This is a genomic window from Microbacterium sp. NRRL B-14842, from assembly GCF_050470785.1.
In genome coordinates this window covers 2362003-2417636 of record NZ_JBFLUM010000001.1, presented here as the reverse complement: position 1 = coordinate 2417636, position 55634 = coordinate 2362003, and the positions used below count along the sequence as shown (strand labels likewise).

General features: G+C 70.7%; 59 protein-coding genes (2 of these 59 only partly in view). 39 read left to right on the top strand and 20 right to left on the bottom strand.

Features of this window, described 5'->3' with window-relative positions; all coding sequences use genetic code 11:
• Positions 1-785, top strand: the 3' portion of a protein-coding gene (gene proC / locus AB1285_RS11900; protein WP_370428346.1) for a pyrroline-5-carboxylate reductase. It extends 55 nt beyond the left edge of the window; the window shows 785 of its 840 coding nt (coding positions 56-840); its start codon lies beyond the left edge, outside the window; it ends in the stop codon at positions 783-785.
• A gap of 209 nt (positions 786-994) precedes the next feature.
• Here proC and AB1285_RS11895 read toward each other — a convergent pair whose 3' ends face one another.
• Genes AB1285_RS11895 through AB1285_RS11880 form a run of 4 tightly spaced genes read right to left on the bottom strand, consistent with a single transcriptional unit; the run spans position 995 to position 5497 of the window.
• Positions 995-2521, bottom strand: a complete 1527-nt coding sequence (locus tag AB1285_RS11895) for a hypothetical protein (RefSeq protein ID WP_370428345.1) — start codon at positions 2519-2521, stop codon at positions 995-997.
• A 47-nt stretch (positions 2522-2568) separates the two neighbouring features.
• Complete coding sequence (locus AB1285_RS11890; protein WP_280567205.1) at positions 2569-3345, bottom strand: ABC transporter ATP-binding protein; 777 nt, start codon at positions 3343-3345, stop codon at positions 2569-2571.
• Positions 3346-3402: 57 nt separating this feature from the next.
• Positions 3403-4074 carry a potassium channel family protein gene (locus tag AB1285_RS11885; RefSeq protein WP_025104470.1) on the bottom strand — a complete coding sequence of 224 codons (672 nt, stop codon included), beginning with the start codon at positions 4072-4074 and terminating at the stop codon, positions 3403-3405.
• Positions 4067-5497 carry a TrkH family potassium uptake protein gene (locus AB1285_RS11880; protein WP_187663312.1) on the bottom strand — a complete coding sequence of 477 codons (1431 nt, stop codon included), beginning with the start codon at positions 5495-5497 and terminating at the stop codon, positions 4067-4069. The genes AB1285_RS11885 and AB1285_RS11880 overlap by 8 nt, the downstream gene beginning before the upstream one ends.
• A 104-nt stretch (positions 5498-5601) precedes the next feature.
• Here AB1285_RS11880 and AB1285_RS11875 point away from each other — a divergent pair, with 104 nt between their 5' ends.
• The 10 genes from AB1285_RS11875 (at position 5602) to AB1285_RS11830 (ending at position 11183) form a co-directional block, all read left to right on the top strand.
• Positions 5602-6018: an ArsR/SmtB family transcription factor gene (locus AB1285_RS11875; RefSeq protein WP_187663313.1), complete on the top strand. Its 417-nt coding sequence runs from the start codon at positions 5602-5604 to the stop codon at positions 6016-6018.
• Positions 6019-6262: 244 nt separating this feature from the next.
• Entirely contained in the window at positions 6263-7189 is a 927-nt protein-coding gene (locus AB1285_RS11870; protein ID WP_370428344.1) for a cyclase family protein, read from the top strand.
• A 75-nt stretch (positions 7190-7264) separates the two neighbouring features.
• On the top strand, positions 7265-7456 hold the full coding sequence (locus AB1285_RS11865) for a helix-turn-helix domain-containing protein (protein ID WP_025104463.1): 192 nt from the start codon (positions 7265-7267) through the stop codon (positions 7454-7456).
• Positions 7457-7570: 114 nt separating this feature from the next.
• On the top strand, positions 7571-7669 hold the full coding sequence (locus AB1285_RS11860) for a 30S ribosomal protein bS22 (RefSeq protein ID WP_003792170.1): 99 nt from the start codon (positions 7571-7573) through the stop codon (positions 7667-7669).
• Between the two features lie 79 nt (positions 7670-7748).
• Complete coding sequence (locus AB1285_RS11855; protein WP_187663315.1) at positions 7749-8051, top strand: rhodanese-like domain-containing protein; 303 nt, start codon at positions 7749-7751, stop codon at positions 8049-8051.
• Positions 8048-8344 (top strand): glutaredoxin family protein, encoded by a 297-nt coding sequence (locus AB1285_RS11850; protein ID WP_025104461.1) that lies wholly within the window; start codon positions 8048-8050, stop codon positions 8342-8344. Before AB1285_RS11855 ends, AB1285_RS11850 begins: the two co-directional genes overlap by 4 nt.
• The gene (locus tag AB1285_RS11845; protein ID WP_366237438.1) at positions 8341-8643 is read left to right on the top strand and encodes a Dabb family protein; all 303 of its coding nucleotides are present in this window, start codon (positions 8341-8343) and stop codon (positions 8641-8643) included. Before AB1285_RS11850 ends, AB1285_RS11845 begins: the two co-directional genes overlap by 4 nt.
• A gap of 143 nt (positions 8644-8786) precedes the next feature.
• The gene (locus AB1285_RS11840; RefSeq protein ID WP_187663317.1) at positions 8787-9599 is read left to right on the top strand and encodes a basic amino acid ABC transporter substrate-binding protein; all 813 of its coding nucleotides are present in this window, start codon (positions 8787-8789) and stop codon (positions 9597-9599) included.
• A 34-nt stretch (positions 9600-9633) separates the two neighbouring features.
• A complete protein-coding gene (locus tag AB1285_RS11835; RefSeq protein WP_187663318.1) occupies positions 9634-10431 on the top strand; it encodes an amino acid ABC transporter permease in 798 nt (265 codons plus the stop codon).
• Positions 10428-11183 (top strand): amino acid ABC transporter ATP-binding protein, encoded by a 756-nt coding sequence (locus AB1285_RS11830; RefSeq protein WP_187663319.1) that lies wholly within the window; start codon positions 10428-10430, stop codon positions 11181-11183. The genes AB1285_RS11835 and AB1285_RS11830 overlap by 4 nt, the downstream gene beginning before the upstream one ends.
• Positions 11184-11284: 101 nt before the next feature.
• Here AB1285_RS11830 and AB1285_RS11825 read toward each other — a convergent pair whose 3' ends face one another.
• From AB1285_RS11825 to AB1285_RS11805, 5 genes are all read right to left on the bottom strand, one after another.
• Positions 11285-12376: an ABC transporter ATP-binding protein gene (locus tag AB1285_RS11825; RefSeq protein WP_370428343.1), complete on the bottom strand. Its 1092-nt coding sequence runs from the start codon at positions 12374-12376 to the stop codon at positions 11285-11287.
• Positions 12373-13164, bottom strand: coding sequence for an ABC transporter permease (locus tag AB1285_RS11820; protein ID WP_259952941.1), 792 nt, complete (start codon positions 13162-13164; stop codon positions 12373-12375). Before AB1285_RS11820 ends, AB1285_RS11825 begins: the two co-directional genes overlap by 4 nt.
• Complete coding sequence (locus AB1285_RS11815) at positions 13161-14099, bottom strand: ABC transporter permease (protein WP_370428342.1); 939 nt, start codon at positions 14097-14099, stop codon at positions 13161-13163. The genes AB1285_RS11820 and AB1285_RS11815 overlap by 4 nt, the downstream gene beginning before the upstream one ends.
• Positions 14096-15235 (bottom strand): ABC transporter substrate-binding protein, encoded by a 1140-nt coding sequence (locus AB1285_RS11810; RefSeq protein WP_370428341.1) that lies wholly within the window; start codon positions 15233-15235, stop codon positions 14096-14098. The genes AB1285_RS11815 and AB1285_RS11810 overlap by 4 nt, the downstream gene beginning before the upstream one ends.
• A 135-nt stretch (positions 15236-15370) precedes the next feature.
• The gene (locus AB1285_RS11805) at positions 15371-15886 is read right to left on the bottom strand and encodes a GNAT family N-acetyltransferase (protein ID WP_187663324.1); all 516 of its coding nucleotides are present in this window, start codon (positions 15884-15886) and stop codon (positions 15371-15373) included.
• A 107-nt stretch (positions 15887-15993) separates the two neighbouring features.
• Here AB1285_RS11805 and AB1285_RS11800 point away from each other — a divergent pair, with 107 nt between their 5' ends.
• Positions 15994-16767, top strand: a complete 774-nt coding sequence (locus AB1285_RS11800; protein ID WP_187664096.1) for a sulfite exporter TauE/SafE family protein — start codon at positions 15994-15996, stop codon at positions 16765-16767.
• Between the two features lie 107 nt (positions 16768-16874).
• Here the strand turns inward: AB1285_RS11800 and aspS are convergent, their stop codons facing one another.
• Entirely contained in the window at positions 16875-18653 is a 1779-nt protein-coding gene (gene aspS, locus AB1285_RS11795) for an aspartate--tRNA ligase (protein WP_187663325.1), read from the bottom strand.
• 131 nt (positions 18654-18784) lie between these two features.
• On the opposite strand from aspS, the gene AB1285_RS11790 reads away from it, so the two are divergent.
• Both AB1285_RS11790 and AB1285_RS11785 read left to right on the top strand, forming a co-directional pair.
• The gene (locus AB1285_RS11790; protein WP_187663326.1) at positions 18785-19174 is read left to right on the top strand and encodes a DUF5684 domain-containing protein; all 390 of its coding nucleotides are present in this window, start codon (positions 18785-18787) and stop codon (positions 19172-19174) included.
• 1 nt (position 19175) lies between these two features.
• Positions 19176-19817 (top strand): histidine phosphatase family protein, encoded by a 642-nt coding sequence (locus AB1285_RS11785; RefSeq protein WP_366236319.1) that lies wholly within the window; start codon positions 19176-19178, stop codon positions 19815-19817.
• A 67-nt stretch (positions 19818-19884) separates the two neighbouring features.
• Here the strand turns inward: AB1285_RS11785 and AB1285_RS11780 are convergent, their stop codons facing one another.
• Positions 19885-20778, bottom strand: coding sequence for an NAD(P)/FAD-dependent oxidoreductase (locus AB1285_RS11780; RefSeq protein ID WP_280567161.1), 894 nt, complete (start codon positions 20776-20778; stop codon positions 19885-19887).
• A gap of 55 nt (positions 20779-20833) precedes the next feature.
• Here AB1285_RS11780 and AB1285_RS11775 point away from each other — a divergent pair, with 55 nt between their 5' ends.
• The 5 genes from AB1285_RS11775 to ccsB are packed head-to-tail and all read left to right on the top strand — an operon-like array spanning position 20834 to position 25513.
• Complete coding sequence (locus AB1285_RS11775) at positions 20834-21238, top strand: MerR family transcriptional regulator (RefSeq protein WP_370428340.1); 405 nt, start codon at positions 20834-20836, stop codon at positions 21236-21238.
• Between the two features lie 55 nt (positions 21239-21293).
• Positions 21294-21944: a TlpA family protein disulfide reductase gene (locus AB1285_RS11770; protein WP_187663330.1), complete on the top strand. Its 651-nt coding sequence runs from the start codon at positions 21294-21296 to the stop codon at positions 21942-21944.
• Positions 21945-21960: 16 nt separating this feature from the next.
• On the top strand, positions 21961-22725 hold the full coding sequence (locus AB1285_RS11765) for a cytochrome c biogenesis CcdA family protein (protein WP_370428339.1): 765 nt from the start codon (positions 21961-21963) through the stop codon (positions 22723-22725).
• 16 nt (positions 22726-22741) lie between these two features.
• Complete coding sequence (resB, locus tag AB1285_RS11760) at positions 22742-24523, top strand: cytochrome c biogenesis protein ResB (RefSeq protein WP_370428338.1); 1782 nt, start codon at positions 22742-22744, stop codon at positions 24521-24523.
• Positions 24524-24532: 9 nt separating this feature from the next.
• The gene (gene ccsB / locus AB1285_RS11755) at positions 24533-25513 is read left to right on the top strand and encodes a c-type cytochrome biogenesis protein CcsB (RefSeq protein ID WP_025104442.1); all 981 of its coding nucleotides are present in this window, start codon (positions 24533-24535) and stop codon (positions 25511-25513) included.
• Between the two features lie 106 nt (positions 25514-25619).
• On the opposite strand, the gene AB1285_RS11750 is transcribed toward ccsB, so the two are convergent.
• From AB1285_RS11750 to AB1285_RS11740, 3 genes are all read right to left on the bottom strand, one after another.
• A complete protein-coding gene (locus AB1285_RS11750) occupies positions 25620-26210 on the bottom strand; it encodes a 2'-5' RNA ligase family protein (RefSeq protein ID WP_370428337.1) in 591 nt (196 codons plus the stop codon).
• A gap of 125 nt (positions 26211-26335) precedes the next feature.
• The gene (locus AB1285_RS11745; RefSeq protein ID WP_370428336.1) at positions 26336-28303 is read right to left on the bottom strand and encodes a YhgE/Pip domain-containing protein; all 1968 of its coding nucleotides are present in this window, start codon (positions 28301-28303) and stop codon (positions 26336-26338) included.
• Complete coding sequence (locus AB1285_RS11740; protein WP_370428335.1) at positions 28300-31083, bottom strand: efflux RND transporter permease subunit; 2784 nt, start codon at positions 31081-31083, stop codon at positions 28300-28302. The genes AB1285_RS11745 and AB1285_RS11740 overlap by 4 nt, the downstream gene beginning before the upstream one ends.
• 129 nt (positions 31084-31212) lie before the next feature.
• Between AB1285_RS11740 and AB1285_RS11735 the strand changes: the two genes are divergently transcribed.
• Positions 31213-31839 carry a TetR/AcrR family transcriptional regulator gene (locus AB1285_RS11735; RefSeq protein ID WP_259952956.1) on the top strand — a complete coding sequence of 209 codons (627 nt, stop codon included), beginning with the start codon at positions 31213-31215 and terminating at the stop codon, positions 31837-31839.
• On the opposite strand, the gene AB1285_RS11730 is transcribed toward AB1285_RS11735, so the two are convergent.
• Positions 31836-32822: an o-succinylbenzoate synthase gene (locus AB1285_RS11730; protein ID WP_370428334.1), complete on the bottom strand. Its 987-nt coding sequence runs from the start codon at positions 32820-32822 to the stop codon at positions 31836-31838. The two genes, AB1285_RS11735 and AB1285_RS11730, sit on opposite strands and share 4 nt — an antisense overlap.
• An 89-nt stretch (positions 32823-32911) precedes the next feature.
• Between AB1285_RS11730 and AB1285_RS11725 the strand changes: the two genes are divergently transcribed.
• From AB1285_RS11725 to AB1285_RS11675, 11 genes are all read left to right on the top strand, one after another.
• Positions 32912-33244 (top strand): PadR family transcriptional regulator, encoded by a 333-nt coding sequence (locus tag AB1285_RS11725; protein ID WP_187663339.1) that lies wholly within the window; start codon positions 32912-32914, stop codon positions 33242-33244.
• 1 nt (position 33245) lies between these two features.
• A complete protein-coding gene (locus AB1285_RS11720; protein WP_370428333.1) occupies positions 33246-34205 on the top strand; it encodes a permease prefix domain 1-containing protein in 960 nt (319 codons plus the stop codon).
• A gap of 5 nt (positions 34206-34210) precedes the next feature.
• Positions 34211-35131, top strand: a complete 921-nt coding sequence (locus tag AB1285_RS11715; RefSeq protein WP_247641951.1) for a 1,4-dihydroxy-2-naphthoyl-CoA synthase — start codon at positions 34211-34213, stop codon at positions 35129-35131.
• A gap of 25 nt (positions 35132-35156) precedes the next feature.
• Entirely contained in the window at positions 35157-36308 is a 1152-nt protein-coding gene (locus AB1285_RS11710) for an AMP-binding protein (RefSeq protein ID WP_187663342.1), read from the top strand.
• Positions 36309-36413: 105 nt separating this feature from the next.
• On the top strand, positions 36414-37205 hold the full coding sequence (locus tag AB1285_RS11705; protein ID WP_187663343.1) for a class I SAM-dependent methyltransferase: 792 nt from the start codon (positions 36414-36416) through the stop codon (positions 37203-37205).
• A gap of 54 nt (positions 37206-37259) precedes the next feature.
• Positions 37260-38441, top strand: coding sequence for a sensor histidine kinase (locus tag AB1285_RS11700; RefSeq protein WP_370428332.1), 1182 nt, complete (start codon positions 37260-37262; stop codon positions 38439-38441).
• On the top strand, positions 38438-39073 hold the full coding sequence (locus AB1285_RS11695; protein WP_060922342.1) for a response regulator: 636 nt from the start codon (positions 38438-38440) through the stop codon (positions 39071-39073). The genes AB1285_RS11700 and AB1285_RS11695 overlap by 4 nt, the downstream gene beginning before the upstream one ends.
• Before the next feature lie 167 nt (positions 39074-39240).
• Positions 39241-40002, top strand: coding sequence for an ABC transporter ATP-binding protein (locus AB1285_RS11690; RefSeq protein ID WP_136051761.1), 762 nt, complete (start codon positions 39241-39243; stop codon positions 40000-40002).
• Entirely contained in the window at positions 39999-41459 is a 1461-nt protein-coding gene (locus tag AB1285_RS11685) for an ABC transporter permease (RefSeq protein ID WP_259952970.1), read from the top strand. The genes AB1285_RS11690 and AB1285_RS11685 overlap by 4 nt, the downstream gene beginning before the upstream one ends.
• Before the next feature lie 18 nt (positions 41460-41477).
• Positions 41478-42140 (top strand): 2-phosphosulfolactate phosphatase, encoded by a 663-nt coding sequence (locus tag AB1285_RS11680; protein ID WP_370428331.1) that lies wholly within the window; start codon positions 41478-41480, stop codon positions 42138-42140.
• 26 nt (positions 42141-42166) lie between these two features.
• Positions 42167-42682 (top strand): DUF3054 domain-containing protein, encoded by a 516-nt coding sequence (locus AB1285_RS11675; protein WP_366236332.1) that lies wholly within the window; start codon positions 42167-42169, stop codon positions 42680-42682.
• A 31-nt stretch (positions 42683-42713) separates the two neighbouring features.
• Here AB1285_RS11675 and AB1285_RS11670 read toward each other — a convergent pair whose 3' ends face one another.
• The 4 genes from AB1285_RS11670 to AB1285_RS11655 form a co-directional block, all read right to left on the bottom strand.
• Positions 42714-43202: a SprT-like domain-containing protein gene (locus tag AB1285_RS11670; RefSeq protein ID WP_187663348.1), complete on the bottom strand. Its 489-nt coding sequence runs from the start codon at positions 43200-43202 to the stop codon at positions 42714-42716.
• A gap of 44 nt (positions 43203-43246) precedes the next feature.
• Positions 43247-43774 carry a hypothetical protein gene (locus tag AB1285_RS11665; protein WP_187663349.1) on the bottom strand — a complete coding sequence of 176 codons (528 nt, stop codon included), beginning with the start codon at positions 43772-43774 and terminating at the stop codon, positions 43247-43249.
• 81 nt (positions 43775-43855) lie between these two features.
• On the bottom strand, positions 43856-44716 hold the full coding sequence (locus AB1285_RS11660; RefSeq protein ID WP_370428330.1) for a spermidine synthase: 861 nt from the start codon (positions 44714-44716) through the stop codon (positions 43856-43858).
• Between the two features lie 31 nt (positions 44717-44747).
• Positions 44748-46013: an LCP family protein gene (locus tag AB1285_RS11655; RefSeq protein ID WP_187663351.1), complete on the bottom strand. Its 1266-nt coding sequence runs from the start codon at positions 46011-46013 to the stop codon at positions 44748-44750.
• 147 nt (positions 46014-46160) lie between these two features.
• Here AB1285_RS11655 and AB1285_RS11650 point away from each other — a divergent pair, with 147 nt between their 5' ends.
• From AB1285_RS11650 to AB1285_RS11630, 5 genes are read left to right on the top strand one after another with little or no spacing between them, the layout of a single operon-like run.
• Positions 46161-47450 carry a sugar ABC transporter substrate-binding protein gene (locus AB1285_RS11650; protein ID WP_259952977.1) on the top strand — a complete coding sequence of 430 codons (1290 nt, stop codon included), beginning with the start codon at positions 46161-46163 and terminating at the stop codon, positions 47448-47450.
• Between the two features lie 15 nt (positions 47451-47465).
• Positions 47466-48440: a carbohydrate ABC transporter permease gene (locus AB1285_RS11645; protein ID WP_370428329.1), complete on the top strand. Its 975-nt coding sequence runs from the start codon at positions 47466-47468 to the stop codon at positions 48438-48440.
• Positions 48437-49270, top strand: a complete 834-nt coding sequence (locus tag AB1285_RS11640) for a carbohydrate ABC transporter permease (RefSeq protein ID WP_187663354.1) — start codon at positions 48437-48439, stop codon at positions 49268-49270. Before AB1285_RS11645 ends, AB1285_RS11640 begins: the two co-directional genes overlap by 4 nt.
• Positions 49267-50775 (top strand): glycoside hydrolase family 3 protein, encoded by a 1509-nt coding sequence (locus AB1285_RS11635; RefSeq protein WP_259952979.1) that lies wholly within the window; start codon positions 49267-49269, stop codon positions 50773-50775. The genes AB1285_RS11640 and AB1285_RS11635 overlap by 4 nt, the downstream gene beginning before the upstream one ends.
• Before the next feature lie 14 nt (positions 50776-50789).
• Positions 50790-51665: a MurR/RpiR family transcriptional regulator gene (locus AB1285_RS11630; protein ID WP_259952981.1), complete on the top strand. Its 876-nt coding sequence runs from the start codon at positions 50790-50792 to the stop codon at positions 51663-51665.
• Between the two features lie 10 nt (positions 51666-51675).
• Here the strand turns inward: AB1285_RS11630 and AB1285_RS11625 are convergent, their stop codons facing one another.
• Positions 51676-52596: a sugar kinase gene (locus AB1285_RS11625; protein WP_187663357.1), complete on the bottom strand. Its 921-nt coding sequence runs from the start codon at positions 52594-52596 to the stop codon at positions 51676-51678.
• Positions 52597-52763: 167 nt separating this feature from the next.
• Between AB1285_RS11625 and AB1285_RS11620 the strand changes: the two genes are divergently transcribed.
• The 3 genes from AB1285_RS11620 to AB1285_RS11610 all read left to right on the top strand — a co-directional run.
• Positions 52764-54437, top strand: coding sequence for an ABC transporter substrate-binding protein (locus AB1285_RS11620; protein WP_187663358.1), 1674 nt, complete (start codon positions 52764-52766; stop codon positions 54435-54437).
• Positions 54438-54519: 82 nt separating this feature from the next.
• The gene (locus AB1285_RS11615) at positions 54520-55524 is read left to right on the top strand and encodes an ABC transporter permease (RefSeq protein ID WP_060922593.1); all 1005 of its coding nucleotides are present in this window, start codon (positions 54520-54522) and stop codon (positions 55522-55524) included.
• 34 nt (positions 55525-55558) lie between these two features.
• Positions 55559-55634, top strand: the 5' portion of a protein-coding gene (locus AB1285_RS11610; RefSeq protein ID WP_259952983.1) for an ABC transporter permease. The gene runs 890 nt beyond the window's last position; the window shows 76 of its 966 coding nt (coding positions 1-76); it begins with the start codon at positions 55559-55561; the stop codon falls past the right edge of the window.

Below are 55634 nucleotides of genomic sequence, written 5' to 3'. Positions count from 1 at the left end.
CGATCCTCCGCGGCGTGCTCGCCTCGGGCGTCCCCGTGCAGGGAGGGATCACGGCCACGAACCGCACGCCGGAGAAGGCGGCGGCGTTCGCGGGTCTCGACGGCGTCACGAGCATCGCGCTGTCCGAGCGGCCGGAGGGGAACGCCGAGGCCGTGGCCGGCGCACGGGTGGTCCTGGTCGGGGTGAAGCCGGCGATGGTCCCCGACCTCCTCCGCGAGATCGCTCCGCACCTGGCCGCGGAGACCGTCGTGGTGAGCCTCGCCGCGGGTGTCACGCTGCAGACCTTCGCGGATGTCCTCGGCCCGGAGGCCCGCGTCATCCGCTCCATGCCGAACACCCCGTCGACGATCCGCAAGGGGGTCACCGGGCTCGCGGCCGGCGCCGCGGCGACACCCGACGACCTCGCGCTCGTGCGTCGTCTGTTCGAGACGGTGGGCGCGGTGGTGGAGGTCCCCGAGTCGCAGATCGATGCGCTCTCGACGATCTCCGGCTCCGGTCCCGCGTACGTCTTCCTCCTCATCGAACAGTTCACCGAGGCTGCGCGGGGGATGGGCTTCTCCGACGCCGACGCCCGTCTGCTGGCCGAGCAGACCTTCATCGGCGCGACCGCGCTGCTGGATTCGACGGGGGAGGACCCCGCCGAGCTGCGCCGCCGGGTGACGAGCCCGAAGGGGACGACGGAGCGCGCGGTCGCCGTGCTCCAGGACGCGCACCTGTCCGACACCTTCGCCGCCGCTGCTGCCGCCGCCCTCGCTCGCGCGAAGGAGCTCGCCGCCGGCGCCTGATCCCGCCTGCCTGTTCTCGCGCGCTTCCACCCCGCGAAGGCAGGCTTTCACGCGAGTTCAGGCAGCCAGCACTCCTGGAGCCTGAACCCGCGCGAGCGCCTGTTGTGGCGAGGGCGGCGGGGGAGCAGGCGACCACGCGAGTTCAGGCAGCCAGCACTCCTGGAGCCTGAACCCGCGCGAGTGCCTGTTGCGGGCGAGGTGTCGTGCGGCTAGGCGTCGCTGGCGACCTCGGTGAGCACCTCGGGCCAGCGCCGTTGCAGGACGTGACCGCCGAGCACCGTGCCGCCCCAGAGGGCCGCGCCCCCGAGGACGACGGCGGCCGCGAGGCTCGCCCAGCCCAGGGGCGGGATCCAGATCGACGCGATCGCGAAGCCGAGGGCGGGGCCGCCGAGCAGCAGCGTGATCGGGGACATGATGAGCATCGCGAGGAAGGACTGCGCGCCGCCGGAGGAGCCGCGTCCGAACGGGTTGGCCTCGGGTGCCGGAGCACGTCCCGGCAGGAACGCCCCCACCCAGGACCCCGCTCCCGCCGACACCGCCATGAGCCCGAGAGCGGCGCCCAGGCTGCCCGGAAGCAGATCCGCACGCCCGGCCAGCAGGCAGCTCGCGACGCAGAGGAGGACCGTGATCGGCACCGCGATCAGCGCGAATCCGAGCAGCCGTCCGGCGCGGTCGGCCGTGCCGCTCACGCCCGTGAGGATGTGCAGCGCGACGGCATCGTTGTCGTAGGCGATCGCCATCTGCACGATGCTGCCGGCCAACAGGGCGTTGATCGCCGGAATGAGGGTGATCGCGGGCGCGAAGCCGGCACTGTCCTGCTGCAGTCCGTTCATGAGCGCGAGTCCGAGGAAGATCGCCGGGAGCAGCAGGAGCATCACGATGTTGACGACCTGACGCGGATCGCGGCGGAAGTAACGGAGCGTCCGTCCCGCGATGGCACCGACGGGGCCCGCGGGGAGCAGGCGGTCGAGCAGGCCGCCCGAGCGCACGCGTCCGCCGCCGCTCGACTGCAGCGGCGCGACCAGGCGGGCATCGAGCATCCGTCGCGCGGCGACCCAGAAGACGACGAGGGTGCCGGCGGCGACGAGCAGTCGCAGGAGAGCGGTGAGCACGTCGCCCTGGGCCACGGCGGCCGGGACCCCGAAGACGGCCGCCACCGGCGTCCACGCGGCGATCTCGGCGACCGTCGTGAAGGCGCCGCCGACGTCGCGCACGGTCGACAGCGCCTGCAGCCCGATGTTCAGGAGGAGGCCGGAGGAGGCCAGCAGCACGACGCCGAGGGTGAGGACGAGGTCGCGCGTCCGCCGACGGGCGAGCCACCCCGCGAGCAGCCCGCTGACGACGCGGGCGCCGAGCACGCACGTCGCCAGGGCCACCGGGATCATGAGCATCGCGACGAGGAGCGCCGGAACGCTGACCGACCACCCCACGAGCATCAACAGCAGGGCCAGCGCGGTGCCGATGCCGCCGATCGTCGTCGTCCCCGCCACGACCAGTCCGGGCAGGAGGGTGCGGGCGGTCACCGGGAGCAGGGCGAAGCGCTCGGGTGCCAGCGAGTCGTCCGCACTGACGAGGATCGACCCGATCCACCACCCGAGCACGACGATGGCACCCGTGAGGACCATCGCGGTCACGGCGGCGTCGGGAGCTCCCACCCGCAGGGCGATCAGCCCGACAGTGAGCAGCCCGAGCATGCTCAGCGCGATGAGACCCACGATCGCGAGGGTCACGATCATCCAGGGGTTCCGCCTGAGCTGATGTCCGAGCTGTCGCAGCCGCAGGCCTACGAGGAGCGCAACCACGCGAGCGTCTCCGTTCCGAGGTCGTGCGCGCCCACGAGGGTGAGGAAGCGCTCCTGCAGCGTGAGCCCGGCGCGCACCTCGTCGAGCGCACCGTGGGCCAGCAGGCGGCCCTCGGCCACGATGGCGACGCGGTCGCACAGCGACTCGACGAGCTCCATGACGTGGCTGGAGAGGACGACCGTGCCGCCGCCGTCCACGAAGGAGCGGAGGATCTGCCGGATCGTCTGTCCGGAGACCGGGTCGACCGCCTCGAGCGGTTCGTCGAGGATCAGCAGCCGCGGCGCGTGGATGAGCGCGCAGGCCAGGCCGATCTTCTTCTTCATGCCGGCCGAGTAGTCGACGACGAGCGTGTCGCGGGCCTCCGTCAGGCCGAGCGCGTCGAGCAGCTCACCGGAGCGGGAGACGACCTCCGCCTCCGGCATCCCGCGCAGCAGGCCGGTGTACCGCAGCAGCTCGGCGCCGGTGAGGCGGTCGAGCATCCGAATGCCGTCGGGGAGCACCCCCATCCGCGCCTTCGCGGCGGCAGGGTCCTGCCAGACGTCGGCGCCGAGCACCCAGGCGGTCCCGGCGTCCGGGCGCAGGAGCCCCGTGGTCATGGCGAGCGTCGTCGTCTTGCCCGCACCGTTCGGGCCGAGCAGCCCCAGCATCGAACCTGCGGGGACATCCAGGGACAGCGCGTCGACGGCGACCTTCTGCCCGAACTGCTTGCGGAGCCCGCGGAGGGCGAGGACGGGCGGTGCGGGGGCGTGATCGCTCATGCCCCCATCCCACCACGGCGGCCGTGGCGGGCGCATCCGTCGCGGGGAGGACCCGGTTCAGCGGTCGAGGGCGGCGAACCGCTCGATGTCGCTGTTCGTCCCGGAGACGATGATGAGGTCGTGGTTGGTGACGATGGTGTTGGCCTCGGCGTACCGGAACGGCTTGCCAGGGCTCTTCACGCCGACGACCGTGACCTTGTACTTCGAGCGCACACCGGACTCGTTCAGGCCGACCCCGCGGATGAACTTCGGCGGGTACATCTTGGCCAGGACGAAGTCGTCGTCGAAGCGGATGAAGTCGAGCATGCGCCCGCTCACGAGGTGCGCGACGCGCTCGCCGGCCTCGCGCTCGGGGTAGATGACGTGGTTGGCGCCCACCCGGGCGAGGATCTTGCCGTGCGACTGGGAGACGGCCTTCGCCCAGATCTGCGGCACCTTGAGGTCGACGAGATTGGCCGTGATGAGCACCGACGCCTCGATCGAGGAGCCGACGGCGACGACCGCGACCTGGAAGTCCTGGGCGCCGATCTGACGGAGCGCGTCGATGTTGCGCGCATCGGCCTGCACGGTGTGCGTGACGCGGTCCGACCACTTCTGCACGAGCTCGAGGTTATCGTCGATCGCGAGCACCTCGCGGTCGAGGCGGTCGAGTTCGCCGGCGCAGGCGGCGCCGAACCGGCCAAGACCGATGACGAGGACGGGAGCGTCCCCCCGAAGGACTTCAACCAACGATCGGCCTTTCCACGGGCAGTGAGTAGTACTGCGTGCGCGATGTCGCGGCGACTGCCGCAGCGAGAGTCACTGTACCAACGCGGCCCATGAAGATCGTCGCGGCCATGACGTACGAGGCGGAATCCGGCAGCTCGCCGGTGAGGCCGGTGGAGAGCCCGACGGTGCCGAATGCGGAGATGACGTCGAAGAGCACGTGGCTGATGTCGGCCTTGGTGATCTGCGCGATCACGATGGTCGACAGGGCGACGATCGTGGCACCCCAGGCGACGACGCTGAGGGCGACGCGCTGCACGTCGCTGGGGATGCGGCGGCCGAACGCCTCGACGGACTGGCGGCCCTTCGCTTCGGACCAGACGGCGATCGCGAGGACCGCGAGCGTGGTCACCTTGATGCCGCCCGCCGTCGACGCGGACCCGCCGCCGACGAACATGAGCATGCTGGCAGCGAGCAGCGACGAGCCGTTGAGGTCGTCCATCTCGATGACGTTGAAGCCGCCGGAGCGGGTCATCGCGGAGAGGAAGAACGCCTGGAAGGTCGTGTCAGCGGCGTCCATCGAGCCGAAGGTCTTCGGGTTGTTGTACTCGAGGATCAGGAAGGCGGCCGCGCCGAGGATGAACAGCAGCACGGTGGTGACGATGGTCAGCTTCGAGTGCAGCGACCAGCGCTTGACGTGCCAGACGTGCTTCGCGAGCGTGTAGATCACCGGGAAGCCGATGCTCCCGAGGAACACGCCGACCATGAGGAGTGACAGCACGAGGTAGTCGTCGGCGAAGACGGCCACCCCGCCGTCGTTCGGCGCGAAGCCGGTGTTGGTGAAGGCCATCGCCGAGAAGTACGGGGCCTCCCAGAGCGCGGCGATCGGGTCCACCCCCGCCATCACCAGCGCCGGGTAGAGGAGGGCGGCGAGGGCCGCTTCGATGAAGAGGGCCGAGAGGGCGACCGTGGTGAGCAGCTGGCCCACCTCGCCCAGGCGCACCGTCTGGCTCTCGTTGACCACGCCGCCGTGCGCGCGGAGCGGATTCGTGTCGCCGGCCGCCATGAGCTTGGCCCGCAGGCCGAGGCGCTTCGAGATGAGCATCCCCATGAGGGAGGCGAGGGTCAGCACGCCGAGGGCGCCGATGTTGACGCCGATGAACACGACGACGTGGCCGAAGGGCGACCAGTGGTTGGCCATGTCGACGGTCGCGAGGCCCGTCACGCAGATCGTGGAGACGGCGGTGAAGAGCGCATCGCTGAGCGGTGTCACCGTGCCGCTGGCGGAGGCGATCGGCAGCGAGAACAGCACCGTGAACACGAGGATCAGCAGCGCGAAGACGGCGATCGCGAACCGGGAGGGCGACGAGGTGATGAGGTGCTTCACCCGGCCGGCGGCTCCGGGGAGACCGGTGCGAGGAGACGACGCCGAAACGATGCCCGACATCGCTGCCCCCTTCTTCTGCGCCGTCCGTTCCCCGGCGGCAGCACGGCGCCTCTCGCCGAGCCTTCGTCATGGTACTCCGTGCCGGGGCGCACTACCCTGATCACATGACGGACATCTTCGACGTGATCGCAGACGGTACGAGGCGCGACATCCTCCAGCTCCTGCTCCGCCGCACGTCCGAAGGCGAGTCCGGCACGAGCGTGAGCCAGATCGTCGCCGACCTCGGCATCAGCCAGCCCACGGTCTCCAAGCACCTCAAGGTGCTCCGGGACGCCGAGCTGGTGACCGTCCGCGAAGACGGCCAGCGCCGTTTCTACAGCCTGTCCGTCGCGCCGCTCGAGGCCGTCGACGACTGGCTGGTCCCGTTCCTCGTCGACGCGTTCGGCGACACCGCGCCGGACATCGCATACCCGGGCGCTCCGATCCCCGACGGTGCTGCACACGCGGCCGAGGTCGTCGGGCGTGCAGCGGCATCCGCCAAGCACGTGGTCGCCAATGCGCTGAAGCGCCTCGGCGCCTGACCCGACGCCCCGCCCGGACGGAGAACCGCCCCCGACGGCAGGGGGGATGCCGTCGGGGGCGGTGTGCGCACCCCAGATCCGCGCGGACTCGGCAGGTGCCGGCACGGGTCCTGCACTCGACATTGGCAGGGCTGTCTGAGCGATCGGGCAATGCGGGCTATGCGCGGGCTGGACGTCGGCGTGCCGGTGGGGCAGGGCGGGGCCACGCATCGTTCCGGAGGAGCCCGTCGGGCAGGATGGGCACATGACGGACGAGTACCGCGCGCACTTCGACTTCGCGATCACCTTCGCCAACGGCGGCGGGCTGCAGGGACAGGGGTTCCGACTCGATCTGCCGCGGAAGAACATGACGGCCGAGGAGGTTTCGAGCCTGCTCGTGTCACACCTCGGCCTGACGCTCGTGGGCGGGGTCGAGCTCCGCGACCTGCAGATCGTCTCCGAGCCGCACCGAGGCAGTCGTGGCGTCGTGGCACCGGCTCCTGCAGATCGCGCCGACCGAGTCGTCGACCTGAGCCACCCGATCGCCGAGGGCATGGTCACGTATCCCGGGCTGCCCGCGCCGAGCATCACCCCGCACCTCACCCGCGCGGCCTCTCGCGAGCGCTACGCGCCGGGGACGGAGTTCGCGATGGACGTGATCACGATGATCGGCAACACCGGGACGTACCTCGACTCCCCGTTCCACCGCTATGCGGACGGGGCGGACCTGGCGGCGCTCGACCTCGACACCCTCGTGGATCTCCCTGCCGAGGTCTTCCACCTCCGCGACGCCTGGACCACGGAACGGCGGGGCATCAAGGTAGCGACGCTCGCCGACCGCGAGCTCCGCGGCAGCGCGGTTCTCCTGGACACCGGCTGGAGCCGCCTGTTCGGCACCCCCGACTACGGCACGGGCGCACCCTTCCTCACCGAGGACGCCGCACGATTCCTCGTCGACGCCGGGGTGCGCCTCGTCGGCATCGACGCGCTCAACATCGACGACACGGAGAGCGGCGGGGAGCGGCCCGCGCACAGCATCCTCCTCGCAGCGGGCGTGCACGTCGTCGAGCACCTCACCGCTCTTGACCGCCTCCCCGCGCGCGGGGCGCGGTTCACCGCGGCCCCTCCGGCGATCCGCGGGTTCGGCACGTTCCCGGTCCGGGCGTTCGCGACCATGCCGATATCTCACTGATCACAGCAGTCACGCGGGTTTACACGCGTCCCAGCGACCCCATAGAGTGTGCTCATCGAGAAAGGGGTACGTGGGATGCCCGAGGTTCCAGACGTCCGATTCCTGACGGTGGCCGAAGTCGCCGAGCTCATGCGCGTGTCCAAGATGACCGTGTACCGGCTCGTGCACGCCGGTGACCTTCCCGCCATCCGGTTCGGACGGAGCTACCGCGTGCCGGAGTCCGCCGTCGCGGAGGCTCTGCAGCGGCCCATCGCCGACGCCGGCTGACAGAGGGCGCGGGGCACCCTCCTGAGTTTGCTAGGATGATCCGAGGCATTTTTCGTGCTCGTACCCGGGTGTCCGATTCCGGCGACACCCAGCCCCTGACTTAGTGAGGTTTCCGTGGGTTCTGTCATCAAGAAGCGCCGCAAGCGCATGGCGAAGAAGAAGCACCGCAAGCTGCTTCGCAAGACTCGCCACCAGCGCCGCAACAAGAAGTAAGCGGCCAGACACCGAGCGCCTGTCTTCGGACGGGCGCTTTGTGTCTCTGCGCGCCGTTCCGCACCGCCGAGAGGATGTCATGAAGTCGATCACCGTCGCCGAACTCGCCGAGCGCTCCGGCACGCCCCTCATCGATGTCCGGGAGGTGAACGAGTTCCAGGCAGGACACGTCCCCGGCGCCGTGAACATCCCGATGTCCGAGATCGGCAACCGCCTGGAAGAGCTTCCCGCGGAGTCGTTCGACGTGATCTGCCAGGCCGGCGGCCGCTCGGCCCGTGTGGTCGAAGCACTCGAGGCCCGCGGCTACGACGCCACCAACGTCGAGGGCGGCACCGGCGAGTGGATCGCGCAGGGACGCGAGGTCGAGGTCCCGTCGTCGTGACGACGCTGACCCTCATCGGCAAGCCCGACTGCCATCTGTGCGCCGTGGCCTCCGAGGTCGTCGACGCGGTCGTCGCCGAGCTGCCGGACGCCGCCGCGGAGCGCATCCAGATCGTCGAGGCGTCGATCCAGGACGACCCCGCCCTGTACGAGCAGTGGTGGGAGAAGATCCCGGTCGTCCTCATCGACGGGCGACTGCATGCGCACTGGCGCGTGTCCCCCGACCGACTGCGCGAGGCGCTGGAAGAAGCCGTCGACGCGGAGGCCCGCGCCGACCAGAAGGAGCTGCGATGACCATCCGCCATGTCGTGACCTGGAAGCTCGCCGCGGAGGACGCGGGGGAGCGGCAGGCCCAGGCGGCTGAGGTGGCCCGCCGCCTCAACGCCCTCGACGGGGTCGTGCCGCAGCTGCGCAGTATCTGGGCCGGCGCGAACGACGTCTACCCCGACGCCAACTGGGACGTCACCCTGGTCGCCGACTTCGACTCCGTCGCGGACCTCGAGCAGTATCAGGTGCACCCCGCGCACGAGGAGGTCGCCGGGTACATCCGCTCGGTCGTCGCCGGTCGCGTGGCGGTCGACGCCGAGGTCTGAGCGTCGAGACTCGTCCCCGCCGCACCGAAACACAAACGTGATGCGGCGCAGGCGGATGTCATTGGTCACGCGACGAGCCGCATGTTTAGATGAACTCCTACCCGTCCGTGGGCTCACCCGCCCCCCGACTCTCAGGAGCCGACATGTCCCGTCGTAACCTCTTCGCCGGCCTCGCGATCGCGGCCACCGCCACCCTCGCGCTCGCCGGATGCGCCACCGGCTCCTCCGATGCGGGCAGCAGTGGCGAGCCCGCCGCGGGCGACGAGTACGGCCTCGTCGAGGCGGGCACGCTCACCGTCTGCTCCGACATCCCCTACCCGCCGTTCGAGTTCGAGGGTGACGACGGCGAGTACACCGGCTTCGACATCGACCTCCTCGGCGCGATCGCCGAGCAGCTCGACCTCGAGCTGTCCGTGCAGGATGTGGGCTTCGACGCGCTGCAGTCAGGCACGACCCTCGCCGCCGGTACCTGCGACGTCGGCGCCTCGGCCATGACGATCACCGACGAGCGCAAGGCCAACATCGACTTCTCGGACCCGTACTACGACTCGCTGCAGTCGCTCCTCGTGCGCACCGATTCCGGCATCACGTCCATCGATGACCTCGACGGCAAGAACGTCGGCGTGCAGCAGGGTACGACGGGTGAGGCCTACGCGACCGAGAACGCGAAGGGCGCGCAGCTCGTCCAGTACCCGTCGGACGGCGAGCTGTGGCCGGCCATCCAGGCGGGGCAGATCGACGCGATCCTGCAGGACCAGCCCGTCAACCTCGAGCACGAGAAGGCCGACTCCGCGTACGAGATCGTCGAGACCTACGAGACCGACGAGTCCTACGGCTTCGCGTTCGCGAAGGGCGAGAAGGACGAGCTCCTCGACGCCGTGAACGGTGCGCTCAAGGATCTGAGGGACAACGGCGAGTACCAGAAGATCTACGACCAGTACTTCACGGCGAACTGAGCCGGGGAACACGGAGGTCGGGAGGACCTTGACAATGGCGTTGAGGCGCACCACCAAGCAGAAGCTGTACCGGTACACCGTCTATGCGGTGCTGATCGCGATCGCCGTCTGGGTCGCGTTCAGCACCGACTGGTCCCGGCTCGGGCAGCTCTTCTTCAACCCCGAGGTCGCAGCCAAGATGCTGCCGGGGATCATCACGACCGCGCTCGTCAACACGCTGTGGTTCACGGCGGTGGCGTTCGCCGGCGGCCTTCTCCTCGGCGTGATCCTCGCGCTGATGAAGCTGTCCGAGATCGGTCCGTTCCGGTGGATCGCGACCGTCTGGATCGAACTGTTCCGCGGGCTCCCCGCCCTGCTCACGATCTTCGCCATCGGGTTCATCGTGCCGATCGCGCTCGGCGTGCGGGCGCAGGAGCTCGGCGGTCCCGTGGTGCTCGGCCTGATCGGTCTCGTGCTCGTGGCGTCGGCGTACATGGCCGAGACCATCCGCGCGGGACTCCAGGCGGTGCCGAAGGGGCAGACCGAGGCCGCGCGTTCGCTCGGCATGTCGCCCATGAAGACGACGTTCTGGATCGTGGTACCGCAGGGCTTCCGCATCATCATCCCGCCGCTGACGAACGAGTTCGTGCTGCTGCTGAAGGACACCTCGCTGCTGTTCGTCGTCGGCACGTTCATCTGGTCGAAGGAACTCACGACCTTCGCCCGTGACGCCAGCACGCAGAACGCCAACGGAACGCCGCTGATCATGGCGGCGATCCTCTACCTGATCGTGACGATCCCGCTCACGCGTTTCAGCGCGTGGCTGGAGCGTCGGATGGCGAGGACACGATGAGCACCGACCTGATCGACGTGCAGGCCCCCGCGATCGCTATCCAGGACCTGCACAAGAGCTTCGGCGACAACGAGGTGCTCAAGGGCATCGACCTGACGGTGCTCGCCGGCGAGGTCGTCTGCGTGATCGGCCCGTCCGGGTCGGGCAAGTCGACGTTGCTCCGCTCCGTGAACCTCCTGGAGGAGCCCACAGGCGGCAAGGTGCTCATCGAGGGCATCGACATCACCGATCCCGACATCGACATCGACCGCGTGCGCACCCGCATCGGGATGGTGTTCCAGAGCTTCAACCTGTTCCCGCACCTCAGCGTGCTCGGCAACCTCACGATCGCGCAGCAGCGGGTGAAGAAACGCTCGAAGGCCGAAGCGGAGAAGGTGGCCCGCGCCATGCTCGAGCGCGTCGGGCTCGCGGAGAAGGCCGACGCGTACCCCGGGCACCTGTCCGGCGGACAGCAGCAGCGGGTGGCCATCGCGCGGGCGCTGTGCATGAACCCCGACATGATGCTGTTCGACGAGCCCACGTCGGCCCTCGACCCGGAGCTCGTCGGCGAGGTCCTGCAGGTCATGCGGTCGCTGGCCGATGAGGGCATGACGATGCTCGTCGTGACGCATGAGATGGGCTTCGCGCGCGAGGTCGGTTCGCGGCTGATCTTCATGGACGGCGGACAGATCGTCGAGGAGGGGGACCCCCGCGAGGTGCTGGCGAATCCGCAGCACCAGCGCACGAAGGACTTCCTCTCCCGCGTCCTGTAGTTCGCTCCGCCGTGGTGTCGCCGAGACCCCGGGGATTCGCCGAGACCCCCGGCTGCAGACGTCTGCAGCCGGGGGTTTCGACGTGAACCCGGGGTCTCGGGTCAGCCGCGCGGACGCGCGACCACCGGGACAGGGGTCACCGCGATCCGGACGCGGTCGCCGAACGACGGGTGCACGGTGGGTGCGTGCTGCACGCGGACGAGCTCGCCCGACTCGGTGCGCACGAGGGTTCTCCGCATGCTGCCGAGGAACGTGCTCTCCTCCACGAGGGCATCTGTGGCGGCATCCTCCGCGGAGGTGAAGCGCACGTTCTCCGGGCGGAGGTACACGTCGACGGGGCCATCGGCGGGGGTCTGCAAGGGAAGACGCTGCCCCCACACGACGACGTGATCGCCCTCGGCGACCCCGGACACGACGCTGGAGAGGCCCACGAACGCGGCGACCTCGGCGCTCGCGGGGGTGGTGTACAGCTCCTCCGGGGAGCCGATCTGCTCGATGCGACCCGCGTTCATGACCGCGATCCGGTCGGACACCGCGAGGGCCTCCTCCTGATCGTGCGTGACGAACACGGTCGTGATGCCGAGCCGCAGCTGAATGCGCCGGATCTCGTCACGGAGCTGCACGCGCACCTTCGCGTCGAGTGCCGACAGCGGCTCGTCGAGCAGCAGCACCCGAGGCTCCGTGACGAGGGCGCGAGCCAGGGCCACCCGCTGCTGCTGCCCGCCGGAGAGCTGATGCGGGAACCGGTCGGCCAGGTCGGCCAGACCCACGAGGGCGAGCGCGTCGAGGGCCCGTCGCGCCGCCTCACCCTTGCCGACACCCCGACGACGGAGCCCGAAGGCCGTGTTGTCGACGACGCGGAGGTGCGGGAACAGCGAGTACGACTGGAACACCATCCCGATGTCGCGCCGGTTGGTCGGCACCCGCGAGACATCTCCGCCGCCGAGGAGGACGGTCCCCTCGTCGGCGCCCTCGAGTCCGGCGAGCACGCGGAGCAGGGTGGTCTTCCCGCAGCCGGACGGGCCGAGCAGGGAGACGAACTCCCCGGGAGCGATGTCGAGGTCGACGCCGTGCAGCACCCTCGTACCGCCGTAGCTCTTCACGATGCCGTGCAGCTCGACCCGCGTACCCTCGCCGGCCTGGGCGAGCAGCAGGTTGTCCTTGGTGCGCGGGAGCGCGTGATCGAGGGTCATGAGCGGGCCTTTCGCGGACCGCGGGCGACGCGGCCGATGAGCAGGAGCAGGAGGAAGACGAACAGCAGGGCGAGCAGCGTGAAGATCGCGGGCGCGAACGGGTCCTGCTTCTGCACCACGACCATCGCCGTCTGGAAGACCTGTCGGTTGAGCAGGGACGCGATCGTGAACTCCCCGAGAACCACCGCGATGGAGATCAGCGCGGCGGCGAGCAGTCCCTGTCGGAGGTTCGGCGCGAGGACGCGGAGCACGACCGTCGGCCACCCCGCCCCGAGCGAGCGTGCTGCCTCGGACAGCGTGCGCAGATCGGCGGCATCGATGGACGCCTGGATCGAGCGGAACGCGAAGGGGAGGACGGTGACGCCGTAGGCGAAGGCGAGGGTCCAGGTGCCGGTGCCGAGGGTCCGACCGATCTGCAGGTAGATCGGCGCGAGGCCCACCACGAGGACGATCGCGGGGATCGAGATCGGGAGGAGCGCGACGAACTCGAAGGCCGCCTTCAGCCTGGGGAAGCGCAGGTTCACGAGGATCATCGTGGGGGCCAGGAGGAACAGCACGATCGCCACGGTCACCACCGCGAGGATCAGCGAGTTGCCGAGCCCCGTCCAGATGGGTTTCAGACTCGCCGACGCCGCGGGGTCGACGAGGGCGGCCCAGTGCGCGAAGGAGAGGCCGTCCGTGCCGCGCAGCGTGAAGAGGAACGTCGACACGAGAGGCACAGCGAAGAACGCGCCGACCACGATGCCGATCACCGCACGGGTCGCGCGGGACGGGGCGAGGCCGTTCATGCCTGCCACCGCGCGGCGCGTCGCTGGATGACCGAGTACAGCGCCATCACGACGCCGACCACGACGATCATGCCGAGGGCGAGAGCGCCCGCGAGATTCTCCCGGCCGAGCAGCGTCTCGCTCGTGAGCGCCGTGCGGATCTGCAGCGGGACGATCTGCGAGCCCTGACTCGCGAGCGCCGCGGCCGTGGCGTAGGACGAGAACGCGTTCGCGAAGAGCAGCAGCAGGCTCGCGAGGAACGACGGCGCCAGCACCGGGAGGCCGATCCGCAGCCAGAAGCTCGCCCTGCTGCCCCCGAGGGTGAGGTTCGCCTCGACCCACTGCGGCTTCAAGGCGGCGAGGGCGGGGAGGAAGGTGATGACCATGAGCGGCACCTGGAAGTAGATGTACGGGAGGATGAGGCCGGGCAGCTCGTACAGCCAGGTGCCCTCGGCGAAGATATCGATGCCGAACGTGTCGCGGAGGAAGACGGTGACCACGCCCTGGATGCCGATCATGGCGATGAAGGCGAAGGCGAGCATGACGCCGCCGAACTGCGCGAGGACCCCGGCGGCCGCGTCCACGGATCGCCGCACGACGCCGTCCGGGTTCATGCCGAGCAACGCATAGGAGACCAAGGCGCCGACGGTGGCGCCGACCGCCGCGGTGAGCAGGGACAGCCCCGCCGAGTTCGCGAAGGTCGTGAGCACGACGGGGTCGCCGAGGGCGGCGACGTTCGTCCAGGTGAAAGCGCCGTCGCCGTCGAAGAACCCGGAGCCGATCGCGAGCACGGTGGGCAGGGCGAGGAACAGCAGCACGTAGGCGGCGAAGGGCACGAGCCCCAGCCACGCCGTGGACGGCGCAGACCGCCGGGCCCGCGCGTGCGACGCGGGTCCGGCGGCGGTGACGGGGGCGGACGCCGCGGCATCCACCCCCGGTGCGACGAGAGAGGTCACTGGACCGCCGCTGCCCACTTCTCGCCGAGCAGCGTGCCGGCGTTCTCGGACTGCTCCTCGGTGGGCACGACGGTCTCCTCCGGGGCCTCCGGGAGAGCCGCCGCGAGCTTCTCGTCGATCGTGCCCGCTTCGGTCATCGCCTCCATGCGCACCGGACGGGCGCCGCCCTTCAGCCACAGGTTCTGCACCTCGTCGCTGTAGAGGAACTCCTGCCACAGACGCGCGGCCGCCGGGTTCGGCGCGTCGACGTTGATGGCCTGGTTGTAGTAGCCCGCGTAGCCGGTGCCGTCGAAGACCTCGACCTTCCAGTTCGGGTTGTCGGCCGTGTGCGCGGCGTTCAGGTAGTCCCAGTCGAAGACGACCGGGGTCTCGCCGCTGGCGACGGTCGCGGTCGTGACGTCGACCTTGAGCAGGTTCCCGGCCTTCTGCAGGTCGGCGAAGAAGTCGATGCCCGGCTGGAAGTCGTCGAGCGTGCCGTCCGACTGCACCGTCGCCAGGCCCACGGCGGCGAAGGCGGCGCCGGCCTGCGTCGGGTCGCCGTTGATGGCCACGGCACCCTTGTAGTCGGCGGAGAGCAGGTCGGACAGCTCAGCCGGCGCCTCGAACTTCGAGGAGTCGTAGCCGATCGACATGTACCCGCCGTAGTCGCCGACGAAGAGGCCGGTGGGCTCCTTCAGCTCGTCGGGGATGTCGTCCCAGGTCTGGACCTTGTAAGGAGCGAAGGCGTCGATGTTCTGCAGAGCGACGGTGAGGCCGAGGTCGAAGACGTCGGGGGCGGTGTCGAGGCCCTTGTTCGTCTCGGCGGCCTGGATCTCCTCGGCGCTGGAGACGTCGGGCGACGCCTCGTTGATGGTGATCTCGGGGTACTTCTCGGCGAAGAGGTCGAGGATCTCGCCGTAGTTCGCCCAGTCGCGCGGGAGGGCGATGACGTTGAGCTGACCCTCCTCCTTCGCGGCGGCCTCGAGGTCGGCGAACGAGCCGAAGTCCTCGACCGACGTCGCGCGCGCCGCGTCCACGGCGTCGTCGCCGGCGGCCGGGGCGTCGGTCGCCGAGGCGCAGGAGGTCAGTGCGATGACGGCCGTGGTGGCCAGGGCGATGCCGGCGCCGATGCGTGCGCGGCGGATGGAGCGTGCCATGAGTGTCCTCTCGGTGTCCGGCGTTGCACGCCGGTGTCGGGTTGCGAGAGGACACTATGAGCCCGAGGTAGCCGCGGGGAGCGGCGCGGGTGAACGGTCGGTGTCGGGCGGGTGGCGCAGGAATGCGCCGGGGGATCAGTCGTGCCGGACCGTGTACTTGAAGCCGCGGTGCGAGCCCACGTAGCCGAGGCGCTCGTAGAACCGGTGTGCGTCGGTGCGGGCGGCGTCAGAGGTGAGCTGCACCATGGCCGCGCCGAGGGCGGGCGCCGCGGCATCGCCGACCCACCGCATGACCGCGGAGCCGATGCCGGACGAGCGGAGGTCGCTGCGCACCCGGACCGCCTCGACGAGCAGCCGCCGGGCGCCGCGGCGTGCCATGCCCGGGATCGACGTGAGCTGGAGGGTGCCGACCACCGCGCCGTCGAGCTCGACCACGAGGAGGTCGTTGGAGGGATCGGCCAGGATCTCGCGGAGGCCGCGCTCGTACGCCGGGCGGTCCTCGTCGGAGGCCACGTCGCCGCGGGCGGCGCTGATCGGGTCGTCGGCGAGCAGCGCGATGACGGCGTCGGCGTCGGCCTCGCTCGCTCTCCGGAGCACAGCGTCCCCGCTCCTCGACGCGAACGGGTGCGGCAGCGGGAGAGCGGGAAGCATGACCCCAGTCTGCCAGCGGCGCGGTTGCGTGACGGTGCCCGCGGGTCTGGAATCATGGCGGGGTGGATATCGGCAGCCTCCTCGGACTCGAGCAGCTCACCTGGGGGATGCTGATCCTCATCATCGTGGCGGCGTTCAGTGCCGGGTGGATCGACGCGGTCGTCGGCGGCGGAGGACTGCTGCAGCTTCCGGCACTGCTCCTCATCCCCGGCATCGCCCCGGTCCAGGCGCTCGCGACGAACAAGCTCGCCTCCGTGTTCGGGACCGCGACCAGCAGCATCACCTACTACCGCCGTGCCAAGCCCGACCTCCGCACGGCCCTGCCGATGGCGGTGATCGCGTTGATCGGCTCGTTCGGCGGCGCGGCGGTCGCGACGGTGCTGCCCCCGGCCGCCTTCAAGCCCATCATCGTGATCGCGCTGCTGGCGGTCGCCCTGTTCACGGCGCTCCGTCCCCAGCTCGGGGCGGCGACGCAGCTGCGCTTCCACGGGCACAAGCACCACATCATGGCCGGGCTGGCCGGGCTCGGCATCGGGTTCTACGACGGGATGATCGGTCCGGGGACGGGCACCTTCCTCGTGATCACCCTCGTCGCGCTGCTGGGGTACGACTTCCTGCAGGCGAGCGCGAAGGCCAAGATCGTGAATCTCGCGACGAACGCGGGGGCGCTGCTCCTCTTCATCCCGCACGGCTCGGTGCTGTGGCTGCTCGGGGGCATCCTCGCGGTCGCGAACGTCGCCGGCAGCTACCTGGGCTCGCGGATGGCCATCTCCCGCGGCACGACCTTCATCCGCGTGGTGTTCCTCGTCGTGGTGGTGGCTCTCATCGCGAAGCTCGGTGTCGACGTGTGGAACGAGAACCTCGCCCCCCTCTTCGCCTAGCCCCCCCTTCTTCTTCTTGTTCGCCGAGACCCCGGGTACGCGACGAGACCCCGGGCTGCCAGCGGCAGTGTCCCGGGGTCTCGGCGATAAGACGGGGTGTCGGCGGGTCAGGCCTCGTCCTCGGGGGTGAAGTCGACGCCGGCCTCGGCGCGCTGCTCCGGGGTGATCGGAGCGGGAGCGGAGGTGAGGGGATCGAAGCCGTTGCCGGACTTCGGGAAGGCGATGACGTCGCGGATCGACTCGGTCTTGGTCAGGTGCTGGAGCACGCGGTCCATGCCGAGCGCGATGCCGCCGTGCGGGGGAGCGCCGAACTTGAACGCGTCGAGGAGGAAGCCGAACTGCTCCTGCGCCACCTCGTCGCTGATGCCCATGACCTCGAAGACCCGCTTCTGGATGTCCTCGCGGTGGATGCGGATGGACCCGCCGCCGAGCTCCGAGCCGTTGCACACGATGTCGTACGCGTAGGCGAGGGCCGATCCGGGGTCGCTGTCGAACGTGTCCTCGAACTCGGGCTTCGGGCCCGTGAACGCGTGGTGCACGGCCGTCCAGGCGCCCGCACCCACGGCCACGTCTCCGGAGGCGACCGCATCCGCGGCCGGCTCGAACATCGGGGCGTCGACGACCCACGTGAAGGCGAACTCGTCCGGGTTCAGGTACCCGAGGCGACGGCCGATCTCGACCCGTGCGGCGCCGAGCAGCGCCCGGCTCTCCTTGGTGGCACCGGCGGCGAAGAACACGCAGTCGCCCGGCTCGGCGCCGACGAACTCCGCCAGTCCCGCCTGCTCGGCCTCGGACAGGTTCTTCGCGGCGGGGCCGCCCAGGGTGCCGTCCTCGTTGAACAGCACGTAGGCGAGACCGCGCGCGCCGCGCTGCTTGGCCCAGTCCTGCCACGCGTCGAGCTGCTTGCGCGGCTGGCTCGCACCGCCGGGCATGCGCACCGCGCCGACGTACTCCGCCTGGAACACGCGGAACGGGGTGTCCGTGAAGTACTCGGTCGCCTCGACGAGCTCGAGCCCGAAGCGGAGGTCGGGCTTGTCGGAGCCGTACTTCGCCATGGCATCGGCGTACGTCATCCGCGGCAGCGGGGTCTGCACCTCGACGCCGATCGTCTTCCACATCGCCACGATGAGCGACTCCATGAGGGCGATCACGTCCTCCTGGTCGACGAAGCTCATCTCGATGTCGAGCTGCGTGAACTCGGGCTGACGGTCGGCGCGGAAGTCCTCGTCGCGGTAGCAGCGGGCGATCTGGAAGTACTTCTCCACACCGCCGACCATGAGCAGCTGCTTGAAGAGCTGCGGGGACTGCGGCAGGGCGTACCAGCTGCCCGGGTGCAGACGGGCCGGGACGACGAAGTCGCGGGCGCCCTCCGGCGTGGAACGGGTGAGGGTCGGGGTCTCGACCTCGGTGAAGTCCTCGGCGTGCAGGACGTCGCGGATCGCCTTGTAGACGTCGGACCGCAGGCGCAGCGCGGAGGCGGCGGCCGGGCGGCGGAGGTCGAGGTAGCGATATTTGAGGCGTGCCTCCTCGCCGACGGTCTCGGTGTCGGCCAGAGCGGTCGAGACCTGGAACGGCAGCGGCGCCGACTCGTTCAGCACCTCGACCTCGGCCGCGATGACCTCGATCTCGCCGGACGGCAGGTTCGGGTTCGCGTTCCCCTCGGGGCGACGCGACACCTCCCCGGTGACCTTGAGGACGAACTCGTTGCGCAGCGGGTGGGCGATCTCCTCGTCGCGGATGACGACCTGGGCGATGCCCGACGCGTCCCGCAGATCGATGAAAGCGACGCCTCCGTGGTCACGACGACGATCGACCCACCCGGTGAGGGTGACGGTCTGACCGATGTTCTCGGCGCGCAGGGAGCCTGCGGAGTGGGTGCGCAGCACGGAGGATTCCTCCTGATCCGGGGAAAGATGAACCCGCCCAGTCTACGCGGGCGTCCCGGCCCTTCCCGGCCGGGTCGCCTGCGCGGAGCAGCGGCACCTCAGTAGGATCGCCACGACGAAAGGCGCACCCCATGAACCTCTCCATCTCGGACGGCAACGGCCTTCCCGACCTGTTCGGCGCGATCTTCTCCGGCACGACAGGGCTCATCGCCCTCATCTTCTACATCCTCGTCGTGGTCGGGCTGTGGAAGGTCTTCACGAAGGCGGGGTACCCCGGAATCCTCGCGATCATCCCGATCGTGAATGTCGTGTTCCTCGTGAAGATCGCCGGGATGTCGGGTTGGTTCGCCCTGCTCTACCTCGTGCCGATCGCGAACTTCATCCTCGGGGTCATCGTCGCATTCAAGCTCGGCGCGCGCTTCGGCAAGGGCGGGGTGTTCTCCTTCTTCCTGTTGTTCCTCTTCCCCTACATCGGCTATCTGGTCCTCGGCTTCGGCGAGTCCCGCTACCGCGAGGTCTGACGTGGCGGCATCACTTCTGCACCTCGTTCGCCACGGTGAGGTGCACAACCCGTCCCGCGTGCTCTACGGACGGTTGCCCGATTATCACCTCAGCACCGCGGGGGAGGAGATGGCGCAGGCGGCGGCGGAGCATGTGGTCGGGCTCGGCGATCCGGTGACCGCGCTGTTCGCGTCGCCTCTGGAGCGCGCGCAGGAGTCGGCCGCCCCCTTCGCGGAGGTGTTCGACCTCGAACCCGAGACGGACATCCGCCTGATCGAGCCGACGAACGTGTTCGAGGGCACCCGGATGCGGCGGTCGCTGATGAATCCGGTGAACTGGTGGCACCTGCGCCAGCCGTCGCTGCCGAGCTGGGGGGAGCCGTACGCCTCGATCGCGGAGCGCATGCTCGGCGTGATGGACGAGGCATGGACGGCCGCGGCCGAGATCCCGACCGCGGGGGACATCGTCATGGTGTCGCATCAGGCGCCGATCTGGATCACGCACCTCCGCGTGGCCGGCCTCCCGCTGCAGCATGACCCGCGGACCCGCCGCTGCGCCCTGTCGAGTGTGACCTCGTTCGAACGCGTGGGCGACGTCTGGCGCGAGGTCTCCTACGCCGAGCCCGCCGCGACCGGCGGTGCTGTCGACGTCGGGGCCGTCTGACCACCTGTTCGAATCGCCTGAATGGCCCCATCCGGCCCGGAGATGGGACCAATCGGGCGATTCGAAGTCAGAGGGACTGGATCACTCCCACCGCGGCGAGCTGTCCCGCGGCGGCGGCGAGCAGGACCGAGGCCATCGGGCCGGGGAGGGTCGCGCGATGGGCGAGGTCGCCCGCCGCGAGGACCCCAGGACGCGACGTCCTCCCGAACTCATCGATCTCGATGGACCCCGACTCCAGCATCCGCAGCCCGAGGTCGGCGGCGAAGGGCGCCCGGTGTCGCATCGTGCCGGAGGCCACGAACACGCCCGCGACGTCGAGGTCGCCCTCGGCGCTGCGCACCCGCACCCCGTCTCCGTGCGCGGCGACAGCCTCGACCGGAGCGGAGGCCACCCGTACCCCGAGCTCCTCCAGCGCGGTACGGTCCTCCGCGGCGAACGGCTCTCCCACCGGGACCACCGTGATCTCGCCGACGATCCGGCCGAGCAACCCGATCAGATGGGCCGCCCGGGGTGCCGCGCCGAGGATCGCGATCGGCTTCCCGGCGTGCTCGTGTCCGTCGCAGAACGGGCAGCTGAAGACCCGGACGCCCCACAGCTCGGCGAGACCCCGCACCGGCGGGAGATCGTCCGCGACGCCGGTCGCCAGGATCACCCGTCGTGCGTCGGTCACCGACCCGTCGGCGAGGCTCACCGAGAACCCCGTCTCTGCGTCGCCGGAGATCCGCTGCGCCGCGACGTCCCGCACCTCGACGTCCGCATAGGCCGCGAGCTCGGCCCGGGCCTGGGCGCGGAGGTCCGCCGGGGCCTTCCCATCGGCACCGATCATGTTGTGCATATGCTGCACGGTGCCATTGCGGTACTCGCCGGAGTCCAGCAGGAGCACCGGCCGATGCATCCGTCCGAGGGTGAGCGCCGCCTGGAGTCCGGCGGGGCCGGCACCGATCACGATCGCGTCGTACATGGGGGTTCCCTTCTCGCGTCTTGCGTTCGGCACCAGTCTGTGACTTCATGTCAACATGAAGTCAAGCGACCTGCATCCCTGGTCCGTCGGCGAGGTCGCCGCGCGTTTCGACCTGCCGACGAACGTCCTGCGGCACTGGGAGACGGTCGGCCTGCTGCGGCCACCCCGGGACGCGGCGGGCCGGCGTCGCTACGGCGAGGACGAGGTCGTGCGCATCGCCGTCATCCAGCGCAGCAAGGCCGCCGGCATGAGCCTCGACCAGATCGCCGTGCTCCTCGACGACGGCAGCGCGGGCCGGCATCAGGTGCTGCAGCAGCATCTCGACGACCTCGACAGGCGGATGGAGGAGATGCGGCGATCCCGGGAAATGACGGAGCACGCCATGGGGTGCCGGGCGCACGACATCGCGACCTGTCCGCGGTTCCGCGCCGGGGTGGACGACGTGCTCGCGCGCTTGTGACTCCCCCCGGGGGTACCCGGCCGATGCATAGGAAGCTCTGCGTAAACTCGGAGACGTGTCCCGCGCTTCCAGGATTCACCCGATCCGCAACGGCCGCCCCTCCCGTCTTCGGCCCCTCGGCCGCCTGGGCGGAGCCGCGCTCGCTGCGGTGCTCGCCGTCGGTTTGAGCGCCTGCGCCCCCGACGCCGTGAGCGAGTCGTTCCTGAGCGGCGAGAACACCGGGTACGTCGCCGCCGACGGCGCGATCGTCGAGATCCCCGTCGCCGAGCGTGGCGAGCCGGTCGAGTTCGCCGGAGTCACGGAGCACGGCGAGGACTTCGACAGTGCCGACATCGCAGGACAGGTCGCGGTCGTCAACTTCTGGTACGCCGGCTGCGCCCCGTGCCGCGTCGAGGCCCCCGACCTGGAGGCCGTCTGGCAGGAGCACAGCGACGCGGACGTCCAGTTCATCGGCATCAACACGCGGGATCAGGCCGACACCGCGGCCGCGTTCGCCGACGAGTTCGGGATCACGTACCCGAGCCTCATCGACGTCGACACCGCCGAAGCCAAGCTCGCCTTCGCGAAGGTCGTGCCGATCTCGGCGACCCCCACCACGCTCGTGCTCGACAAGCAGGGGCGCGTCGCCGCGAAGATCATCGGTCCGATCGACGGCACCTCCGTCCTCTCCACGCTCGTCAAGGACGCGCTCGCGGAGGACTCCTGATGTCCACGAGGTCGTCGTGAATCCGGGGACGATCATCGACTCCGGGGCCCTCTGGCTGGCGATCCCGGTGGCCATGGTCGCGGGCCTCGTCTCCTTCCTCTCACCGTGCGTGCTCCCGCTCGTGCCGGGCTATCTCGGCTTCCTCGGTGGAGCCGTGGCGCCGCGGGGATCGTCGACGACCGGCAGCACCACCCAGACCGCCACCCGAAGCCGCCTCGTGCTCGGTGTGCTGCTGTTCATCCTCGGCTTCACCGTGGTCTTCATCCTCTACACGGTGCTCGGCGGCACTGTTGGCGTGTTCCTGCTCCAGTGGGGCGACCTCATCACCCGCATCCTCGGCGTCGTCATCATCGCGATGGGCCTGGTCTTCCTCGGGCTCTTCGGGTTCGCGCAGAAGGAGCTCCGCTTCCACGTCGACTCGAAGGCCGGGATGGTCGGTGCTCCGCTCCTCGGCGTCGCGCTCGGCATCGGCTGGGCGCCCTGCATGGGCCCCACGCTCGCCGCCATCCTCGCGCTCTCCTTCAACGCGGGCGACCCCGTGCGCGCGGGCTTCCTCGGCCTCGCGTACTCCCTCGGCCTCGGCATCCCGTTCCTGCTCGTGGCGCTCGGCTTCGGCTGGGCGACCAAGGCCATCGGGTTCCTGCGCCGCCACATCCGGGTCGTGAACATCCTCGGCGGCGTGCTGCTGATCCTGCTCGGCGTCCTGATGGTCACCGGCCTGTGGACCGACATCATGTCCCGACTGACGGCGGTGATCGGCAGTGTCGACCTCCCGCTCTGACCGCTCCGAGACGACCATGACGAAGAACAAGAGTGCCGTGACGAACGACTCCAGCGATCCGCTCCGCCCGTCCGATCACGTGGACGGCGACGACACGATCACCCAGCCGCGCCTCGGATTCGTCGGCTGGCTGCGGTGGGGGTGGCGTCAGCTCACCTCCATGCGCACGGCGCTCGTCCTGCTGCTCGTGCTGGCGATCGCGGCCATCCCCGGGTCGATCTTCCCGCAGCGGATGGCCGACCCGAACGGCGTGACGCAGTGGGAGCGCGACAACCCCGATCTGTTCCCGGTGCTCGACGGGCTCAAGCTCTTCGACGTATACCTGTCGCCCTGGTTCTCGGCGATCTACCTGCTGCTGTTCACCTCGCTCGTCGGCTGCGTCATCCCGCGCATCAAGCACCACGCCAAGGCGCTGCAGGCCCGCCCGCCGCGCACGCCCGCGCGACTGCGACGCCTGGAGGACTACCGCGCCGTCACCCGCGACACGGTCGCCGACTCCGGCACCCGCACCGGAGACGCCGCCGCGGAGGCCGCCGCCTCGATCGACGTCGCCACGAAGCAGCTCAAGGCGCTCGGCTACCGCGTGGAGCGCTATGACCGGGGGCGCACGTACTCCGTGTCGGCCGAGCGCGGCTACTGGCGGGAGACGGGTAACCTGCTCTTCCACCTCGCGCTCGTCGGCGTGCTCGTGACGATCGGCGTCGGCGGCGGCTTCGCCTACACGGGGCAGCGCGTGCTCGTCGAGGGGGAGACCTTCGCCAACACGCTGCTCGACTACGACTCCATGAACCGCGGGCGCTTCGTGGCCGACGACTCCTTCGCGCCGTACTCGATGCGGCTCGACTCCTTCGACGTCACGTATCAGCCGTTCGGCGAGCCGGGCTCCGGCCAGGCGGGCAACTTCTCCGCGAACATGACCATCCAGGAGAACGGCGAGGAGCGCGAGGGCGCCGTCAAGGTCAACGAGCCCCTGGGCGTGGCCGACGACGACGTGTTCCTGCTCGGCAACGGGTACGCCCCGACGGTGACGGTGCGCGACCCCGAGGGAAACGTGGTGTTCCACAACAGCACGCCCTTCCTCCCGCAGGACAACAACATGACCTCGCTCGGAGTGCTCAAGGTCCCGGACGGCCTGGCCGAGCAGGTGGGCCTCGTCGGCTTCTTCTACCCGACCACGGGCGTGCTCGACACGGGCGCCTTCTTCTCGGCGTACCCCGACCTCACGAACCCGACGCTCACGCTCGACGTGTACACGGGTGACCTCGGGATCAACGACGGTGTGCCGCGCTCGGTCTACGTGCTCGACACCTCCGACATGACCAAGCTCACCGGACGCAGCACCGACGTCGAGTCGATCGAGCTGTCCCCGGGTGAGACCGCGCAGCTGCCGAACGGCCTCGGCTCGGTGACCTTCGACGACGAGTCGCCGGAGGGCGCCACCGACGCCTCGGAGTCCGTCAAGCGCTTTGCCTCCCTGCAGATCCACCGCGACGAGTCCGGGGTGTTCGTGCTCGGCTTCGCGCTGCTCGCCCTCGGCGGCCTCATGCTCGCCCTGTTCGTGCCGCGTCGGCGCGTGTGGGTGAAGGCCACCGCGGCGGACGGCGCGGTCGACCTCGAGTACGCGGCCCTGGCCCGAGGGGAAGACCCCACGCTGGCCCGCGCCGTGGACGACCTCCGTGCCGGGCACGCCCGGCTGCTCGACGCCGCGGGCGGCACGGCCGCCCGTACCCCTGAAGACGCCGACGAGGATGCCGCGGACGCCGCCGCGGACCCTGCGGCCCCGGCACCCGGAAAGTAGACTGACACCATGCTCGAGCTCACCGTGATCTCGCCCGTCCTGCTGTGGACGGCGATCGCGATCTACGCGGCGGCCTTCGTGGCCTACGCCTTCGATCTCGCGCGCCGCTCGCAGGCGACGGCCGACGCCCACACCGTCCGCGAGGGCGAGCTCGTGGCCGCCGGTCGTTCCGGTGGCGTCTCGGCTTCCGCACCCGTCGATGCGCCCGGAGCTCCGAAGCCGCAGCGCTTCGTCATGGCGCGAATCGGCACCTCGCTCACCGTGCTCGGCTTCGTGTTCCACCTCGCCGCCGCTGTGACGCGCGGCATCGCGGCCGGTCGCGTGCCGTGGGCGAACCTGTACGAGTTCGGCATGGTCGGAACGCTGCTCATCATCGCCGTCTACCTGGCGGTGCTCACCCGCCTCGATCTGCGCTTCCTCGGCACCTTCATCACGGGCCTCGTCGTGGTGCTGCTCGGCCTCGGCGCGACGAACTTCTACGTCGAGGTCTCCCCGCTGATGGACCCGCTGAAGAGCGTGTGGCTGATCATCCACGTGTTCGTCGCCTCGCTCGCGACCGCGTTCTTCGCCCTCGCCTTCGCGCTCTCGGTGATCCAGCTCATGCAGGCCCGGCGCGAGCGGCTGCTCGGTGAGGGGGCGGCCAAGACCGGCCCCGGCTTCCTGCGCACGTTCCCGCCGGCGGAGCGCCTGGAGAGCCTGGCGTACCTGTTCACGATCATCGGCTTCATCCTCTGGACCTTCACCCTCATCGCCGGGTCCATCTGGGCGTACTACGCGTGGAGCCGCTTCTGGGGCTTCGACGTGAAGGAGACCTGGACCTTCGTGATCTGGGTGCTCTATGCCGGGTACATCCACGCCAGGGCGACCCGCGGCTGGCGCGGCAACCCTTCGGCCTGGCTGTCGATCGTCGGCTTCACCGCCGTGATCTTCAACTTCACCATCGTCAACGTCTTCTTCAAGGGTCTGCACGCCTACTCCGGCCTGAGCTGAACCGGCCGAGCACAGCTTCGGAGATCGCGAGGGGCACGCCGACGGGCGGACCTCGGTCGCGGTGTGTCGTCCGGCATCTCCGAAGTCGTGCCCGCCGGAGCAGGGCTCAGCCGCCGAGGGGGATGACCTCGGCGTGCTCGACGCCGCCCTCGTACCAGACGAACTCGGCCTCGGTGACGACCTCCGTCGGCGCGGGGGTGAGCGGACGGACCTCGGTGGCGGCGAGCTGCTCCCATGTCTCAGGGTCCAGCGTCTTGCCGTAGAGCACCGAGAGGTGGAAGGTCCAGTCCTCGACGGAGAGCTCGTCGAGGCGACGGAAGTCCGTCGGCCGGAGCACCTCCGTCAGCGAGGCGTATGCGTGCACGAGCGCGGGGGTGCGGGCGAGGCGCAGGATCACGATCTGCCACGGCGCGGGGAAGACGTCCACGGCGTCGGCGGTGAGTTCGAGAGGACTCTGTCCCGCGGCCCAGGCGCGGATCAGGGCCCGCAGCTCATCCCGGCGCTCCGGCTCGAAGAAGCCGCGAAGCGTCACGTGCTCCGTGTGCGGATGCCGCAGGGGCGTCCCTAGGCGATCGAGCGCGCCTTCCTGGATGGCCCGGTATTCCGCGGCGACGGCTCCGGTCGGCCGGAGCACGAGATACTGCTGTCCTTCGAGGCTCGCGAGCTGGTCGGGAGTGTCCATGAACGGTCGGCGCATGGCACGAGGGTACGGGGTGTCGTCGTCGCGTCCGTGCACTGTTTCGGAGAACGGACGCGACACGCCGTCGGCAGGGGGTGTCCGGCGGCGTGTCGTCCGTGATCTCCGAAGTTGGGCCCGGGGGGTCAGGCGGTGACGACGGCGCGGGCGGTGGTCGTGCGACGGACCGCGACGACCACCGTCGTGGCGACGAGCGACAGCACGCCCCAGACGATGAGGGCGGCGACGGCGGCCCCGCTCGCCTCCACGAGACCCGCGAAGGCCGGTGCGGTCGGGAGGGCGGCCCCGATGCTCGCGAGCCAGTCGGGCACCGTCGAGATCAGTCCCGTCGCCACGGCGATGACGCCGATCAGCGCGGCGATCCAGCGTCCGATGCCGCCGAACACCGCCACGAGGGCCTGGTTCACGGCCGCGAACACCACCCCGGCGAGGACGGCGGTGCCCGCGAACGCCCACCATGCCGCAACGTCATAGTCCGCCACGGTCTGCACGATGAGGGAGACGAGCAGACCCTGCGCGGCGCCGATCGCCGCGGCCGGCCAGAACGCGCGGAGGGTGAGGGAGGCGGACGAGCGTCGCGACGTGAGCGTGCGTGCCGTGTGGGCGCGGAGGACGAGGAACGACGCGAGACCGCCGAACCACAGCACCACCGCGGTGAGCAGCGGGATCGCGGTGGGACCGAAGAGCGAGCCCATCGAGGAGTCGGTCGCCACGGGATCGGCGATCACCGACGCCAGCGATGTGGACTCCTCGTCGCTGAAGGACGGGAGGGAGTCCGCCGCGGTGCGCAGTCCGCCCGCGAGGTCGCCGGTGCCGGTCGCGAGGGTGTCGAGGCCGGTGGCGAGTTCCGTGCTGCCGTCGGCGAGCTGGGTCGCGCCGTCGGCGAGTTGCGTCGCGCCGGACGACAGGGCTCGCGCTCCCGCCGCGGACTGATCCACGCCCTCGCTCGCGAGGCGGTTGAGCCCGCCGGCGAGCTCTGTCGCCCCGGCGCCCGCCTCGCCGAGCTGAGTGCCCAGGGTGGAGAAGGTTCCGGGAAGCGCGGCCACACCCGCGGCAACCTCTTCGTTGTTGAGGATGCCGGAGGCGGTTCCGGCCGACGTGGCCGCTGCCGCCGCCTTCGAGGCGAGGCCGGAGAGCTGTCCGCACTCCGGCGATTCCGGATCGGCGGCGCACGCCGTGGCCGCCATCGTCCCGAGACCCTGTGCGACCGTGGCCGAGTCCGTCGCGGCCGACTTCGCCGACGCGCCCGCCGACTGGATGCTACCGGTGAGCTTCTGGACGCCGGCGACCCGGCCCTGCAGCTCGGTCGCCGCGGAGGTGAGTCCCGCACCGATGGTGCCGGCGCCGGTCGCGGCCTGCCGGGTCTGCCCCGCGATCGTGTCGAGGCCGGATGCGAGGGTGGAGGCCCCGGTGCCCAGCTCTCCGGCCCCCGCGGCGAGCTGCGTCGCGCCCTCCGGGAGGGCGGCGGCGCCGGTGGCCGCGTCGCGGGCGCCCTCCGCCAGCTCCAGGGCCCCGTCCGCCGCATCGCCGATCTGGTCGCCGATGGTGGTGAAGCCGACGAGGATGTTCTCGGTCGTCGCCTCGGACAGCATGGTGCCGAGCGTCGAGGCCGCCACGTCGGCGATCTGTCCGGTGATGAGGTCGTCGGCCACGAGGCCGTCGTCGGGGGTCGTCACCTGGATCGTCGCCTGCTCCGCGTCCCCGCCGCCGTCGGCGACCGCCTGGCCCGCGGAGGTCGCCGCGGCCGAGAAGTCCTCGGGGATCGTGATGACGGCCTGGTACGAGCCGTCGGCGAGTCCGTCGGCGGCGTCCTCCTCATTGGAGATGACCCACGTGAGGTTCGAGTCGAGGTCGTCCGACCCCTCGACGAGCCCGGAGGCGAGCTGGCGCCCCAGGGGAGTGGTCTGGCCGTCGATCTCGACGGGCTCGTCGAGGTTCACGATGGCCGCAGTCATGGAGTCGAGACGCTCGGTCGGGTTGTAGAGCGCCGCCATGAGGATGCCGCCGACCGCTGCCGGCAGCAGCAGGACACCGAGGATGGTGAGCCAGGTGATGGGCTTGCGCGAGCGGGCACGCTCGAGGGGGAGGGTCATGCGGGCACCTCGGTCGTTTCTGCGGCGCTCGGGCGGGGCGCGCGCGTGTCGAGAACGTCGGCGGACGGCCATCCGGCCTCCGCGAGAAGGGAGCGGGCCGCGTCGGGATCGGCGGCGGTGGCGAAGACGGCGAGACTCCGGCGGGACTTCGCGTCGCGCAGCATCGCTGCGGCCTGGTGGCGCTCGCCGCCGCTGAGCCGGTCCGCACCGTCGATCACCACGAGCTCGGAACGACCGCGGAGGGCTTCGCGGAGGTCGGCGAGGACGGATCCGTCGTCGGCGAGCACGCAACCCACGTGCGAGCGGACCCACGCCGCACGACCGGGGAGCAGGTGCCCGGCGACGCGGAGGCGTCCGTCGGCTGGGGCGATCCGCGCGCCGACGGTGAGCGCGAGGGCGCGCAGTGTTCCGGCATCAGCGCCGCTGACGATCAGGGCCGCGCCGGGCGCGACCCGCAGGGACAGGCCCTGCGCCGCGGAGAGTCCCGCGCCGAGCTCCAGGTCGTCCGCGGCGACGAGCGACCCGTCTCCCGGCCAGGCTTCGAGGTGCCGTTCGCGCTCCACCGCCTCGCCCTCGATGTCCACGCGGGGGAGGATCCGCTCCAGCCACGACGGGATCTCCCAGGCGCGCTCGCCGAGGATCGCCATCAGCGCCGGGATCAGCGTCATCCGCACGAGGAAGGCGTCGAAGGCGATGCCGGCGGCGAGTCCGAGGGCGATGGGTTTGAGGGAGGAGTCGCCCTCGGGTACGAAGGCCACGAACACTGCGAACATGATGAGCCCGGCTGCCGTGACGACCTTCGCCGACCCGGTGAACCCGCTCCGCACGGCGCGCAGGGCCGCCGCACGCCGGGTGGCGCGGTCCACCGACCCCGCACCCCGGCGCAGGTCGGGATCGTGCACGAAGTCCTCGCGCATCCGCGACACCAGGAACACCTGGTAGTCCATCGCCAGGCCGAAGAGCACGCCCATGAGGATGATCGGCATGAAGCTGATGATCGGGCCGACCCTCGCCACGTGCAGGAGGTCGGCGAACCAGCCCCACTCGAAGACCGCCCCGACGACACCGAAGGCAGCGACGATCGACAGCAGGTAGCCGGCCGCGGCGGTGATCGGCACCCAGAGAGAACGGAACACGATGGTGAGGAGGATCAGCGAGAGTCCGATCACGAAGATCCCGAACGGCAGCAGAGCCGCGCCGAGCTGATCGGAGATGTCGATGCCGACGGCGGTGAAGCCGGTGACCTTGAGGTCGATGCCGAACTCGTCCAGCCACTCGTCGTGGTGGCTGCGGAGCTCGCGCACGAGGTCGGCCGTCGCGGGGTCGTCGGGAGCTGTCTCCGGGATGATCTGCACGATACCGGTGTCGGCGGTCTCGTTCGGCGTCGCGAGGGCGACCTCCTTCACGCCGGGAACCTCGGCCACCGCATCTCCGAGGTCTTCCATGAGACCGAGCGGGTCGGTGGAAGTGACGATGGTGCCGGTGAGGATGAGGGGGCCGTTGAAGCCGGGACCGAATTGCTCGCCGACGAGGTCGTAGTTCTGTCGCGCCTCGGAGTCCTTCGGCAGGACGCCGGCGTTCGGCAGGGCGAGGTCGAGGCTGAGGGCGGGGACGGCGACGATGCCGAGTCCGAGGACGACCGCGAGGGAGACGAGGACGGGGTGCTTCGTCACGCCCTCCACCCACCGACGGCTGCCGCGGGGCTTCGTGGCGGCGTCCTTCGCGGCCGCCTTCTTCGGGGCCTTCGTGCGCTTCGGCCGTCCGGCCACGCGCCCCTTGAGGAAGCCGAGCAGGGCGGGGGTGAGCGTCACGGCGATCGCGACGGCGACAGCGACGGCGACCGACGCGGCCACGCCCATGGTCGTGAGGAACGGGATCCCGGCGAAGCCGAGGCCGATCAGCGCGATGAGCACGGTGACGCCCGCGAAGACGACCGCCGAGCCGGCCGTGCCGACCGCTCGCGCGGCCGATTCCTCGGGCTCCACACCCTCTCGGACCTGATCCTGATGGCGAGCGACGATGAAGAGCGCGTAGTCGATGCCGACCGCGAGTCCGAGCATCAGGGCGAGCAGCGGCGTGGTGGAGGAGACGGTCGCGAAGGCGGTCGCCGTGAAGATCCCGGCCATGGAGATGCCGACACCGAGGATGGCGGTGAGCAGGGGGAGTCCGGCGACGACGAACGACCGGAACGTGACGATGAGCACGAGGAGCGCGATGAGCAGGCCCACGGCCTCGGTGAGCGTGACGCCGGGGATCGAGATCGCGAAGAGGTCACCGCCGAGAGAGGCCTGCGCACCGTCGGGAAGCTCTTCCGCCAGCCCGTCCACCGTGGAGCGCAGGGCGTCCTTGGTCTCCTCGGAGACGTCGGTGGACTCGCCGTCGAACTGCAGGCGCACGATGGCGGCCGTGTCGTCGTCGTTGATCATGCCGTTGACCATCTCGTCGTACGGCGAGGTGGCGGCGAGGACGTCGTCGAGGTCGCCGAGCTCCGACACGGCGTCCTCGATCGGCTCGCGGTACGCGTCATCGGTGATCTCGTCGCCGTCCGCGGCCACGACGATGAACTGGGCGTTCGTGCCGCTCACCTGGGGGAAGGAGCGGGAGAGCTGTTCGAGGCCGGCCTGGGACTCGGTTCCGGGGATGGAGAACGTGTTGTCGGTGCCGGCGCCGAGGACGACGGCTCCGGCACCGGCGATGCCGAGGGCGAGGAGCCAGGAGACCAGGACACGCCACGGGTGGCGGAAGGACCAGCGTCCGAGGGACGAGAGGAGTGTGGACACGCGAATCTCCGTGGGGTGCCGGGTGGATACACAGGTGTATCCGATACATAGATGTATCGTAAGGTCATCCGCCATCCGGAGTCTGTGCACCGGGTGTGAATCGTCGAGAGGGAAGGCCAGGAGGTTCCGATGTCGTCACCCGCCACCCGCAGCCGAGAGAACACGAAGGCGCGTCTGCTGGAGGCCGCCGCGCAGGTGTTCGCCGAGGTCGGTCTGGACGGCGCCTCGGTCGAGGCGGTCTGTGAGCGCGCCGGCTTCACGCGCGGGGCGTTCTACTCGAACTTCGACTCGAAGGACGAGCTGTTCCTGACGCTCGCTGCCGGTGTCGCCGACGCGAGGGTGGCAGCCGTGCGGACTCGCGTGGAGCAGATGCGGGCGGACGGCGAGCTCGCCGACGACTGCGACCCGACAGATCTCGTCCAGCAGATCATGGAGCTCGGCAGCGACGACCGCCTGGGCGTGATGCTGATGAGCGAGATCCGCATCCGGGCCCTGCGCGACCCGCAGTTCGGCGAGGCCTACCTCGCCCAGGAGCGCGAGATGGTGGCGAGCATCGCGCGCATCGTGGAGGACATCGTGGAGGCGGCGGGCACGCTGCGCCTCCGGCTGCCCGCGACCGACGCGGCGCGCATGCTGATGATCCTCTGGGAGGGCATGACCGTCCGCGGCGCCATGGCCGGCCGCGACGACGCGGCGCTGCGGCACTCCGGCGGCGAGGAGCTCGGGCGGCTCGTGGAACTCCTCGTCGAGTCCTAGGCGCCGCGGTTCCCCAGCAGCTCGTGGTGGCAGCGGGCGAGTCGGGCCAGCCACCATTCCCGGCGTTCGTCCGCGGCGGCGAGGCGCGTGAGGGCTGCCGGGTCGGGAGACAGGCGTCCGACCGGGATCGCCCCGTCGGCGGGGCGGAGGTCGGCGACGTCGTCCTGGAACAGTGAGGCCGTGCCCAGACCGCAGTCGTAGTCGAGGGTCGGGAGGGCGGCGGCCAGGGCGGCTCCCTGCGTCAGGCCGATAGCGGTGTCCAGGGCACTGGAGACGACCGCGGGCAGGCCGGCCGCGGTGACGATCTGCAGCGCGTGGGTGAGCCCGCCCAGCGGCTGCGCTTTGATGACGACGATGTCCGCGGCTCCCGCGCGCGCCACGGCGAGGGGGTCTCCGGACTTCCGGATGCTCTCGTCCGCCGCGACCGGGATCCCCATGTAGGCGATCCGCCGGCGCAGCTCGACGAGCTCGGGCACCGAGGCGCACGGCTGCTCGACGTACTCCAGGTCGAACGCGGCGAGCGCGTGGACGGCGTGCTCGGCCTCGTCGACGTTCCACAGGCCGTTGGCGTCGATCCGGATGCGGCCCTCCGGCCCGAGAGTCTCCCGGACGGCGCGGACCCGGTCGACGTCGTCCGCCAGCACCTGCCCGGGCTCGGCGACCTTGACCTTCGCGGTCCGGCATCCGGAGAAGCGCGCCAGGACCTCGGGCACGCGAGCGGCGTCGACGGCCGGCACCGTGGCGTTGACGCCCACCCGATCCCGCAGCGGCGCGGGTTGCGGGGCGTAGGCGTAGTCGATCGCGGCGGCCAGCCAGGTCGCCGCCTCGGCGTCGTCGTATTCGACGAAGGGGGAGAACTCGGCCCAGCCCTCCGGCCCTTCGAACAACAGGGCCTCCCGTGTGTCGACGCCGCGGAAGCGGGTCTGCATCGGCAGGGCGACGACGCGGGCGGAATCGAGGAGCTCCGTGACGGCGGGGATCATGACCCCATTGTGCGCCACGACCCTCGGGAACATGTGGCACGGAGATGTGTCGTTGACAATGGTGTGTGACACACACTAATGTGATCGACATGAACGAGACGCTCGACACGCACCTGCAGGAACTGCGTCGGGGCACGGTGGTCCTGGCATGCCTGCAGCTGCTGCGCACGCCGGAGTACGGGTACGCGCTGCTCGAGCAGCTCGAGAGCCGGGGCTTCGCCACCGATGCGAACACGCTCTATCCGCTGCTCCGTCGTCTGGAGAAGCAGGAATACCTGACGAGCGAGTGGAACACCGACGAGGCCCGTCCTCGCAAGTTCTACCGCACCTCGGAGGCCGGCATCCGGCTGGCCGACACCCTCACCGACGAATGGCGCGCGCTCACCGGCGCGATCGCCTCCCTCACCCCCGAGGAGAACTGACATGACCACGAGCACGCTCACCGAGCGTTACATCAGCGCCACGATCCGCAGCCTCGCACCGGAGGCGCAGGACGAGGTCCGCGCCGAGCTCGAAGCCGCCATCGCCGACGCCGTCGACGCGAGGCGGGAACAGGGCGAGAGCCCGGAGGAAGCGGAACGGGCCGTCCTCACCGACCTCGGCGACCCGGGCATCCTCGCCGCCGGATACGCCGACCGGCCGCTGCACCTCATCGGCCCTCGGTACTACCTCACCTGGTGGCGGCTGCTGAAGCTGCTCCTGTTCATCGTGCCGCCGTTCGCGGCCGTCGGGGTCGCGATCGGACAGCTGATCAACGGTGCCGGCCCCGGAGAGGTCATCGGCGCGGTCGTCTCCGTCACGCTGTCGGTGATCGTGCACCTGTGCTTCTGGGTCACGCTCGTCTTCGTCGTGCTGGAGCGCACCGGTGCGGACACCGGGGTGCGATGGAACGTCGATCAGCTTCCTGAGCCCACGGAGCACGGGGCCGCTCGCGCCGACGTGATCGCCTCGCTCGTGTTCCTCCTCGCCGGCATCGGTGCGATCGTGTGGGACGCCACGCTCGGGTTCTTCCCGACCGGCGGCGACCCGATCCCGATCCTGGCGCCCGCGCTCTGGCCGGTGGGCATCGGCATCCTCCTCGCGCTCATGATCGCCGAGGCCGGACTGGCCGTCGCCGTGTACGCGCGCCGCCGATGGACCGTCGCCGCCGCCGTCGTGAACACCGTCCTCGCGGTCGCCTTCGCGGTGTGGGCGCTCACCCTGCTCCTGCAGGGCGAACTGCTGAACCCGGCCTTCCTGGAGTTCGTGTTCACGGACAACGGGGTGGATGCCGACACGATGCGCGTCCTCACGGTGATCACGGGTGTCTGCCTCGTGGCTTTCCCGGCCTGGGACATCGTCGACGGGTGGATGAAGACGGCGCGTGCCCGGGGAATAGGCTGAAGACCGTGACCGATGCCTTCGTCTCCGACCTGTTCGATCCCGCCGAGTGGGAACTCGCGCCCGGCGCCGAGCACTACACCGACATCACCGCGCACGTGAGCCGCGACGGCGGGGTCGCCCGCATCGCCTTCCACCGGCCCGAGGTGCGCAACGCCTTCCGCCCGCACACGGTCGACGAGCTCTACCGCGCCCTGGACATCGCGCGGCAGGACGCGCGCATCGGGGCGGTGCTGCTGACCGGCAACGGACCGAGCCCGAAGGACGGCGGCTGGGCGTTCTGCTCCGGCGGCGATCAGCGCATCCGCGGCCGCGACGGGTACAAGTATGCTTCGACAGGCTCAGCAACCCAGGGGGAAGGAGCCGCCCCCGCTGTCGGGCGGCTGCACATCCTCGAGGTGCAGCGGCTCATCCGGTTCATGCCCAAGGTCGTCATCGCCGTGGTCCCCGGGTGGGCGGCCGGCGGCGGCCACTCGCTGCACGTGGTGTGCGACCTGACCATCGCATCGGCCGAGCACGCGCGCTTCAAGCAGACGGACGCCGACGTCGGCAGCTTCGATGCCGGGTACGGCTCCGCCTACATGGCCCGGCAGACCGGGCAGAAGTTCGCGCGGGAGGTGTTCTTCCTCGCCGAGGAGTACTCGGCGCAGCGGGCCTACGAGGCGGGCGCCGTGAACCGCGTGGTGCCGCACGCCGAGCTCGAGCGTGAGGCGCTGAAGATGGCGCGCACCGTGCTGACGAAGTCGCCGACGGCGATCCGGATGCTCAAGTTCGCCTTCAACGCGGTCGACGACGGCCTCGTCGGCCAGCAGGTGTTCGCGGGAGAGGCCACCCGTCTCGCCTACGGCACCGACGAGGCGGTGGAGGGGCGGGATTCGTTCCTCGAGAAGCGCGCCCCGGACTGGTCGTCCTTCCCCTGGCACTACTGAGTCCGCACGAGAGACGGAGCCGACCGTGACCGCGCTGATCCCGACCGACGCCGAGGACACCACGCTGCTGCGGGAGGCGCTGCTCCGGGCGCTCGACGAGGGACCGGCTCTCGGGTTCGGCATGCTCGCCGATGCTCCGGCGGAGGTGGACGACGGCATCGCCGCAGTGATCGCGACCTCCGGATCCAGCGGCGTCCCGAAGCAGGTGGCGCTGAGCGGCGAGGCTTTGCGGGCGAGCGCGGAGGCCACCGCCGCCCGGATCGGCAGCGGGCGCTGGCTGCTCGCCCTGCCGGCCGGTTACGTCGCGGGGCTGCAGGTGATGGTGCGGTCGATCCTCGCGGGCACGGAGCCGACCCGGATCGAGGGGCGGTTCACGCCGCACGCGTTCGCCGAGGCCACGCGGGGCATGCTGCACGCCACGACCGCCGGTGTCGTCCCCGCGCTCTACACCTCCCTCGTCCCGGCGCAGATCGCGACGTTGCTGGACGCGACAGGGGAGCCGGGGGTGCTCGCGGCACTGCGGGCCTATGAGGCGATCCTCGTCGGCGGGCAGGCACTCCCGGATCCGCTGCGGGAGCGGGCGGCCGACCTCGGGGTCCGTCTCGTGCGGACCTACGGCTCGACGGAGACCAGTGGCGGCTGCGTGTACGACGGCGTCCCGCTCGACACCGTGCACGTCCGCGCCGTCGACGGGGAGCTGCGGATCGCCGGCCCCCTGCTCGCGGAGGGGTATCTCGGGGACCCGGCGCTGACCGCGCGCACGTTCGCCAGGGACGAGCACGGCATCCGCTGGTACCGGACGGGAGACCTCGGCCTCGTCGAGAACGGTGTGGTCCGCGTGCACGGCCGCGCCGACAACGTGATCGTGTCCGGCGGCATCAACATCTCGCTGGACCGGGTGGAGCGGATCGTGCGCTCGGTGCCCGGGCTGCATCAGGCCGTGGTCGTGGGCGTCGACGACGAGCGCTGGGGGGAGGCCTCGGTCATCGTCGCGGCGCGCGGGGAGGCCCTGCGGCGCAGCGAGTCCGAGCAGCTCGCCCAGGCCAGGGAGGCGGTGGCCCGCGAGATCGGCGCCCACGCGCGTCCGTCCCGTTTGATCCTCGTGGACGAGCTCGACGTCCTCTCCTCAGGCAAGCCCGACCGCGAGGCGATCCGCCGCATGGTCGCCTCCCTCTGACCCGTCGACCTACCCCTTTCGCGCCGCCCCGGCCCCATACGGGCGTCCGGAAGGGGCCGGGACACACGCAGAGGGGTGGGTCGACAGGAGTGCCAGACTGAGCGCATGGCCTCGTACACGCATGGACACCACGAATCCGTCCTCCGCTCGCACAGTGTGCGGGACATCGCGAACTCGGCGGCGTATCTGCGACCGCACCTCACGGCCGAGACCCGGCTCCTCGACGTGGGGGCGGGGCCCGGATCCATCACGGTGGACTTCGCGGGAGTGGTCGCGCACGTCACCGCGACCGAGATCGACGACGCCGCACTGTCCCTCTCGCGTGACCTCGCCGCGGCGCAGGGAGTTGCGAACATCGCCTTCTCCATCGAGGACGTGCACGCGCTGAGCTTCGCCGACGACTCCTTCGACGTCGTGCACGCGCACCAGGTGTTGCAGCACGTCGCCGATCCGGTGCAGGCGCTGCGGGAGATGCGTCGGGTCGCGAAGCCCGGGGGACTGGTCGCCGCTCGCGACGCCGACTACGCGGGCTTCCTGTGGTTCCCTGTCCTGCCGGAGCTCGACCGCTGGCTCGCGCTGTACCGCGCCGCCGCCCGGGCGAACGGCGGAGAGCCGGACGCCGGGCGCCGCCTGCTGTCCTGGGCGCGGGCGGCGGGCTTCGAGGACGTCTCGGCAACCGCGTCGACCTGGTGCTACGCGACCTCGTCCGAGCGCGCCTGGTGGGGCGGGATGTGGGCCGACCGCATCCTGGAGTCGGCGCTCGCGCGGCAGCTCGTGGACCAGGGCATGGCCACGCGCGCCGATCTGCAGGAGATCAGCGACGCCTGGAAGCGCTGGGCCGACGACGGCGACGGCTGGTTCCTGGTGCCGCACGGGGAGATCCTCGCCCGCGCCTGACGGATACATCCCGCGACGGATGCCAGTACCCGGGCGCTCGCGTAGCGTGGGGGAGTGATCCGTCCGCTGTCCCGTACCGGCCTCGTCCTCGACATCGTCGGGGCGGTGCTGCTGTTCGCGCTCCTGACGCCGCTCGGGGTCGTGTTCTACGCCCCGCAGCCCGAGCTGGCCGGCTCGTCCGCGGTGAACGTCATCGGGCTGATCTCGTCGTCGGTGTTCCTGTTCGGCGGGGTGGCGATCGGACGCCTCGCTCCCGGTCTCGCGCTCGCCGCCGCCTGGGCCGGAGCCATCGTGCAGATGCTCGCCGGCTTCGGACCGCTGCCGACCGACTTCGCGATCCTCCTCGTGCTGTACGCGACGTCCGCGTGGGGGTCGCGCCGCGTGCTCTGGTGGGGGTTCGGTTCCGTCATCGTGGGCGGCATCGTCGCTTCGCTGTACCTGGTCTTCGTCGGGGGCGTCGCGTTCGGCTCCGGCAGCGGGTGGGAGCTCGTGACCGGCGGCACTCTGCTCGTGGCAGCCTCGACCATGGCGCTCGGGTTCGCGTGGGTGTGCGGCCTCCTCTGGCGGGTCGTGCTGCGCAACCGGCGCACGCGCTCGGCGCAGCTGCAGGCCGAGGCCCTGGCCGCCGAGGAGCAGGAGCGGGTGCGCATCGCGCGGGACATGCATGATGTGGTCGCCCACTCGCTCGCGGTCGTCATCGCTCAGGCCGACGGCGCGCGCTACGCCGCGGCGGTGAAGCCGGAGATCGCGACGGAGGCCCTCGGCACGATCGCGCAGACCGCCCGCGGAGCCTTGAGCGATGTGCGGATGCTCCTCACCCAGCTCCGCCATCGGCAGGGGGACGGTCCGCAGCCGACCCTCGCCGACCTCGAGACGCTGTTCGCCCAGGTACGCCAAGCCGGCATCGAGCCGCGGGTCACGGTCGACCCGATGCCTCCGGGGGAGCCACCGGGGGCGATCCAACTCGCCGTCTACCGGATCCTCCAGGAGGCGTTGACGAACGCGATCCGCCACGGCGACGGCGCGGTGGACGTGCATCTCGCGTGGCTCCCCGATCGCGTGGACATCGAGGTGCGCAACGCCGTCTCGCCGGAGTCGACGCCGGGCGCGCCCGGGGGACACGGTCTGATCGGCATGCGCGAGCGGGCGCAGCTCGTGGGCGGTAGTCTGCAAGCCGAGCGCCGTGGTGCGCAGTTCGTCGTCCAGAGCAGCCTTCCGATCGGAGCCCCGCAGTGATCAGAGTCGTGCTCGTCGACGACCAGGCGCTGTTCCGTGCAGGTATCCGCATGCTCGTGGCCTCCCAGCCGGACCTCGAGGTCGTGGGGGAGGCGGGGAACGGGCAGGAGGCGCTCGCCGTGGTCGCCGCGACCCGGCCCGACGTGGTCCTCATGGACATCCGGATGCCGGTGATGGACGGGCTGACCGCGACCGCCGAGATCCTGTCCCGTCCGGAGCCCCCGCGCATCGTCATGCTCACCACGTTCGACCTCGACGAGGCGGCGGCGCGGGCGATCCGGCAGGGGGCGAGCGGCTTCCTCCTCAAAGACGCCGATCCGGAATTCCTGCTCGCGGCGATCCGGACGGTGCACGCGGGGTCGAGCGTCATCGCGGCGTCGGCGACCCGCGAGCTGTTCGAGCACTTCGCGGAGGCTCCGAAGCCGGTACCCCCGCAGTATGCCGAGTTGACGGAGCGGGAGCGGGAGATCTTCGCGCTCGCCGCCCGGGGCCTCTCGAACGCCGAGATCGCCGCGCGGGAGTTCCTCAGCGAGGCCACGGTGAAGACGCACATCAGCCGCATCCTCACGAAGCTCGCGCTCCGCGACCGTGTGCAGCTCGTCGTGTTCGCGTTCGAGCACGGCCTCGCCTGACGCCGACCCACCCCCTTCTGTTCGGCCCGGCCCTTTGCGGCGGGCCGTAGAGGGGTGGGTCGAACGCAAGGGGGTGGGTCGAGGGGAGGGGGATCATCCTCCCGATGTATCGGGATGCTCCCGGAGGGCGACGCGGGGGGACCGGGCGCGGAAATAGCGTCGGAAGCATGGAGATCACGACCACCGACCTCGGGCTCGCCGCCCGCGTCCAGCACCTGAAGAAGACCTACGGTTCGGGCGAGGGCACCGTCCGCGCGCTCGACGATGTGAGCGTCGGCATCCGCCGCGGACAGTTCACCGCCATCATGGGCCCGTCCGGATCCGGCAAGTCCACCCTCATGCACATCATGGCCGGCCTCGACAGCCCGACGGAGGGGCGGGCGTGGATCGGCGACACCGAGATCACCGGCCTCGGCGACCTCGACCTGACGATCCTGCGCCGCCGCCGCGTCGGGTTCATCTTCCAGGCGTTCAACCTCGTCCCCACGCTCGACGCCCTCGGCAACATCCTGCTGCCGTTCGAGCTCGACGGCCGTCGGCCCAGCGCCATCGAGCGGGCACGGATCGACGGTCTCATCGAGACGCTCGGCCTCGGCAAGCGCCTCGGGCACCGGCCGCACCAGCTCTCGGGCGGACAGCAGCAGCGCGTCGCGATCGCCCGCGCCCTCGCCACCGCCCCCGACCTGGTGTTCGCGGACGAGCCCACGGGCAACCTCGACTCCCAGACCGGACGGGAGGTGCTGCGCCTGCTCGCCTCCGCCAGCCGGGAGCACGGCCAGTCCATCGCGATGGTCACGCACGACGCGATCGCGGCCAGCCACGCCGACCGGGTGCTCTACCTCGGCGATGGGCGCATCGTCGCAGACCACCCGCGGCAGACCGCGGAGCAGATCTCCGCCTACATGCTCGCCGCGGAGGTGTCGGCATGACCGCGCTCACCACGGTCGTCCCGGAGACGCGGACGACCGGACCCCGGCTGGCCTGGCTCCGCGACCGCGGCATGGGCGCGAGCGTCCTCGTCGCCGCGCTGTCGTCGGCGTTCGGGGTGTTCCTCGTCGAGATCACGGCCTACATCGGCGCCGTGCTCCAGGCCGATCCGTTCATCGGCGACAGCGGCACGCTCGCGGTCGTCGTCGCGATCCTGTCGGTGCTGCTCACGGCGGTGGCGATGTACGTGGCGGCGATCGTCACGGCGAACACGTTCTCGACGATCATCGCGGGACGCACGCGGCAGATCGCGCTGATGCGTCTCATCGGCGCGACGGCGCGATCGCAGCGGGCGCAGGTCGGCCGGCAGGGCCTCGTCGTCGGGCTCCTCGGAGCAGGGCTGGGGCTGCTCGCCGGCCTCCTCCTCTCCGCGGCCGCGGTGCAGCTCGGCGGACAGCTCGTCGCCACCGCGCCGTCGTCCTTCTCGCTCGCGCAGCCCGCTCTCGCCCTTCCGGCGGTCGGCGTCGCGCTCACCACGTGGGCCGCCGCATGGGTGGGCTCCCGCCGCGTCCTCGCGGTGACCCCCCTTCAGGCTCTGGGCGGCGCGGTGGAGCGCACGCGCGACGAGGTCTCCGGGCGGAAGGGCCGCCATGTCGGGGCCTGGGTGCTGTTGATCTCCGGCGCTGCTCTGCTCGCGGGCGGGGTCGTCCTCGGCCTCGTCACGCCGCTCGGGGTCGTGGTCGCGTTCTTCGGCGGCATCCTCTCCTTCACCGGGCTGGCCCTGGGGTCCGTGCTGTTCATGCCGCCGGTGCTCCGGCTCGTGGGGCGGATGTTCGGGTCGAGCGCGACCGCCCGTCTCGCGGCCGAGAACGCCCTGCGGTACCCGGAGCGGTCGTCGCGGATGGCCATCGGTGTCGTCATGGGCGTGACCCTGGTGACGATGTTCGCGGTGGCGCTGGAGTCGTCGAAGCGCCTCATGACGAGCCAGACCACGGAGGAGATCCCGGCCGAGTTCTTCGCGCCCTACGACGCCTTCGCGGCGATCATGATGGTGCTCGTCGCGGTCTCCGCGGTGATCGCGGCGGTCGGCCTCGTCAACCTCCTCACCATCGGCGTCGTGCAGCGTCGTCGCGAGCTGGGGCTGCTGCGCTCGATCGGCCTGTCCAACCGGCAGGTGCGCCGCATGGTGCTGCTGGAGGCGACGCACATCACGGTGGCAGCCACCCTCACCGGGCTCGTGCTCGGGGTGCTCTACGGGTGGATCGCGGCCCAGTCGCTGCTGGGCTCCGTGCCGGTCCTGCCGGAGTTCACGCCCGCAGGGCTGATCGCTCCGCAGGTGCCGTGGCTCCCCGTGGTGATCATCGTCGCCGCGACGGCGCTCCTCACCCTCGTGGCCGCCGCGACGCCCACCCGGTTGGCGACCAGGGTGGCTCCGGTCGAGGCGCTCGCCGCCGACTGACGGCTCTAGGCTGGACGGATGCCGTCGCCGTTCGATCAGTCCCCGTACCAGGTCCGACTCGACTGGGGGGTGTCAGGGCTCGCCCGCCTCGCCCCGGCCGACATGGTCGTGGTGATCGACGTCCTCCGGTTCTCCTCGACGGTCGTCGACGCGGTGGCCGCGGGAACGGACGTCGACCTCTCGACAGCCCTCGGATGGTCGCGGAACGGGGCGGCGGTGGCCGATGCCGCCGCCTCGACCGGGGCCACCGTCCTGCTGGGCGCGATCCGCAACGCCGGTGCCGTGGCCAGGGCCGTGCAGATCGAGCAGGAGCGCCGGCAGGGCCGCACCTCGGTGGCACTCATCCCGGCGGGGGAGCTCGACGCCGCGGGGGAGCTGCGCGTCGCGGTGGAGGACCAGCTCGGGGCCGGCGCGATCGCCGCGGCTCTGACCGATCTCGGCATCGACCACACGGCGCCGGACGCGGCCGTGGCAGCGGAGGGCTTCCGTGCCCTGCGGCGCGCGGTGAAGCACCTGATCGGGGCGACGGGTTCCGGACGCGAGCTGCAGGCCGGCGTCCCGGCCACCGATCGGATCCGGGCCGCCGGACTGGAGCCGACCAGCACCGCCGACGCGGCCGTCCTCGATGCCGCGGACACCGTCCCCGTCCTGCGCGACGGGCGGTTCACGCGCTACGAGTGAGCGCGCCTTCCGCGTAGGGTCGAGGAATGAGGTTCCTCCCCGCTCTCCTCGTCGACGCCGTCCTCGTCCTCGTCTTCGCCGCCATCGGCCGGGCCTCCCACCAGGAGGACCCGGCGGGGTTCCTTCTCACGGCCTGGCCCTTCCTCGTCGCCCTGCTGCTCGGGCACGCTGTCGCGGCGCTGCTCCCCGGGCGCCCGCGTCGGCCGTGGTCGCTGCCGTGGGGCGCGGTGGTCTGGGCGGTGACGGTCGTCGGCGGCATGCTGCTGCGGCTGCTCAGCGGAGACACCGCGGAGCTGCCCTTCATCATCGTGGCGACGCTCGTGCTCGGCGTGTTCCTGCTCGGCTGGCGTGGGCTCACCGCGCTCGTCCGTCGCCGACGCGTGACCGCGGCGGCTGCGACGGGGGAGGACTCCGCCGTGCCCGCTCCGGAGGCCGCACCGGTCGCCGAAGAGGTGGCGCCGGATGATGAGGCGCACACGCCCGATGAGGAGAACCGATCCGCCTCCGATGAGCAGGCCCGTCCCGGCGGCCCGTCGGCCTGACACGGCTCCGCTCGCGCCGCTCCGGCAGGACTCAGCGCGGCGCCTGCGCCGCGAGCCGGGCGTCGGTGGTGATCTCACGACGCGTCCAGGCGAACAGATGTTGCGCGTCGAATGTGCGGGAGCACCGGGCGCAGGACGTGGCTCGCGTCGGGCGCCGGTGGCGGTACGTGACGTGTCCGGCCGGGCATCGCCCCACCCAGGGGGCGAGCTCGACCGCGGTCTCCCCGTGATGCGTCGTACCGCCGACGTAGCCCAGGTCGCGCGCCACGCGCTTCCACGCCGGACCGTGCGCCGCCTTGTGCCCGGCGAGCGCGTGCGCGACCTCGTGCAGCAGCACCTGATGGATGTCGTCGTCCTCGAAACGGGCGGCGAGGTACCGCGACACGGTGATGCGCTTGCGCGTGTAGTCGCACTGCCCGGCGCGACGCTTGGCATGGTCGAAGTCGAACGACCAGCTGTCGTCGAGATGCAACCGGATCAGTGCCTCGCCCCAGACGCGCACGCGGTCAAGTTCCGCCATGCGCTCAGGCTAAGGCATGCCGCGGACACTCAGGCGCATCGGCGTCAGCCCGCGACGAGCTGCGCCGGACGACGACGCTCCACGGCTTCGATGGCCAGCAGCACCGTCTCGAGCTCGCGGTCCTCGGCGCCGGACTCGCGCCGCAGGAACAGCGACTGCTTGAAGCTCTCCCGCGCGGTCTCGTAGTCTCCCGCATCGTAGGCGTTCTTGCCGTGGTGCTGGTAGGCGAACGCGGCGATCGACAGCCAACGCTGGCCCTCGGCCTCCGTGGCGCAGGTGGCCAGCTCCTGCTCGGCGGCGGCGTGGGCCCCGCGGTACTGCAGGATCGTGGCGTGGAGCACGCGGGCGCGGAGCACGTCCTTGCGCGTGCCGGCCATGCGGGCCTGCCGCACCGCCTCGTCGGCGAGGACGAGGGCGTCGTCGAGGCGACCGAGCACCTTCAGCAGCCACACGCGCTCGAGCAGGGCGGGAAGGCTCCGCTGCTCCTCGATCTCGTCCAGGCGGGCGGCGCACTCATCGAGGTCGACGCGTTCGCGGAGGCTCTCCTGGTCGTATCCCCGGATCAAACTCATTGCTCTCCTTCCGCGCGTCCCCGCGACTGTCCCCGTCCAGTCTGCCTGCCGCTTCCGCGCTCCTCGGGGCGGCGCGCCCGGTCAGCGCAGGAACAGCGACGCATCCGGGCGCGGGGAGGCGACCGCGTCGGCATCGGTGACGATGCGGGCCCCCTGGAGGAAGGCGCGGGCCTCGTCCCCCTGGGCGATCTTCGCGGGGTGCGGGCCGGCGGCCAGCATCCGTGGCAGCCACTCCGTCGGCAGCGGCGCGGCGGATGCCGCCACCACGAGATTGCCGAAGCGGCGGCCCTTGAGCACCTGGGTGTCGGCGAGGATGCCGATCTCCGGAAGGACCTCGGCGATCGTCGCGGCCTGTCGACGGGCGAACGAGAGACCGGGGCCGTCGGCGACGTTGACCAGCAGCACCCCGCCGGGCGCGAGCAGCGCGGCGAGCTCGCGGTAGAACTCCACGCTCGTGAGGTGGGCGGGGGTCTGCGCGCCCGAGTACACGTCGGAGACGACGAGATCGCAGGCGGCGTGCAGGGCGGCCGGGAGCTTGCGGACTCCCTCCCTGGCATCGCCGATGCGCAGGCGGATCGCCGCCCCCTTCGGCAGCGGGAGGTGCTCGCGGACGAGCTGGACGAGCGGGGCCTCCAGCTCGATGACCTGCTGACGGGACCCCGGCCGCGTCGCGTCGATGTAGCGGGGGATCGTCAGGGCGCCGGCGCCGAGGTGGACGGCGGTGAGCGGTCCGGGGCGGAGCTGGTCGATCACGGCGCCCATCCGCACGATGTACTCGAAGTGCAGGTGAGTGGGGTCGTCCAGATCGACGTGGGACTGCGGGGTCTCGTCGACCACGAGCTCGAAGCCGCTCGTGAACTCGGAGGGGACGATGCGGGCGATTCCGCCGTGGTCGAGACGGGTCTGCGGGTGCTCGGCATCCCGTGATCGCGTCCGTCCCATGTCGTCGAGCCTACGCCGCGCCCGCCTCGGGTCAGCGCTGGTTGCCCACCGCGCAGGTCTCCTGCTCGAGGGTCTGGCCCGAGACCTCCGGCGGGAGGGTCGCGCGGGCATCCGGCGTTGCGGTCGCCTCGGGACCGGGGTCCGACTCCGGGGCCGTGGGCGCCGTGGGAGCGGGGGTGACGAGCTCCACGCCGCGGTGCGTCGTCACGTCTCCGGTGAGCTGCAGCGGTTTGCCGGCCCTCACCGCATCCCAGAGCGCGGCGGCGGCGTCCTCGTCGGGCACGACCTTGTCGTCGTCGAACGGGTCGACGACGTTCGGATACTGCACGAAGGCGAAGTCGCCGAACCTCACGTCCTTGAGAGCGAGCGCGAGCTGCGCCAGCCGCAGCGGGTCGGCGAGCTCGTCGCTGGGGTCGATGTTGTCGGCGATGGCGTTCGTCAGCCGGAGCACCTTGGGGATGTCGGTCAGCGTCTCCTCGCTCAGCACCTTCTTGGCCAGTCGCGACATGTACTGCTGCTGATTGGAGATGCGGGCGAGGTCGCTCTCGTCCCCCACGCCGTGCCGGGTGCGGATGAACTGGAGCGCCTCCACGCCCGAGACCGTCCGCATGCCCGCCGGCCAGTCGATGCCCGTGTGGCGGTCGCGGATGCCGTCGCCGGCGATGCAGACCTCGACCCCGCCTATCGCATCGGTGACGGCCATGACGCCGTCGAAGCTGATCTTGGCGGCGAACTCCACGGGGATGTCACCCAGTTCGCTCACGGTCTTCGCGATACAGGAGAGGCCGGCGTGCTCGAACAGCGAGTTCATCGATGCCTTCTCCATCGCCGACGCGACGGAGCCGTCCTCGCGGGTGCATTCCGGCACGGGCACGCCGAGGTCGCGGGGGAGGGAGACGACGGTCACGTTCCGCGGGGCAGCGGAGACGTGCACGAGGAGGTTCACGTCGTTCCGACTGAGGCCGTCCGCCTCGGCGCAGCGCTCATCGAAGAGCGCGGTGGCCTTCGGGCCGCATTCGTCCGTGCCCACGATGAGGATGCTGAAGGCCTTGTCGTCGGGATACGCGCCGAGGGTGGGCGGGTCGACCTGCGGTGCACCCTCCAGGGTGACGGCCCCGTCGCCCACGCGGTTGAACACGTCCCAGACGAGGAACCCGGCGACCGCCGCGGTCGAGACCAGCACCACGGCGAGTCCGATCCCGAGCCCGCGGAGCACGCGGGACGCGCGTCCGCGTGCAGGGTGCGGGGCATGCCGGGGGAGTGGGCGGCGGTCGGCGTCAGATCCACGTCGGGGCATGCGGGGAGCCTACCCCGGAGGCCTGATGTTACGGCGGTGTGACGATTCTGGGAGGAACTTGCAGGGAATTAGTTAGTCGTGAATACTTTTTCCTATCCCCGGTACGCACCCGATGCACACCTGGACTTTCAAAGAGGAGATCCCCCCATGCACAAGCGCATTCTTCCGGCGGTGGCGCTCGGCGCCGTCGCCACGATCGCTCTGGCCGGCTGTGCCGGCGGCAGCGGTGACAACGGCTCGACCAACGGCGAGGGCCAGGAGCTGACCGTCTGGATCATGAAGGGGACCAACCCCGACGCGACCGCCTTCTACGACAAGGTCTCGGAGGCCTTCGAGGAGGAGACCGGTGCGAAGGTCACCATCGAGGAGATCCAGTGGGCCGACGCCCACGACCGCTTCGTGACCTCGATCGCCGGGAGCACGACCCCGGACATCGCCGAGACCGGCACCACCTGGACCGCGGAGTTCGCCGACGCCGGCGCGCTCCTCCCGCTCGACGAGTACGTCGACGCCGAGGACGGCCTCCGCGACGACCTCGTCGAGGGCCTCGCCGTCGCCGGCACCTACGAGGACGAGCTGTACGGCATGCCGTGGTACGCCGGCGTCCGCTCCATCGTCTACCGCACCGACGTGTTCGAGGAGCTCGGTCTCGAGGCTCCGAAGACCTGGGACGACATCGTCGCCGCGGGTGAGGCCATCAAGGCCGCCAAGCCCGACATGCTGCCCTTCCCCGTCGCGGGCGACGCCGAGTTCCAGGTCTACCCCTGGGTCTGGGGCGCCGGCGGCGAGATCGCCACGAAGGACGGCGACACCTGGACCAGCGAGCTCGACAGCGCCGAGTCGCAGGCCGGCATCGAGTTCTACACGGGTCTGGCCACCGAGCACGGCTTCTCGTCGGCCGGTGCGACCACGTGGAAGGAGACCGACCTCCGGGACGCCTTCACGCAGGGCAACGTCGCGATGATGCTCTCCGGCTCCTGGACGCCGAACGCCCTCATCGAGGCCAACCCCGAGCTCGAGGGCAAGATCGGCGCCGCCGTGATCCCCGGCCAGGACGGCGGCATCGCGCCCTCCGTGCTCGGCGGCTCGCACCTGTCGGTGTTCAACACCACGAAGAACGCCGACCTCGCGTGGGAGTTCGTCAAGCTCATGACCACCGGTGAGTTCGCCGAGCAGTGGTCCGACGAGACCGGCTACTTCCCTGGCGTCCAGTCCGCGATGGAGGAGGCCCTCGCCTCGACCGACCCGCTCGTCGCACCGTTCGCCGAGCAGATGGTCGACGGCGGCGCGTCCGTCCCGGTCACGCCGAACTTCGGCGCCGTGCAGGCGAAGAAGACCACCAACGCCATGATCCAGGCCATCCTCAGCGGGCAGAAGGACGTCGCGACCGCGACGAAGGACGCCGCTGCCGAGATGACCGAACTGCTCAACCAGTAAGGAACCATTCCTTCCATGTCGATGGTGCAAGCGCCACTGCCGGCCACGAAGGTGGAGCCCTCCTCCGCCTCCGTGGCCGGCGGCCGGAAGCGTCGGGGTCTCTCGATCGTCACGGCCCGCCCCTGGCTCCTCCTCGCCCCCGGGCTGATCATCCTCGCGGGGCTGATGCTCTGGCCGCTCGTGCAGGTGTTCCTCTACTCGCTGCAGGACTACGGTCTGCGCGAGATCAACACCGGTGAGAGCAACTGGATCGGGCTGGACAACTACGCCGAGGCGCTCACCAATCCGACCCTGTGGACGGTGGTGCTCCCCAACACGGTCGGCTTCGCGGCCGTCGCGGTGTTCACCACCGTCGCACTCGGAACCCTCGTGGCGCTGCTGCTGGCGCGGCTGGGCACCGTGTGGCGCACCATCGTCTCCAGCTGCATCATGGTCGCGTGGGCGATGCCCGCCGTGACCGGCACGTACGTCTGGACCTTCATCTTCGATGCCGACCGCGGCATCTTCAACAGCGTCCTGCAGGACCTCGGCCTCATCGACGGTCAGGTCAACTGGTTCACTAACCAGTGGTCGTTCTACGCGATCGTGCTGCTGAACGTCGTCCACCACGGCTTCCCGTTCGTGGCCATCACCGTGCTCGCCGGCCTCCTGGGCGTCTCGAAGGAGATGCTCGAGGCCGCGGCGCTCGACGGGGCCGGCGCGTGGCGCCGCTTCTGGAAGATCATCTTCCCGACGCTCAAGCCCGTCTTCTCCGTCGTCATCATCCTGTCGACGATCTGGGACTTCAAGGTCTTCGCGCAGGTCTACCTCATGCCCGGCGGCAGCGGCGGCAACCGTCAGGTGCTCAACCTCGGCGTGTGGTCGTACGTGGAGTCGTTCGGTCAGAACCGCTACGGGTTCGGCGCCGCGCTGGCGGTGCTGCTGACCCTCGTGCTGATCGGCATCACGATCGTCTACATCCGCTCCCTCATGAAGGAGGACGAGCTGTGAACCCCCGCCCCAGGCTCCGGTCGCGCATCGGACTCGGCATCGGCGTCGCCGCCGTCCTCATCTTCACGCTGTTCCCCGTCTACTGGATGGTCTCCAGCGCGTTCGACGGCAAGGCCTCCAGCGGTGGGCAGTCGCTCCTCCCGCAGGAGTTCACGTGGGACAACTTCGCCTTCGTGCTCACCGAGGGCGGCTTCGGCACCTACCTGCGCAACTCCGCCATCGTGGCCCTCGTCACGGTGCTCGTCAGCGCGATCGTCTGCCTGCTCGCGGCGGTCGCCGTGGCGCGGTTCCGCTTCAAGTTCCGCACCACGGTCCTGATGATGATCCTCGTGGTGCAGATGGTGCCGCTCGAGGCCCTGGTCATCCCGCTGTTCCTCCAGGTGAAGAGCCTCGGCCTGCTGAACAGCATCATCGGCCTCATGGTGGTCTACGTGGCGCTGTCGCTCGCGTTCGGCATCTGGATGCTGCGCGGCTTCGTCGCCGCCGTCCCGGTCGAGCTCGAGGAGGCCGCCTACATCGACGGCGCGAGCTGGTGGCGGATGTTCCGCTCGATCCTGCTGCCCCTGGTGATGCCCGGCCTCGTCGCGACGAGCATCTTCAGCTTCATCACGGCGTGGAACGAGTTCATCTTCGCCATGACGATCCTCGGCGCGCAGACCGACCAGTACACGGTCTCGATCGGGCTCAAGTCGTTCTTCGGCCTGTACTCGAACGACTGGGGCAGCATCATGGCCGCCTCCACGATCATCACCGTGCCCGTCATGATCTTCTTCGTCATCGTGCAGCGCCGGCTCTCCGCCGGCATGGTCGCGGGAGCGGTGAAGGGATGACCGACGAGCTCGAGCGCCTCGCGAACGGCGTGCTCTGGCCCGGGTTCCTCGGCACCACGGCGCCCGCCTGGCTCGTGGAGGAGCTGCGCGACGGCCTGGCCGGAGTCGTGTACTTCGGACAGAACGTGGGAGAGGGACTGCCCGCGCTGAGTGCGCAGATCCTCGACGCGAACCCGGACGCCCTGATCGGCGTGGACGAGGAGGGCGGCAGCGTCACGCGGCTGGAGTCCGGGAGCGGCTCGACCCTTCCCGGCGCCGCGCAGCTCGGTGCTCTCGACGACGTGGTCGCGTCGGAGCGGACCGGAGCGGAGCTCGCCCGTCGCGTGCGCGCCGTCGGTGCGAACGTGGTGCTCGGTCCGGTCGCCGACGTCAACACCGACCCGCGCAACCCCGTCATCGGCGTGCGCTCGTTCGGATCCGACGAGGCGCTGGTGACGCGCCACGTCGTCGCCACGGTCGACGGCATCCAGGACGGCGGCGTCGCCGCGTGCGTCAAGCACTTCCCCGGTCACGGCGACACCCACCTCGACTCGCATCACGCGCTTCCCGAGATCGCGCTCGACGTGGCCGAGTACGAACGCGTGCACCTCGAGCCGTTCCGGGCGGCCGTCGAGGCGGGCGTCGACGCGATCATGACCGCGCACATCGTCGTCCCGGCGTGGGGCGCGCAGCCGGCGACCCTCAACCCGCGTGTGCTCGGCATGCTGCGGGAGTGGGGCTTCCGGGGCGTCATCATCACCGATGCGCTGGACATGGCCGCGATCCGCGAGACCGTCGGGCTGGGAGGAGGCGCCGCCCTCGCTCTGGCCGCCGGCGCCGACCTCCTGTGCATCGGAAACCCGACCAACCCCGGCGACGCCGCCCTTCCCGACCAGGACCGCCGCGACTTCCTCGCCGCCCGCGACGGGATCGTGGCCGCGCTGCGTGACGGCTCGCTCTCCCGGGAGCGCGTCGAGGAGGCCGCCGCGCGGGTGTCGGCCCTCGCCACCCGGCTGCGCACGAGCGATGCCTCGGACGAGGAGATCGCCGCGTTCGACGCCGCCGAGATCGTCCGTCGGTCCGTGTCGCTGACCGGCGTCGCACCCGAGGCCGCCGACGCCCTGGCGGTGATCGACGCCCGACGTCGCTCGACGCTCGCGGTGGACAGCGCCGCCTCCTACGTGGCCGAAGCGCTCGCGGGAGACGGCGTCCGGGTGCGGCTCGACGTGGCCGCGCGCACCGTGGACGAGCAGGACGCCGTGATCGACGAGGTCGCCGCGGCGACCGGCACGACGGTCGTCCTCGTGGACCGGCCGGATGCGGAGCCGGCGCAGCGCGCACTCATCGAGCGGACCGCGCTCCGGGATCCGGGAGCGGTCGTGGTGAACGTCGGCCTGCACGTACAGGAGCCGCTGCCGCTGCCCACCATCGAGGTCGGTGCCGCCAGCCGGCTCGGCGCTCAGACCGCGCGGGACGCGCTCCTCGGCCGCTTCGTGCCCCGACAGAGGACGACCGCCGCCGGTTGAGACGGGATCAGCGCATGGACGACGACGTTCTGGCCGTGGTGCGGCGCTCCCTCCCCAAGCTCAGCGCGGCGGAGGGACGCGTCGCCGAGAGGATCCTCGGGGACCCCACCCTCGTGGTGGACCTCGCGATCAACGACCTCGCGCAGCTCTGCCAGACCTCGCTCTCGACCGTCGCCCGGTTCGCGCAGTCGTTGGGCTACAGCGGCTATCGGGAACTCCGGGTGGCCGTCGCCCGCGCGGTCACCCTCGCACAGGCGCAGCAGGCCCGCTTCGGACTCGATTCCACGGCTATCGACCGGGACGACGGGCCGGCCGCGATCGCCGCGAAGCTCGCCGCGCAGGAGATCGACGCGATCGAGAAGACGGCACGGGCCCTGGACGCGGACGCCCTCGACCGGGTCGCGCGGGCGGTGGTCGTCGCCCGGCACATCGACCTGTTCGGGCAGGCGGCGTCGTCGCTGACCGCCCAGGATCTCCAGCTCAAGCTGTCCCGAATCGGCTGCTCGGTGACCCACTCGGCCGATCCGCACCTCGCGATCACCGCGGCCTCGTTGCGGTCGTCCGCCGACGTGGCGATCGCCTTCTCACACGGCGGCGAGACGGCCGAGACGGTCCGCGCCCTGGAGGTCGCGCGGGCCACGGGTGCACTCGCGGTGGCGGTGACGAGCGCTGCGGACTCCCCGCTCGCGGCCATCGCCGACGTCGTGCTCCTCAGCCAGGCCCAGGAGTCGCCGTTCCGGATGGCCGCCATGTCGAGCCGCATCGCGCAGCTCGCGCTCATCGATGTGCTCTTCGTGCGGATCGTGCAGCACCGGGGCGAGCACGTCGCGGTGTCGCTGCAGCGCACGCACGACGCGGTCCCGCCGCGGCGTGGACGTCACGCGGACTGAGGTCGCCCGGTCAGTCGACGTGGTCCCGCGTGCTGGTGATCGCGCGCGTCGCGATGCGGTGGGCGCGGGCCAGGCTCCCACCCAGGGTCAGACCGGTCAGGACGCCCGCGAGGAAGCCCGCGGCGAACGCGTCGCCCGCTCCGATCGTCTCCACGACCGGTACGTCGAGGGCGTCGCTGGCCGCGCGCTCCGCGCCGTCGAACGCGACGGCACCGGCGGGGTGAGTCACGACCAGGTACCGCGGCTCGGGGAACAGCGTCCGCAGGTCGTCCGGCGCGCTCGTCCCGAACACGGCCTCGGCATCCGGCCGGGTGCAGAAGACGATGTCGGCGCGGTGGGCGAGGTCGGTGAGCAGGGCACGCCCCTCGTCCTCCCGCCCCCGCCACAGCGCGGGGCGCCAGTTGAGATCGAAGCTGACGAGGCGGCCGGGTCGGGGCGCCGCCACCAGGGCCTCCTGGGCGGCGCGTGCGGACGGAGAGAGCGCCGGCGTGATGCCGGAGGTGTGCACGAGGGCTGCCGCGGCGAGCAGCTCCGTCGCCACCGGCGACTCCAGCGAACCCGGTGACAGCGCCGCCGCGGCCGACCCCGCACGGTAATAGTGCATGGTCCCGTCCACGGCGCCGTCCGTCCGCGGCGAGAGCTCCTTGACGTAGAGCCCCGTCGGCGCGACCGGGTCGACCTCGACGGCGCGGTCGTCGACCCCGTGCGCACGGAGCTCGGCGGTGAGGAACCGTCCGAACCCGTCGTCCCCGACGCGGGACACGACCGCGGTCCGGATGCCGGCGGAGGCGAGTGCGATCGCGGTGTTCCACTCCGCTCCGGCGAGGGAGCGGTGGAACGTGCGGCAGGTCTCGAGCGGCCCGGCGGTGGCGGAGACGAGGGCGACCAGGCCCTCGCCCAGGCACACGACGAGGGGAGTGGTGTCCGGCACGTTCTGGACATTACCGGATCGACGGCGGCCCCGCGTCGATACCGGATCGCAACATCGGACTCTTGGCATCCGCCGGGCCGCTGGGTACCTTCGAGGAATCACCGTCTCCGCGGCGACGATGCCCGGAGACGCGCAAGGAAGCGCCCGACAGGGAAGGTCATACACACATGCACCAGTCAGCCATGCCTCGGCGAGGACTCGCCGCCGTCACCGGAGCGACCATCGCCGCTCTCGCACTCGCCGGATGCGTCGCCAGCGAGCGCGGGGACAACGGGTCGGAAGGATCGGGTGACGTCGACGGCACCTTCGTCTTCGCCGCCTCCTCGGATCCCGCGAGCCTCGACCCGGCGTTCGCGCAGGACGGCGAGACCTTCCGCGTCTCCCGCCAGATCTTCGAGGGTCTGGTGGGCACGGAACCCGGCACGGCCGACCCGGCACCGCTGCTGGCGGAGTCGTGGGAGTCGTCCGAGGACGGCATGTCCCACACCTTCGCGCTGAAGGAGGGTGTGACCTTCCAGGACGGCACCCCGTTCAACGCCGAGGCCGTCTGTGCCAACTTCGACCGCTGGTACAACTGGACCGGTCTCGCCGCCTCCGAGGCCTTCGGGTACTACTACAACAAGCTCTTCAAGGGCTACGCCTCCAACCCGGAGGACGCGGTCTACAAGTCGTGCACGCCGGACGGCGACAACTCCGTCACCATCGAGCTGAACAAGCCGTTCGCCGGCTTCATCGCCTCGCTGTCGCTGCCGGCCTTCGGCATGCAGAGCCCCTCGGCGATGCAGGAGTTCGGCGCCGACGAGGTCGGCGGCACCGCCGAGGCCCCGCAGCTCTCCGAGTACGCCATGGGACACCCGGTCGGCACCGGCCCCTACCAGTTCGAGGAGTGGGCACCGGGCGAGCAGGTCACGCTCAAGGCCTACGACGACTACTGGGGCGAGGCCGGCCAGATCGACGAGATCATCTTCCGCACCATCGACGACCCGACGGCCCGTCGCCAGGCGCTCGAGTCGGGTTCCATCGACGGCTACGACCTCGTGGGCCCCGCCGACACGAAGGCGCTGGAGGAGGATGACTTCACCATGGTGTCGCGTCCCCCGTTCACGATCCTCTACCTCGCCTTCAACCAGGCGATCCCGGAGCTGCAGGACCCGAAGGTGCGTGAGGCGCTGTCCTACGCGATCGACAAGGACGCCCTCATCAGCCAGGTCCTCCCGGAGGGCACCGAGAAGGCGACGCAGTTCGTCCCGCCGGTGGTCAACGGCTACAACGACGAGGTCACGACCTACGACTACGACCCGGAGAAGGCCAAGGAGCTCCTCGCGGAGGCGGGCTACGACGAGGCGAACCCGCTGGCGCTGGACTTCAACTACCCGGTCAACGTCTCGCGTCCGTACATGCCGGACCCCGAGCAGATCTACACCGTCCTGTCGTCGCAGCTCTCCGAGGTCGGCGTGGAGACCACCCCGGTCTCCGAGGAGTGGGTCGAGTACCTCGACCGCACCACCGGCACCGCCGACCACGGCATCCACCTGCTCGGCTGGACCGGCGACTACAACGACACCGACAACTTCGTCGGCGTCTTCTTCGGCCAGAAGAGCTCCGAGTGGGGCTTCGACAACCCGGAGCTGTTCCAGGCGCTGACCGAGGCGCGCGGGGTCTCCAACCTCGACGACCAGACGGCGCTGTACGAGGACATCAACGAGATGGTCGCGGAGTTCATCCCCGGCGTCCCGCTCGCGCACCCGGCGCCGACGCTCGCCTTCGACCCGCGCGTCGAGAGCTACCCCGCCAGCCCGGTGAACGACGAGGTCTTCACGGACATCGTCCTCACGAAGTAGGCCTGACTTTTGATATGCCGAGCCCCGGTTCCGCTCCTGCGGAACCGGGGCACGGCGTACCTTCTGATCGACGGAGAACTCTGTGCTGCGCACCATCGGCAGGCGACTGCTGTTCCTCATCCCCACCCTGTTCGGGCTCAGCATCCTGCTGTTCGCCTGGGTCAGGGCCCTCCCCGGCGGCCCCGCGGTCGCCCTCCTCGGCGAGAAGGCCACCCCGGAGGCCATCGCCAGGGTCAACGAGCTCTACGGCTTCAACAAGCCCCTCATCGAGCAGTACTTCATCTGGGTCACCCGGCTGCTGCAGGGCGACTTCGGTACGTCCATCCAGACCAACCGGCCGGTCACGGAGGAGTTCCTCCGCCGATTCCCCGCGACGATCGAGCTGAGCGTCGCGGCGCTCATCTTCGCCATCGGGGTCGGCATCCCGCTCGGATACTGGGCGGCCCGTCGCCACGGAAAGTTCACCGATCACGCGTCGGTCGTGCTGAGCCTCATCGGCATCACGATCCCGGTGTTCTTCCTCGCCTTCATCCTCAAGTACGTCTTCGCCGTGCAGCTGGGCTGGCTGCCCTCGGACGGTCGGCAGGATCCACGGATCGATGCGACCCATCCCACGGGCTTCTACGTCTGGGACGGCATCATCACGGGGGAGTTCGACGCCGCATGGGATGCGATCCTCCACCTGATCCTCCCGGCGCTCGCCCTCGGCACCATCCCGCTCGCGATCATCGTCCGCATCACCAGGGCGAGCGTGCTGGAGGTGCAGAACGCCGACTACGTGCGGACGGGGCGGGCGAAGGGCGTGGGCTCCGCCACCCTGCGCAGCCGGTTCATCCTCCGGAACGCCATGCTCCCGGTCATCACGACGATCGGTCTGCAGACGGGACTGCTCATCTCGGGGGCGGTGCTCACCGAGACGGTGTTCGCCTTCCCCGGCATCGGGTCGTTCCTCGCGCGGGCGATCTTCACGCGCGACTTCCCGGTGCTGCAGGGGTTCATCATCTTCATCGCGATCGCCTACGCCCTCATCAACCTGGCCGTGGACGTGTCGTACAGCTTCATCGATCCGAGAGTGAGAGTGCAGTGATGTCCTCCTCCCTCATCCGAAAGGAGGCGCTCGCATGAGCATCGCCCTCCCACCCGCACAGGGCCCGTCCGCCGAGAGCGGCGGGAGCATCGACACCGTCGCGATCGCCC

Coding starts and splice junctions, on each gene's coding strand:
- AB1285_RS11895 (WP_370428345.1), bottom strand. CDS start 2,521: ATGATCGTGACCCTCGCGATCGTGGGTCTCATCGCGCTGAGCATGCTC.
- AB1285_RS11790 (WP_187663326.1), top strand. CDS start 18,785: ATGAACCTCTCCATCTCGGACGGCAACGGCCTTCCCGACCTGTTCGGC.
- AB1285_RS11845 (WP_366237438.1), top strand. CDS start 8,341: ATGACCATCCGCCATGTCGTGACCTGGAAGCTCGCCGCGGAGGACGCG.
- AB1285_RS11665 (WP_187663349.1), bottom strand. CDS start 43,774: ATGAGTTTGATCCGGGGATACGACCAGGAGAGCCTCCGCGAACGCGTC.
- AB1285_RS11745 (WP_370428336.1), bottom strand. CDS start 28,303: ATGACCCTCCCCCTCGAGCGTGCCCGCTCGCGCAAGCCCATCACCTGG.
- AB1285_RS11690 (WP_136051761.1), top strand. CDS start 39,241: ATGGAGATCACGACCACCGACCTCGGGCTCGCCGCCCGCGTCCAGCAC.
- ccsB (WP_025104442.1), top strand. CDS start 24,533: ATGCTCGAGCTCACCGTGATCTCGCCCGTCCTGCTGTGGACGGCGATC.
- AB1285_RS11685 (WP_259952970.1), top strand. CDS start 39,999: ATGACCGCGCTCACCACGGTCGTCCCGGAGACGCGGACGACCGGACCC.
- AB1285_RS11855 (WP_187663315.1), top strand. CDS start 7,749: ATGAAGTCGATCACCGTCGCCGAACTCGCCGAGCGCTCCGGCACGCCC.
- AB1285_RS11670 (WP_187663348.1), bottom strand. CDS start 43,202: ATGGCGGAACTTGACCGCGTGCGCGTCTGGGGCGAGGCACTGATCCGG.
- AB1285_RS11620 (WP_187663358.1), top strand. CDS start 52,764: ATGCACCAGTCAGCCATGCCTCGGCGAGGACTCGCCGCCGTCACCGGA.
- AB1285_RS11650 (WP_259952977.1), top strand. CDS start 46,161: ATGCACAAGCGCATTCTTCCGGCGGTGGCGCTCGGCGCCGTCGCCACG.
- AB1285_RS11680 (WP_370428331.1), top strand. CDS start 41,478: ATGCCGTCGCCGTTCGATCAGTCCCCGTACCAGGTCCGACTCGACTGG.
- AB1285_RS11840 (WP_187663317.1), top strand. CDS start 8,787: ATGTCCCGTCGTAACCTCTTCGCCGGCCTCGCGATCGCGGCCACCGCC.
- AB1285_RS11890 (WP_280567205.1), bottom strand. CDS start 3,345: ATGAGCGATCACGCCCCCGCACCGCCCGTCCTCGCCCTCCGCGGGCTC.
- AB1285_RS11805 (WP_187663324.1), bottom strand. CDS start 15,886: ATGCTTCCCGCTCTCCCGCTGCCGCACCCGTTCGCGTCGAGGAGCGGG.
- AB1285_RS11800 (WP_187664096.1), top strand. CDS start 15,994: ATGCTGATCCTCATCATCGTGGCGGCGTTCAGTGCCGGGTGGATCGAC.
- AB1285_RS11735 (WP_259952956.1), top strand. CDS start 31,213: ATGTCGTCACCCGCCACCCGCAGCCGAGAGAACACGAAGGCGCGTCTG.
- AB1285_RS11705 (WP_187663343.1), top strand. CDS start 36,414: ATGGCCTCGTACACGCATGGACACCACGAATCCGTCCTCCGCTCGCAC.
- AB1285_RS11830 (WP_187663319.1), top strand. CDS start 10,428: ATGAGCACCGACCTGATCGACGTGCAGGCCCCCGCGATCGCTATCCAG.
- AB1285_RS11725 (WP_187663339.1), top strand. CDS start 32,912: ATGAACGAGACGCTCGACACGCACCTGCAGGAACTGCGTCGGGGCACG.
- AB1285_RS11780 (WP_280567161.1), bottom strand. CDS start 20,778: ATGTACGACGCGATCGTGATCGGTGCCGGCCCCGCCGGACTCCAGGCG.
- AB1285_RS11810 (WP_370428341.1), bottom strand. CDS start 15,235: ATGGCACGCTCCATCCGCCGCGCACGCATCGGCGCCGGCATCGCCCTG.
- AB1285_RS11720 (WP_370428333.1), top strand. CDS start 33,246: ATGACCACGAGCACGCTCACCGAGCGTTACATCAGCGCCACGATCCGC.
- AB1285_RS11630 (WP_259952981.1), top strand. CDS start 50,790: ATGGACGACGACGTTCTGGCCGTGGTGCGGCGCTCCCTCCCCAAGCTC.
- AB1285_RS11835 (WP_187663318.1), top strand. CDS start 9,634: ATGGCGTTGAGGCGCACCACCAAGCAGAAGCTGTACCGGTACACCGTC.
- AB1285_RS11825 (WP_370428343.1), bottom strand. CDS start 12,376: ATGACCCTCGATCACGCGCTCCCGCGCACCAAGGACAACCTGCTGCTC.
- AB1285_RS11655 (WP_187663351.1), bottom strand. CDS start 46,013: ATGCCCCGACGTGGATCTGACGCCGACCGCCGCCCACTCCCCCGGCAT.
- AB1285_RS11750 (WP_370428337.1), bottom strand. CDS start 26,210: ATGCGCCGACCGTTCATGGACACTCCCGACCAGCTCGCGAGCCTCGAA.
- AB1285_RS11865 (WP_025104463.1), top strand. CDS start 7,265: ATGCCCGAGGTTCCAGACGTCCGATTCCTGACGGTGGCCGAAGTCGCC.
- AB1285_RS11730 (WP_370428334.1), bottom strand. CDS start 32,822: ATGATCCCCGCCGTCACGGAGCTCCTCGATTCCGCCCGCGTCGTCGCC.
- AB1285_RS11645 (WP_370428329.1), top strand. CDS start 47,466: ATGTCGATGGTGCAAGCGCCACTGCCGGCCACGAAGGTGGAGCCCTCC.
- AB1285_RS11635 (WP_259952979.1), top strand. CDS start 49,267: ATGACCGACGAGCTCGAGCGCCTCGCGAACGGCGTGCTCTGGCCCGGG.
- AB1285_RS11875 (WP_187663313.1), top strand. CDS start 5,602: ATGACGGACATCTTCGACGTGATCGCAGACGGTACGAGGCGCGACATC.
- AB1285_RS11660 (WP_370428330.1), bottom strand. CDS start 44,716: ATGGGACGGACGCGATCACGGGATGCCGAGCACCCGCAGACCCGTCTC.
- AB1285_RS11870 (WP_370428344.1), top strand. CDS start 6,263: ATGACGGACGAGTACCGCGCGCACTTCGACTTCGCGATCACCTTCGCC.
- AB1285_RS11880 (WP_187663312.1), bottom strand. CDS start 5,497: ATGTCGGGCATCGTTTCGGCGTCGTCTCCTCGCACCGGTCTCCCCGGA.
- AB1285_RS11775 (WP_370428340.1), top strand. CDS start 20,834: ATGAAGTCAAGCGACCTGCATCCCTGGTCCGTCGGCGAGGTCGCCGCG.
- AB1285_RS11675 (WP_366236332.1), top strand. CDS start 42,167: ATGAGGTTCCTCCCCGCTCTCCTCGTCGACGCCGTCCTCGTCCTCGTC.
- AB1285_RS11820 (WP_259952941.1), bottom strand. CDS start 13,164: ATGAACGGCCTCGCCCCGTCCCGCGCGACCCGTGCGGTGATCGGCATC.
- resB (WP_370428338.1), top strand. CDS start 22,742: ATGACGAAGAACAAGAGTGCCGTGACGAACGACTCCAGCGATCCGCTC.